Here is a 55954-nt window from a genome sequence, read left to right as displayed (position 1 = left end):
CTTCATGTCGGCGTCGAAGAAATCCTGGTCCGTGTAGAAGGGAGCCTCCAGGCTCAGGCCGGCGGTCCGCCGCGCCACCAAGTCCTGTACCCGCTCCAGCTGGGAGGCCTTGAGATTCCCTTGTGCCACGTCGTTCCCCTCTCGGGAGCTGCCCATGTGATGTCCTCTGCCACGGGTTGGAAAGGGTGCGTCCAACCACTTCACTGTGGTGCGCATGTCGGCGGGAGCCGCTTCCGGGCAGGGGTGATGGGTGTAGAAAAATGTTCAACAGATGCTGTTCGGCAGGGAGTTGTGCTCACCTGCGGTATCCCTCAATTTTGCGGACGGATTCCCTGCAGGACAAGCAAACAGAGTCGTGGGGCATCGTGCGAAACGACTGCACAATCGCAGCGCGCGGGAGTGCTTCCCCCTACCGGGTTGCTGTGGTAGCCGCAGACTCGCGGCTTACGCCAACTCGCCCCGCCTGCACAGGCGTTGGACCGCAGACATGCCTGAGGCCCGGCACAATGGCCGGGCCTCAGGCATAGGAGTTGGTCACCGTCCGCGGTCAAGTCACTCCTGTACGTTGCCGACTTCGGCGCCGATGGTGGTGGACCCGCCGTGACCTGTACGGACGACGGTGGCGGGGTCGAGGGTGAGGAGCTCGGCCCTGATGGAGCGGACGATCGTGGGGAAGTCCGAGTAGGACCGTCCGGTGGCGCCGGGACCGCCCTGGAAGAGGGTGTCGCCGGTGAAGACGGTGTCCAGTTCAGGGACGTGGAGGCAGACCGCGCCGGGCGCGTGTCCGGGGGTGTGCAGGACCACCAGTTCCGTCCCGGCCACGGTGATCCGCTGGCCGTGGGACAGCTCGCCGTCCGGGGCGCGGTCGGGGTGCGTCTGCTTCCACAGGACCCCGTCGTCCGGGTGGAGGAGGATCGGCGCCCCGGTGCGGTAGGCGAGGTCGGGGGCGGCATTGACGTGGTCGTTGTGGGCGTGGGTGCACACGATGGCCACGACCTTGCGACCGTCGACGGCCTCGACGATCCGGTCCGCGTCGTGCGCGGGGTCGATCACGACGACCTCGTGCTCGTCGCCGACGATCCAGACGTTGTTGTCCACCTCCCAGGTACCGCCGTCGAGGGAGAAGGTCCCCGAGGTGATCAGGTGGTCGATGCCCACGCCCATGGGCGTGACCAGGTGATCCTTGCCCAGCATCAGAGGACCACCACCGAGCGCAGAACCTCACCGCGGTACATCTTCTCGAAGGCTGCCTCGACTCCCTCGATGCCGATCTCCTCGGTGACGAACTTCTCCAGCGGCAGGCGCCCCTGCTGGTGCAGGTCGACGAGCATGGGGAAGTCGCGGGAGGGAAGGCAGTCGCCGTACCAGGACGACTTCAGCGCGCCGCCGCGGCCGAAGTAGTCGATCAGCGGCAGTTCGGGGGCGGTCATGTCCGGGGTGGGCACGCCCACCAGGACGACGGTGCCGGCGAGGTCGCGGGCGTAGAAGGCCTGCTTGTACGTTTCGGGGCGGCCCACCGCGTCGATCACGACGTCGGCTCCGTTGCCGTCGGTCAGTTCGCGGATGGCCTCGACGGCGTCGTTCTCGCGGGAGTTGACGGCGTGGGTGGCGCCCATCTCGCGCGCCGTCGCGAGCTTGCGGTCGTCGATGTCCACCGCGATGATCTTCGCCGCCCCAGCAAGCCGGGCACCGGCGATGGCCGCATCGCCCACGCCGCCGCAGCCGATGACGGCCACGGAGTCACCCCGGCCGACCTCGCCCGTGTTGATCGCGGCGCCGATGCCCGCCATCACGCCGCAGCCGAGCAGGCCCGCGACGGACGGCGAGACCGTCGGGTCGACCTTGGTGCACTGGCCCGCCGCGACCAGCGTCTTCTCGGCGAACGCACCGATGCCGAGCGCCGGCGACAGCTCCGTGCCGTCGGTGAGCGTCATCTTCTGCTTGGCGTTGTGGGTGTCGAAGCAGTACTGCGGGCGGCCGCGGCGGCAGGCCCGGCACTGGCCGCACACAGCACGCCAGTTGAGGATGACGAAGTCGCCCGGCGCCACCTCGGTGACACCCTCGCCGACGGTCTCGACGAGGCCCGCCGCCTCGTGGCCGAGGAGGAAGGGGAACTCGTCGTTGATGCCGCCCTCCCGGTAGTGCAGGTCGGTGTGGCAGACACCGCAGGCCTGCACCTTCACCACTACCTCGCCGGGTCCGGGGTCGGGGATCACGATCGTCTCGACGGTGACGGGGGCTTTGGCGGAGCGTGCGACGACGCCGCGTACTTCCTGAGCCATGGGGAACTTCCTTGCTGGGTGAGGGAATTGGTTGCGGCGAAAGCAGCTTCAGCCACTGAGGGCGACGGCCACGTGCGCACAGCCCCGGCGCGCGGCCAAGGGCCAGGGCTCGAAGGTGCCGGCGGGCAGCTGCACGAGCGTGCGGTGCCGGTGGGCGATGACGCCGGTGGCCGGGGTGCCGAGCATGCGGGCCAGGACGTACGCGGCGGCAAGGCTGTTCACGTCGCGCACCGTCCCGAGGGGCAGCAGTGAGCGGGTCTCGGCGATCGCCTCGTGTTCGCCCGCACGAAGGACCACACGGGTGTCGGGTGCGACGCCGTGCGCGGCGATGGCGACGGCGACGTTGTCGAGGTCGTCGGAGCCGACCGCGGCGAGGGCGCGGGCCTTGTGCAGCCGCAGCTGCTCCAGGACCACCCGGTCGCCGCCGTGCCCTGTCAGTACGGGGATGCCGAGCGAGCGGGCGAGCCTGATGCCGGGGGCGGCCGGATCGCGTTCCACACCGACCACCGGCACGCCGAGCCGCCGCAGTTCACCGCAGAGGCGGATCCCCACCTGCCCCATGCCGACGACGATGACGTGCCCCGAGCGGGGCACCGTACGCGGCCCGACCAGGCCGACGAGGCGCGGCCCGAGCATCCGCTCGACGACCCCGGCGGTGAACAGCGCGCCGAAGACGACCGTGGCGAGCATCAGCACGCTGGCCAGTACGGAGTACGCGGCCGAATGGTCCGGCGCTTCGGCGGGGCCGACGGTGGCCACCACCCGGGCGGCGTCGAACAGCGCGCCGGCCGGATGGTGGCCGCTGGCAAGGAGCCAGATCAGGTCGGTGACCAGGGCGGTGAACATCCCGAGCAGGCCGAGGAGCAGGATGCGGGTGCCCGCGTCGTGCGGGCGCAACTGTCCGGCGAGGCGGCCGATCCGGGCCCGCAGCCGTACGCGTTCGGCTTGCCACGGCAGGCTGCTGACCGGACCTTCGTCGGTGACGCGGACGGCGTGGGTCGCCCCTTCCTCATGACGCAGCGCGCTGATGTCGGCGCCGAGGCAGGGCCCGGCCAGAACCGGCGCGGCCAGTTCGGCCGGTGAGGTCACGTGGCACTGCGGCAGCAGGCGCAGGAGTTCGTCGGCCACGGTCCGGTCGAAGATCGTGACGGTGATCGGCGTGCGCTCGCCGATGTGCGCCACGGCGAGCGCGTACCGCAGCGCGGCGACGTCGTCGTGGAGCAGCACGGCGACCGCTTCCGGCTCCGGCTCCATCGCCTCGCGCAGCTCGTGGTCGCGGGGCTCGGTGAGGTGCCGCACGGTGTGCCCGCACTCGCGGAGCGAGGCACACACCCGGCGGGCCAGGTTGGTCTCGCCGATGACGACGTACGTACAACTGCCCGGGGAATCAAGGGTGTTGCTCATCGCACGCTCTCGCAGTCCTCGGAACGGTACGGGTCGCAGCGCAGGCAGCGCGGGTCGCCGCAGCCGACGCACGAGGTCAGCGGCCGGCCGCAGTGGCAGGTCTGCTCCGTGGAGGTCACGTGGCCTCGCCCTCCTCGTCGAGCGTGGACTGGATGCGGGAGCGGGAGCTGAGCAACGAATCGCGGATGAGGTCGGCGACCGTGTCCGCGTCGCCCTCGCAGGCGGCGTCGACGAGGCGTGACTGGTACTTCCACAGCGTCGATTCCCGCTCGCCTTCGGCGGCCGCGGCACCGAGCACCTTGTAGGCACGGCACTGGTGCCACAGGCCACGGACGGTGTCCATCAGGACCGGGTTGCCGCCCGCGCCGTACAGGACGGTAAGCAGCGCCTCGTCGTGGTCGAGCGCGTCGCGCACCCGCCCTTCGTGCGCGGCCCGGTTCAACGCCTCGCACTCCTTGGCCATGCTGCGGACCAGTTCCTCGTCCAGACCGGCGACGCCCTGGCGGCCGGCCCCGGACTCCAGGAGCAGGCGTACGTCGTAGATGTGGATCAGCTCGCGGAGCGTGAACCCTTTGACCACGGCGCCCTTGTGCGGCTCCCGCTCGACCAGGCCGCTCTCCTCCAGGCGCCGGATCGCCTCGCGTACGGGCATCACGCTGGTGCCCATGCGCTCGGCGACGTCACGCACCCGCAGCCGGGTGCCCGCAGGAATCGCCCCGTTGATGACGGCCTGGTACAGGACGGCGTGCACCTGGTCGGTGAGCAGAGACGCCTGTACGAGCGGGGCCGCACCGGTCATCGGCCCACCCCGGTGTCGGCATCGGCGGACATGTCAGCCGCCCACCAGCGAGCGCAGGAAGAACAGCAGGTTGGCGGGGCGCTCGGCCATGCGGCGCATCAGGTACGGGTACCACTGCGTGCCGAACGGCAGGTACACGCGCACCCGGTAGCCGTCACGCACCAGCTCCTTCTGCAGGTCGCGGCGGACGCCGTACAGCATCTGGAACTCGTAGTCCTTCTTGTCGACGCCCGCGTCCTTGGCCGCCTGCTTGGCGAAGTCGATGCAGATGTCGTCGTGCGTGCCGAAGGCGGGGTCGGGGCAGTTCGCAAGGACGTAGCGGGTCAGGTGCAGATACTGCGCCGTGACCTCCTTGCGGTCCTGCTGGGCGCGGTGCAACGGCTCGTCGTACGCGCCCTTGACCAGGCGGAGCCGCGGCTTGACCTCGGTGAAGGTCTCCAGGTCCTCTGGAGTGGAGCGCAGCGCGGCCTGGATGGCCATGCGGGATTGGGGGTAGCGCGGCAGGGCCTTGCGGAACAGGTCCATGGTGTCGCGGCCCACGGAGCTGTGCTCCATGTCGACCTCGACGACGACGCCGTTCTGCTCGCCCGCCTCGAAGAGGCGCTCGAGGTTCTTGGCGCAGGCGGCCACGTCGACGGCGATGCCGAGCTGGGAGAGCTTGACCGAGACCGTCGAGCCGGGGACGTGCTCGGCGATGGCCTCGATGGTCTCGATGTACTGGTCGGTGGCGCGGGTCGACTCGGCCAGGTCGAAGACGCTCTCGCCGAGGAGGTCGAGGCTGACGTCGATGCCGTCCTTGTTGAGCTCCTTGGTGGCCTTGATGGCTTCTTCGAGGGTGACACCGGCGACGAAGCGGCTCACCAGACCACGGGTGAGCTTGTTCTTGCTGATCTGTCGTTCGAGCTTCTTGCTCTCGGCTGCCTTCAGCAGCAGGTTGCTCAGCACATCGATCCCCAGATGAACGGGGTCCGGCGGAAAGGGCGGACCGGGGGCGGGAGATGGGATTGGGGGCAGCTCCCGCAGAGGGCGGCAAGACGGCTCGCGCTCCGCGGGGCTGCTGAGGCAGGAACCTAAGATGTGATCACGAATCTCACAACCCCCACTTGACCGTAACTCGGCGTTCGCTCAAGCAATTTCTGACGGCCACTGACCGAGCGCAGGGCGCTGACATGCGAAAACGGGGCGCCGGCTGCCGCCGACGCCCCGCGAGATATCTGTTCAAGTAACTGAAATTTTACAAACCCTCTGAGCGCGCAGACCGCTCACAGCATCGAGCGCACCGACGCGGAGAACCCCAGCAGATGCGCCTGCGCCGCCTTGCGCGCGGCACCCGGCCGGCGCGCACAGATCTCCTCGACGACCTCGTCCTGCGCACAGGAGCGCGGGGTGCTCGGCCGGGCCCGGACGAGGCCGTAGTGCCAGATCCGCATGGCCAGGTTCGAGTACTGAGTGAGGGTCGCCTCTAGGTACGGATTGTGAGCGGCACGGTAGATCGCGCGGTGGATCTCGGTGTCCTGGGTGATGTAGTCGCGGGACACCTCGACCGCGTCCTCCATCGCCTCGGCCATGCGCTTCAGCTCGGCGCACTCCTCGTCGGTGGCGCGCTCCGCGGCCAGCGCCGCGGCCAGTCCCTCCAGGTCGGTGCGGACTTCGGTGAGCCAGCGCTCGTCGCTGATGTTGATCTCGGCGACGAACGTGCCGCGGCGCGGATAGATCACGGCGAGCCGCTCGTGGCGCAGCCGCTTGAGGGCGTCGCGCACCGGAGTCAGACCGACGCCGAGGTCACGGCTCAACTGCTTCTCGTCCAACGGGTCGCCCGGCTGCAGCTTCACGGTGATGATGTCGTCGCGCAGCCGCACGTACGCGCTCTCGGCGAGCGACCCGCCACGGGACGCCGTACGCGGCCCGGCGAGGGAGCCCTCAGCAGCCTCGATCAGATCGATGTCTTGACTCATACCGAACAGTGTAAGTACCGTCGCGCTGAAATTTCAGTGCAACGTTCATAGCCTTGCTCTTGCGCTGCCCCTTCGCCCCGCCCCGGTCCCGCCGCCGCAGCCACAGCGCGGCCGGCCCCCTGGAATCCTGAGGAAAGCAATGGCAAACACCATCGTCCACAACGGCACCGTCCGCGTCCCCGCCCCGTACAACGAGCCCGCGAAGGACTACGCGCCCGGCTCCCCCGAGGCCGTGCGCCTGTATGCCGAGCTCGACCGGGTCAAGGGCGAGGTCCGCGAGCTGCCCCATGTCATCGGCGGCGAGCGGCAGTTCGACGGCGAGAAGGTCGACCTGGTCGCCCCGCACAACCACGCCCACGTGCTCGGCCGCATCCCGAAGGCCGACGAGAAGCAGGTGCAGGCGGCCATCGACGCCGCGCTCGCCGCGCAGGAGTCGTGGGCCAACACCCCCTGGTACGAGCGGGTCGCGATCTTCCTGCGCGCGGCCGACCTGGTCAGCGGCAAGTACCGCGACGAGCTGCTCGCGACGACGATGCTGCACCAGTCGAAGACGTACCACCAGGCCGAGATCGACGCCTGTGAGCTGGCGGACTTCTTCCGCTACAACGCCCACAACGCCGCGCAGATCTACGAGCAGCAGCCCACCTCCCCCGCCGGCCAGTGGAACGTCATGGACCACCGCGGCCTGGAGGGCTTCGTCCTGGCGATCACCCCGTTCAACTTCACGGCCATCGCGGGCAACCTGCCCTCGACCCCGGCCATGATGGGCAACACCGTCGTCTGGAAGCCTTCGGAGAAGTCGGCGCTGTCCAGCGACGTCGTCATGCGGCTCTTCGAGGAGGCGGGCCTGCCCGCCGGTGTCATCAACCTGGTCCACGGCAGCGGTCGCGCCATCTCCGAGCAGGCCATGGCCCACGAGCAGTTCGCCGGCCTGAACTTCACCGGCTCCTCCGCGGTCTTCCGCGGCCTGTGGAAGACCGCCGGCGTCAACATCGAGAAGTACCGCGCCTACCCGCGCCTGGTCGGCGAGACCGGCGGCAAGAACGCGATCGTCGCGCACTCCTCGGCCGACCCGGAGGCGCTGCTCGTCGCGATGGTCCGCGGTGCGTACGAGTACCAGGGCCAGAAGTGCACCGCCGCCTCGCGCGTCTACATCCCCCGCAGCCTGTGGGAGGCCGGCCTGGAGACCAAGCTCGTCGAGACCGTCAAGGGCCTCAAGGTCGGTGACATCACCGAGCACGAGACGTACGTCGGCGCGGTCATCGACGAGGTCTCCGCCGACCGCCTCGCGGACGCCCTCGAGCGCGCCAAGGCCCTCGCCAGCCACACCCTGCTCGCCGGTGGCACCGTCCGCAAGGACAAGGGCTGGTTCGTCGACCCGACCCTGTTCGTGACGACCGACCCGAGCGCCTTCACCATGAAGGAGGAGTTCTTCGGCCCGCTCCTGACCGTCCACGTCTACGACGACGCCGAGGTCGAGTGGTACGACCTCCTCAAGCTCGTCGACGGCACCAGCGAGTACGCCCTGGGTGGCTCGATCTTCGCCCGCGACCACGCCGCCATCACCGAGGCGCTGTCCGTCCTGCGCAACACCGCCGGAATGATGTACGTCAACGACAAGCCGACCGGCGCGCTCATGGGCGTGCAGTCCTTCGGCGGCGGCCGCGCCTCGGGCACCAACGACAAGACGGGCTCCCCGCTGGCGCTGCAGCGCTGGGTCAGCGGCCGGTACATCAAGGAGAACATGAGCCCCGACCTCGACTGGACGTACCCGTACATGGGCACCTCCGGCAACTGAGAGCGGACGTACGGCAGATGAGCTCCAACAGAATCGACGACGCGCCGCTCTCCGGCTTCCACAAGAAGCTGGCCCTGTACTCCTCGGGCGGCCCGTTCCTCGACGGGTACATCCTCAGCATCATCGGCGTCGCGATGACGCAGATCACCCCGCAGCTCCAACTCTCCGAATCCGCCCAGGGGTTGATCGGCGCCTCGGCGCTCATCGGCATCTTCCTGGGCGCCTTCGCGGGCGGTTGGCTGACGGACAAGTTCGGCCGGCAGGTCCTCTACACCGTGGACCTGGTCGCGATCATCGTGTGCTCGGTGGCCCAGTTCTGGGCCACCGACCCGGTGTGGCTGTTCGTCCTGCGGCTCGTCATCGGCATGGCCGTGGGCGCGGACTACCCCATCGCCACGTCCCTGATGGCCGAGTTCACGCCGCGCAAGCACCGCGGTGTGCTGCTCGGCGGGCTGTTGGTGATGTGGTTCGCGGGCGGTTCGATCGCGTACATCGCCGGTGAGGCGATGCTGTCGCTCGGCGACGACGGCTGGCGGTGGATGCTGGCCAGCGCTGCCCTGCCGGCCACCGTCATCGTGCTGCTGCGGCTCGGCACGCCCGAGTCGCCGCGCTGGCTGGTGAAGAAGGGCCGTACCGTGGAGGCCGAGAAGATCCTCAAGGATGTCTTCGGCCCCGAGGCGACCCTGGCCGACCTGGGCGAGGAGGAGCGCGAGAACGTCGACGTGAAGGCGATCCTGCGCTCCGGCTACGGCAAGCGGATGCTGTTCGTCTCGGTCTTCTGGACGTGCTCCGTCGTCCCGCTGTTCGCGATCTACGCCTTCGGCCCCGTCATCCTCGACGCCCTGAAACTCGAAGGGGACCTCGCGAGCTACGGGTCGGCCGTCATCAGTGTCCTGTTCACGCTCGGCACGGTCGCCGCGCTGTTCGTCGTCAACCGGATGGGCCGCAGGACCCTGCTGACGCACAGCTTCGTCTGGTCGGGTGCGGCACTGCTGCTCCTCGGCCTGTTCCCCGACGCACCCTCATCGGTGGTCATGGCTCTGTTCTCGGCGTACGCGGTGCTCATCGGCGGCACCCAGATCCTGCAGTGGATCTATCCGAACGAGCTGTTCCCGACCGAGGTACGGGGCACAGCCGTCGGGCTCGCGTCGTCGCTCAGCCGGATCGGCGCTGCCGTGGGCACCTATCTGGTGCCGATGGCGCTGTCCGGCTGGGGCATCGGCAACACGATGCTCGCGGCCGCGGCGATCAGCATCGCCGGCGCCGTGGCCTCGGTGGCGTGGGCGCCGGAGACCCGAGGCCTGACCCTCCAACAGTCGGCGACGTTGTCGGACCCGGCTGAGCCGGCCCGGCAACCGGTGACCAACTGACGCAACACCCCTCGCGGCCGCTGCCGCCCCAACTGACAGGGCGGCAGCGGCCGTTGTCACACCCGGACACACCCCTCCCCCATGCAAGGCACCGAGCGAGTGCGGCGGCGCACCGTACATCCCAGGAACATCCCAGAACGAGGAACACCGTGACCGAGACCAGTACGCGACCCGTCGCCGCGGCCGGAACGCCGCCCCCTCCCCTGTCGACGAAGAAACGCCGCTTCCTGACCAAGCTGAGCGTGGTGATCGCCGGCGGCATGTTCATCGACGGCTTCATCCTCGGCAGCACGGGCGTCGTGATGCCGGCGATATCGGAGGACCTGGGCCTGTCGTCCGCCGGCGAAGGCCTGATCGCCGCGGCCGCGCTGCTCGGCATCTTCTTCGGCGGCCCGGTCGGCGGCTATCTTGCCGACCGGTTCGGCCGCAAATCGATGTTCACCATCGACCTCGCCCTGTTCCTGGTCTGTTCCGTGGCCCAGTTCTTCGTGTCCGAGGCGTGGCAACTCGTCGTGGTCCGCTTCGTGATGGGCCTGGCGATCGGCGCCGACTACTCCATCGGCTGGCCGCTCCTCGCCGAGTTCGCGCCCGCCCGCCTGCGCGGCCGGCTGCTCGCCGCGCAGGAAGTCGCCTGGTACGTGGGCTACTTGGTCTCGTACGCGGTCGGGTACGCGCTCGTCGCGTCGACGTCCGTCGGCTGGACCGTCATTCTCGGACTCAGCACCGTCCCGACCGTCGTCGTGCTGCTGCTCCGCCTCGGCACCCCCGAGTCCCCGCGCTGGCTGATGAGCAAGGGCAGGACCGAGGAAGCCACCTCCCTGGCCCGCGAGTACCTGGAAGAGGAGGATCAGCACGACCTGCAGACCCCGGCACCCCGCACCGAGGGCGGTTTCAGTCGTCTGTTCTCGCCCGAGTACCGCAAGGCCACGATCTTCGTCAGCGTCTTCTGGGTCTGCAACGTCACCCCGTACTTCGCCATCGGCGCCTTCGCCCCCACCGTCCTCGAACTCCTCGGCATCAAGGACGGCCTGTCCGGCGCGCTGGCGATCAACGGTCTCGTGGTCGTCGGGTCGCTGGTCTCGGTCCTGCTCATCGAGCGCGTCGGACGACGCAAGCTGGCCGTGCCGCCCTTCTGGATCTCCACCGTCGCCCTGGTCGTCATCGCCCTCTTCGCCGATGTCTCCCCCGCCCTGATCCTGGTCTGCTTCCTGGTGTTCTCCCTGGTCAACGCCGTCTCCACGGCTCTGTCCGGGGTGTATCCGGGCGAGGTGTTCCCCACCGAGATCCGCGGCGCGGGCGTCGGCTTCGCCACCGCCGCATCGCGCGTCGGCGCCGCGGCCGGCACCTTCCTCATGCCGCTCTCCGCCGAGGGGCTCGGCATCTCCACCACGATGCTTCTGGCTGCGGCCATCAGCCTGATCGGCGGCATCGTCTCGCACCGCCTCGCCCCCGAGACCAAGGGCCTCACCCTCAGCCAGGCCTGCGCCCCCACGCACTCCGCGTGAACCCGGAGCTCTCCACCGCGGCCGAGTGCCCCGTACGTGTCAGGACCCGTACACCTCGGGCCCCGTACGCGTCAGGCCCCGCTCGCGCGCAGCGCCTCGCGGAAGCGCTCGGCCGCGGGAGAGAGTTCCGCATCGGGAAGAGCCAGACACATGACGGTCCTGGGGTCGCCGGTGATACGGGCGACATGGACGGCGGCAGGGCGGAACGAGGAGACCGACTCGGGCAGCACCGTGAAGCCCATCCCGGCCGCCACGAACCCGAGCGCCGTCTCCTGGTGGACGACGCGCGTACGGACCCGGGGAAAGGGCAACCCGGCGAAGACCGGGCGGATCTCCGAGACGTAACCCGGCATGTCCCGCGCGGGGAAGAAGATCATCGGCTCGTCGGCGAGCGCCTGCGGGGAGACCTCGGCCTCGGCGGACAGGGGATGGTCGACGGACAGGCACGCTACGAGGCGTTCCTCGAAGAGGCGTTCCGTGCTGAGGTCGAGCGCTCCGGACTCGCCACGCACGAGGCCCAGGTCGAGCCGTCCCTCGTGCAGCTGCTCGGCCTGCTCGGCGCTGGTCAGGGGAACCAACTGCAGGTCGACGTCCGGTGCCGCCCGTCGGAAGTGGCGTACGGCCTGCGGCAGTACGGAGTAGCTGGCCGAGCTGGCGAAGCCGACCCGCAGTGTTCCCGCCCTGCCCTCAGCCACCGCCTGCAGGTCGGCGGTGGTCTCGTCGACCCGGGCGAGGATGTCGAGCGCCCGCCGGTAGAACTCCTCCCCCACCGCCGTAAGCCGCACGCTACGGGTGGTCCGCTCGAAGAGCCTGTGCCCCAACTCCCGCTCGATCCGTTGGATTTGAGCGCTGAGCGGAGCCTGGGCCATGTGCAGACGCTTGGCGGCGCGGCCGAAGTGCAGCTCTTCGGCGACCGCGACGACACAACGAAGCTGTCGGAGTTCCATGGGCTCGATTATCCCCGATTATCTCTCTCAGGAGATCAATCACGGAATCATTGATATTGGACGTACGGGGTAATCCCTGGCTGTACTGGAGGGGCCAGCGCACGGAACGTGCAGGTCACATCGACCGCACAAGGCACACACGTCGCACGCAGCGCACAGAACGCGCGACTCACAGAAAGCAGCCTCCATCGTGGATGTTGACCACTCTCAGTACGTCGTCGTCGGAGCGGGACTGGCAGGCGCGGCCACGGCGTGGCAACTCGCCGCCGCCGGGCACGAAGTCACGATCGTCGAGCGCGGCACCCCCGCCGACGAGGCCGGCAGCTCGCACGGCTCGGCGAGGATCTTCCGGTACGCCTACCCGTCCGAGTTCTACACGCGCCTGGTCACCCGCTCGCGTGCCCTGTGGTCGCAGCTGGAGGCCGCGAGCGCCCAGACGCTGATCACCTCAACCGGCGCTGTGGACTGGGGACTTGAGCGCGACCCCGCAGCGCTCACCGCGGTCCTGGAGCAGGTCGGGATCGAGCACGAGTTGCTCAGCCAGGACGAGGCGACCGCCCGGTGGCCGCAGTTCAACTTCGAGACCAAGGTGCTCTGGCACCCGCAGGCCGGCGTCATCGACTCCGAGCGCAGCGTCGAGGCCATGGTCGTCCAGGCTCAGAGGAACGGCGCACGGCTCCTCACCGACTGGGACCTGACGGCGGTCGAGCGCCGCGGCCACGGCTACACCCTGCGCAGCGCCGACGGCAGGCGGATCGACGCCGAGCGCGTGGTGATCGCGGCGGGCGGCTGGCTGCCGAAGCTGCTCGACCTGCTCCCCCTGCCCAGCGCGTTCCGGGCCGGCCTGCCGCACATCGAGGTCCGGCAGGAGCAGGCGTATCACTTCCGCTACCGGGAGAACCACCGCTGGCCGACCTTCATCCACAAGAACCTGCAGATCCAGACGTACGGCCTGCCCGGCGGTCGCGACGCGGACTTCCAGGGGCAGAAGGTCGCCGAGTTCAACGGCGGCAAGCTGCTGCACTCGGCCGCGGACCAGGACGGCACGGTGGACGCCAAGAACCGCGACCGCGTCATCAACTACGTCCGCCGCCACCACCCCGGCCTGGACCCCAAGCCGTACGCCGAGACCACCTGCCTGTTCACCAACACCCCGAACGAGCACTTCGTCCTCGACCGGTGTGAGGGGCTCACGATCCTGTCCCCGTGCTCGGGACACGGCGCGAAGTTCGCCCCGCTGATAGGCGCGCTCGCCGCAGGTGTCGCGACAGCCGCCGACGCGACGGCGGGCCGGACGCTGGTCCCCGAGCCCTTCCTGACCGGAACGACCCACGCAGGAGCGACCCGATGAGCTCGATGAACACCGTCGCCATGATGTCCTCGATCGCCGACGTCGGGCGCGACGCGCAGCGCGGCGGCTACAGCCGGCCGGTGTTCTCCACGGCCGAACTGGAGCTGCGTTCCTGGTTCACCGAGCAGGCGGAGAAGCGCGGTCTCGAAGTGGAGACCGACCGCAACGGCGCGCTCTGGGCCTGGCTGGACGCGCCCGGCAAGGAGCGCACCGACGTCGTCGTGACGGGCAGCCACCTCGACTCGGTGCCCGGAGGCGGCGCGTTCGACGGTCCGCTCGGCGTGGCCTCGGCGCTCGCGGCCGTCGACACGCTGCGCGAGCGCGGCCACCGCTTGGAGCGGCCACTGGCCGTCGCGGTCTTCCCCGAGGAGGAGGGCTCGCGGTTCGGGCTCGCCTGCCTGGGCTCGGGCCTGATGGCCGGCACCGTCGACCGCGACCGCGCTCTCGCCTTGCGGGACGACGACGGCAACACGTTGGCCGACCTCGCGCGCGGGGCGGGGATCGACCCGACGTACATGGGGCATGACCCCGCTCGGCTCGCCCGCATCGGCGCGTTCGTCGAGCTGCACGTCGAGCAGGGCCGCGGTCTGGTCGACCTCGACCACCCGGTCGCCGTCGCCACCAGCATCCTGGGGCACGGGCGTTGGCGGGTACGCGTCACGGGGCAGGGCAACCACGCGGGCACCACGGCGATGGACGACCGCCGTGACCCGATGGCCGCCGCGGCCGGCATCATCCTCGCCGCCCAGGACGCGGCGCGCGCCGTGCCCGAGGCCCGTGCGACGGTCGGCAAACTGCGGCCCGTCCCCGGCGGAGCCAACGTGATCGCCTCCACCGTCGACCTCTGGCTGGACATCCGGCACCCGGACGACGCCGCAGTGAACGCCCTGCTCGCCACGATCACCGCGCGCGTCACGGAGATCGCCGCCGCCCAGGGGTGCGCCGCGGAGGTCACCGCGGAGTCCTACAGCCCGACGGCCCACTTCCACGCCGGCCTGCGCGACCAGCTGTCCGCCTCGCTGCCCGGCGCCCCGCTGCTGCCGACCGGCGCCGGCCACGACGCGGGCGTGCTCGCGCCGCACATCCCGACGGGCATGCTGTTCGTCCGCAACCCCAGCGGCATTTCGCACTCGCCCGAGGAGTACGCCGAGGACACCGACGTGGAGAGCGGGACCGCAGCACTCGCCGACGTCCTGGTGGATCTGACGTCGAAGGCATGACCCGAAGGTGACAGGAACCGACCGGCCGCGCTACGAGGGGAGCGCGGCCGGTTCGCGGCACGGGCGCCGACATACCCTTCCTCCGCACCGGCCGCCCGCAGAAGGACCCCAGCAGAAGTAGGAATCGCCATGCCCGCCCAGCACCCCACCACAGCCCGGATCATCCGCACGACCGACCTCACCCCTGAGCGGTGGGCCAACGGAGGCGGCTGGACCCGCGAAATCCACCGCGAACCCTCCGCAGCCCCGGACCACCTCCCCGCCTGGCGGCTCAGCCTCGCGGACATCGACGAGCCGGGCCCTTTCTCTTCCCTGCCGGGCATGGACCGCTACTTCCTGCTCGCGGCCCCGCGCTCCGCGCCCCTGGAGCTCGTGGTCGACGGCGTCCTGCACATCGTGCACTTCCCCCGGAGCATCACGTTCGCCGGCGACGCGGAGGTGTCCACGGCCGTCGTCCCGCCGGGCACCCGCGCCCTCAACCTCATGGTCCGCAGCGGAACCCCCGGCTCGCTCCAACTCCTGCGTGGCGACACGGAGTTGACCATCACCTCGCAGACCGCGTACGCCTTGGTCCTCCTCGACGGCGACGCGCACCTCGACGGCGGGAAACTCGCCCGGTTCGACGCGATCCTCCCCGGCAGAACCGGCGCACGCCTCACCCTGCGCCACGCGACGATGGCCTACTTCCCCTCCGCGTGACTACGTACTGAAACTCAGTGCGTGGCAACCCGCTGCAGGTAGGCGTCTCGGGACGGCAGCAGGTGGGCACGGCAGGTCTCCACCAGCGATTCCCGGTCGCCGTCCGTGAGCGCGCGGATGATCGCCCAGTGCTCCTTCCGGGAGCGCTCGCGCAGGTCCGCGGAGGTGGCGGTGACGGAGCGGACCGCATGGGTCATGCGGGCATGGCGGTTGATCGTCTCGACCAGGGCGGCGTTGTCCGCGAGGCCGAACAGGACTTGATGGAAGGCGGTGTTGCTATGGACGAGCGCGGGCAGGTCAGCGGTGTCGACGGCTGCGTCGTGGTCTTTCTGGATCGCGGTCAGGGCAGCCAGCCGATCGATGGCCACGGGCAGTTCGATGAGCCCCGCGCAGTGCGTCTCCAACAGCTCACGGACCGCGTAGACGTCACGCAGCTCCTTGGCCGTGTACGCGCGCACGAACGAGCCGATGTTGCGGCGCCGTTCGACGAGGCCCTGGCTCTCCAACTCCTTCAGCGCGCTCCGTACGACGTGCCGCTTGGCGTCGTACCGCTCCATCAGCTCGTCCTCGACCAGGCGCTCACGCGGGAAGCGAGTGCCCAGGACGATCTCCTGCTCCAGCCGTTCGATGAGGTCCGCCGCACCGCCCCCGGTCCGCCTCTCCGCGCCGCCGTCGGCCTGCTTCTGCGCCACGATCCGCCTCCTTGCCCTCATGGAGATTATCGATAATGGAGCGGCGATGACATCGTACGGTCTCGCGCCCGTGGACGACGGGCTGCGGTGCGGCCTCGAAGTCCCCGGGGACGCGGGGGTCGTGCTGCCTCTCAACGTCGCCGCCGAGGAACTGACCGCGCGCGCCGAGCCGACGCCGCCGCACCGACCCCCGGTCTCCCTCCTCGACCGCACGTGCCGCCGCTGAGCAGGCCCTGATCCGCCGGCCCAGCACCCGAGCGCACGTCTGAACACGTAGCCACTCAGCGCCTGAGCTGCCGTGCCTCTCCTCAACTTGACGCGGAGTACGTGCAGTTCACCCGTTCCGACTGCGTACGGGTCGCCGTTCCCCGGCTAACGGGGCGGCGCGTCTGCGACACACCCACGCGCGGTCCCTTTCCCTCTCGCCGCGCCCCCGCGCTCGTACGCTGCCGCGTCGCCGTGTCGTCGTACCCCAAGCGAGGCGCACTCTCAACTCCGAGCAAAGGAACCTGACTTGCTGCCCGAGACCATGTCCGCCGTGCTCCTGACGGGCCACGGCGGTATCGACAAGCTGGAGTACCGCACCGACGTCCCCGTCCCCTCGCCCAAGCCCGGCGAGGTGCTCATCGAGGTGGGCGCCGCCGGCATCAACAACACCGACATCAACACCCGCATCGGCTGGTACTCGAAGAAGGTGACGTCCGAGACCGAGTCCGGCGGTGCCGAGGGCTTCGGAGAGGTCGCGGACGGCGACCAGGCCACCTGGTCCGGCACCACCCTCACGTTCCCGCGCATCCAGGGCGCCGATGTCTGCGGCCGGGTCGTGGCCGTCGGCGAGGGGGTGTCCCCCGGCAGGATCGGCCAGCGCGTCCTCGTACGGACGATGCTCCGCGCCCCCGTCGACTTCGCCCCGTACGCCTGCTGGACGTACGGCAGCGAGTGCGACGGCGGCTTCGCCCAGTACGCGACCGCCCCGGCCGCAGACACCTACGCGGTGCAAAGCGACTGGTCCGACGAGGAGTTGGCGGCCGTGCCGTGCGCGTACTCCACGGCCGAGAACATGCTGCACCGGGCCGAAGTAGGCGCAGAACATGTGCTGATCACCGGTGCATCGGGCGGTGTGGGACTCGCCGCAGTCCAGCTCGCCAAGCGGCGCGGGGCCACCGTGACCGCCGTCTGCTCGGCCGCCAAGGCCGCCGACGTACTGGCCCAGGGCGCGGACCGGACGCTCGACCGCGACGCGGACCTCGTCGCCGAGCTGGGCGCGGGCTCCGTCGATGTGGTCGTGGACCTGGTGGCCGGGCCGCAGTGGCCCTCGCTCCTTGACGTGCTGCGCACCGGCGGCCGGTACGCGATCGCCGGGGCCATCGGCGGGCCGATCAGCGAGATCGACCTGCGCACGGTGTATTTGAAGGACCTCACCCTGTTCGGCTGCACGTTCCAGCCCGACGCGGTCTTCGAGAACCTCGTCTCCTACGTCGAGCGCAACGAGATCCGCCCCGTCGTCTCCGCGACCTTCCCGCTGGCGGACATCGCCTCCGCGCAGGAGGAATTCCTGAGCAAGAAGCACACCGGAAAGCTCGTCCTCGTTCCGCCGACCACCTCCAACCGCGACTGACGGAGTCCCACGCGATGAAGATCACCCAGATCGAGCTCTTCCAGGCCGAACTCCCGTACTCCGGCGGCACCTACCTGCTCTCCGGCGGCCGTACGTACACCTCCTTCGACGCCTCCATCGTCCGTGTCACCTGCGACGACGGCACGCAGGGCTGGGGCGAGTCCACCCCCTTCGGCTCCACCTGGATCGCCTCGCACGCACGCGGCGTACGGGCCGGCATCGAGGAGATCGCCCCGCACCTGCTCGGCCGCGACCCGCGCCAGTGCGACCGGATCAACGACGCCATGGACGAGGCCCTCACCGGGCACAACCACGCCAAGACCGCCATTGACGTTGCCTGCTGGGACGCGTTCGGCAAGTCGGTCGGCCTGCCTGTGGCGGAACTGCTCGGCGGCTCGACCGGCGTCGGCATGGCGCAGATGTCGTCCATCCACGCCGGCGACCCGGAGGAGATGCGGGCGCGAATCGCCGACCACCGGGCCCGCGGCTACCGCTCCCACTCCATCAAGATCGGTGCTTCGGAGGAGGAGGGCGGCCCGTCCCTCGACGCGGAGCGCATCGCCGCCAGCCTGGCGGACTTCCGCCCTGGCGAGTTCTTCCTCGTCGACGTGAACAACGGGCTGCTGCCCGAGTCCGTGCTGCGGATGCTCCAACTCCTGCCCTCGGGGCTCGACTTCACCCTCGAAGCTCCCTGCGCGACCTGGCGGGAGACCATGTCTCTGCGGAAGCGCTGCCCGTACCCGATCATCATCGACGAACTGGGCGTGGAGGACGCGGACATCGCGTTCGCGGCCGCGGGTGACGTGGCCGACGGCATCGGCCTGAAGATCTCCAAGGCGGGCGGTCTCACCCGCGGACGCCGCCACCGCGACATCGCTCGCGCCAACGGCCTGACCGTATCCGTCCAAGACACGGTCGGCTCCGAAATCGCCTTCGCCGGCATCGTCCACCTCGGCGCCACTGTCCCGCCCCGGATGCTGCGCTCGGTCCTCAACTGCGCGGACATGGTGACGCTGAAGACCGCCGAGTTCGACGCGGTGGGCAAGGACGGCCTCGTACGACCGCCTGCCGCACCGGGCCTGGGCATCACGGTCGACGAGAAGGTCCTCGGCGCACCGATCTCGACGTGGGCGCTGTGACGGGCTGAGCTGGGCTGACGCCCCCGGCTCGGAACATGACCGGCAGTCCCCGAAGCAACAGGGCTTCGGGGACTGCCGGTTCGGCGTTGCGGGAGCTGGGATGGGTCAGGACCACGCGGGTGGTGTGGGCAGGAGTCCGCTGTCGGTGCTTACGTCGGCGACCGCGCCACGGCCGATGAGCCAGACCAGCAGGTGCCCAGCAGTGCCGTGAATACGGGGAGTGGCCATCGTCGGATGCCCGACGAGATGGTGCGCCCCGGTGTCCACGTCGAACAGGTGGACCGCCCAACCGTCTTCGCGTCCGCTGAACGAGCCGACGGTTTCGGTGAGGGCCCGCTGAGCGAACTCCGTGGGCCAGTCGTCGGGGGTTCGCCCAGCGGCGAGGTCAAGGTGGTGGATCTCGACTTCCTTGAGCCGAACCCACAGGAGCCGCTCAGCGGGGAAGGCCTCTCCGTCCAGGAACCGGACCTCCTGACTCCACGCGGCGTGCGGCATTGCGTCGATGTCCGAGGCCAGCAGCCCGGCGGACTCCCGAAGGTCGGCGAGGACTACGCCCGGCGGCCTGCCGGCTCCCGCCTCGATGTCCTCGGCGCGATGCCGTGCGCTGGCGTACATCGGCGTGGGGCGTCCGGTGCGCGCCCAGGTCAGGAGGTTGCGCATCCCATCGGCGTTCCGCGCGAGGTGGGTCAGCACATGGCCGCGGGACCACCCTGGGAGGAGGGAGTCCTCCTCCGTCCCGCCCGGGTGAAGTCGCTCCGCCGTTTCAAGCAACTGCTGTGTGGCCTTGTCCAGTTCGCGCGCCTGGTCCTGCAGATCGGCAGGCATGATCAAGGGGTTCTCCTTAGGCATGCGGTCAGACCTCTTCCCAGGGAAATCGGTCGAGGCGCTCGGGCCCGGTGGCCGTGATGAGGACTTGGGTTTCGAGTTTGATGCTCTCCGACCCCGCTTCGGCGATCAGACTCTCCACATTGACGACCATGTTTTCCTGGAACGCTCCGCCGTGGTTGTGCTCGAAGTCGGGGTGGAGATGCACCCAGGGCCATTCGTCGGCCATTCCGGTGCCGTGCGCCGCGACCGAGTACCGGTACGGCAGGTACTTTTCGGGAATTCGCCAGGAGAGCTCGTTGAACTCCTCGAAGCTCAATCCGGGGCGAAGCAACGCGGTGTTGTGTTCGATCTGTTCCCGAGCCACTGCGTACAACTCACGCTGCTTGGCCGTCATTTCAACATGACCGCAGGTCCAGGACCGGGAGAGGTCAGCGCAGTACCCGTACGGCCCGATCATGTCGGTGTCGAACGAGATCATGTCTCCCAGCTCAACGCGCGCGTCGGAGCACTCCCGATACCAGGGGTTCGTACGAGTACCAGCCGTTAGGAGCTTCGTCTCCAGCCATTCCCCGCCGGAGCGGGCGTTCTCGAAGTGGAGTTCCGCCCAGATCTCCCGCTCGGTTCTGCCCGGTTCGGAGACTTCGTACATGCGCGCCATCCCCGCTTCGCAGACCCGGATCGTCCAGCGCATCAACTCGATCTCGTCAGCACTCTTGATGCAGCGGGCGTGCTCGGTCAGTTCCTGGCCCTCAACGATCTCGATGCCGCGCTTCTCCAAAGCAGCGACCCCGAGGTGCTCGAGCTTGTCGACAGCCAGCCGACGGTTGCGTCCCCGTTCGGCGATCAGGTCCGCGATCTCATCGGCCCACGTTCCGACGCGGTCTTCGAGATGTTCGCCGGCGACCAAGTACAGCCACGTACGCGCTGCGCGGATCTCGTCGACAAGGGAAAGGCCGTCGTTGACGTGCTCTGCGCCGTGGAACTCGAAGAGAACCGCGGGGCCGTCGGCGAAGATCAGTGCGTAGCGAGCGGCGTTGTGCATCGTCCAGATGCTCATGTTGACCGAGTCCAACGCGTAACGGATGTTGACCGGGTCGTAGAGCAGAATCGCCGCGCAGTCATGCTGTTCCAACTGCTCGCGGATTCGCGCCAGTCGGTAGCTGCGTGCCCCCTCAAGTACGTCTGAAGTCAGCGGGCTCTGCAGCGGCTTGTCCGCGCCTTCAGGGTTGAGGAAAGTGCGTTTGCGTTCGTCCTTGAAGACAGGCGGAGCAACGTGGTCGCCAGAGGCGTTGCGGAACGCTGACACAGCAATTGCCCTTTCTGAAAACGATTTCCCCACCGAGCTGGCCTAGAGGATGCCTTCGGCGGACAGCGCGGCACGAGCAGCGCGCAAGGCCGCCTTCGTGGCCTTCTCCCGTCCCTGCAGGCGAGCCGCCTGCGTCATGCCCTCGTGCAGCAGGAAGAGCGTTTCGGCCAAGTGTCCGGTGTCACGGTCCGGCGCAATCTCCTGCAAACGCCGCCGGAATTCCTCGGCAAGCCGCTCCTTGTGCGCAGTGACCGTCGCGGCGATGGCCTCGCTGTTCGGATATTCGGCCAGCGCATTCAGGAAGAGGCAGCCCGTGTTGGCCACCTCGGCCAGCCAGTCCCCCAGCCGAACTAGGGGGTACAGCACATGCTCCACGCCGTCCGCCGGACCGCCGGCGAGCCACTCGAAGTAGGCCCGGTCCCGATGCTCAAGCGCGCCGACGATCATCGACTCGCGACTGGGGAAGTACTTGTAGAGCGTCCTCAGCGAGACATCGGCGTCGGCGCGCAGGGCCCCGACGCCCTGCTCGGCGAATCCTTGCTCGGCGAAACTCCGCTCCAGATCACCCGCGATCCGCTGCTTCCTGTCGGCCACGCGCACAAGGTAGAACAATCGCTCTACCCACGTCCACCTCCATCAGACAGCCGCCTCAACTCCCGGGTCCGGGACGCCCATCGCCCAGTCGCCCATGGCCTCAAGCACCTCGCGCAGGCCCTCGCCGAGCGGCGTGAGGGCGTACTCGACGCGGGGCGGGATCTCCGCGTACGTCGTGCGCGTGACGATTCCGTGGCGCTCGAACTGGCGGAGGCGGCTGGTCAGGGTGTGCGGGCTGATGCCGGGCAGCGCCTCGCGGAGCTCGGTGAAGCGGTGCGGGCCGTGCAGCAGCTCGCGCACGATCAGCGTGGCCCACGGACCGTTGAGCAGCGTGAGGAAGCGGGCGACTCCGCACTCGGGCAGACAGGGTTCGGTCATGTTCTTGACGATAACTCCATTAGTGCAGTTGATGTAACTGGTGCATCGCATGCACTAATGGCTCCATGACCTACGTGATCCATGGCGCCACCGGCGCCCAAGGTGCCCCCGTCGTCGCTGCTCTCGTCGCCGCGGGCAAGTCCGTGACCGCCCTGACCCGCAAGCCGGACACCGTCGTGGAAGGCGCACGTGTGCTGGCCGCCGGCTACGACTCGGTCAAGGCGCTGACCGACGCGTACCGGGGCGCCGACGGCGTCTTCGTCCATCTGCCGGTGGTCGCCGAGGAGGACCGCCTGGCCTACGCGCGCAACATCGTCGCCGCCGTCCGCGCCGCCCGCCCGGCCCGCGTCGTGTTCTCCACGAGCGGCGCGCCGACGGCCCCGGAGGCCGGCGGCGCGGCGGCCGAGTTGGCCGCGGGCCTGGCGGAGAGCGGAGTGTCGTACGTGGTGATCGCGCCCACGCTGTACCTGGAGAACCTGCTCATGCCGTACGTGATGGACACGGTCCGCGAGCGGGGCGCGCTGCCGTACCCGATCCGCGCGGACTTCCCCGTCTCCTGGGCGTCGCACCTGGACATCGCCGACGTCGCACTCGCCCTGTTCGAGCGCGGCGACGTGTCTGGTGAGGTGTCCGTGGGGCAGTACCCGGCGCTCATCGGGCCGGAGTTGGCCTCGGCGTTCGGTGCGCACTTCGGCAAGGAGGTCGTGTTCGAGCCGATCACGCCCGAGGAGATGCGGGCCTCGGTCGCGCCGGTGATCGGCGAGGGTCCGGCCGCCGATGTCGCGGGTCTCTACCAGGCCATGAGCGCACTCCCCCACCGCTCGATCGTCCCGGAGAGCTCCGCCCAGGAACTCCTCGGCGTCACACCGCGTACGACGGGCCGCTGGCTCAAGGACATGGGCCTCTGAGCGGCTGAAGTCCGGCTCCGGGCAATCAGCGCACAGGGCGCTCCCGGAGCCACTGCAGGCAGCGGCGGGTCAGGCTCTTGCTGAGGCCTGTGCGCTGGGCCAACTCGGCCGCGTCGGCGCGCACTTGGGTTCCGGTGGTCCGGCCGGAGGCCGACAGCGCGGAGGCGACCCTGCGCAGGGCCCACGCCGGCGGTGCGTTCCGCGAGCCGTCGTACGAGCGGGTGGGGGCCTGTTCGTCGCGTGCCGGTGCGGCGCTCCCCAGCGTGCGCGGGCGGACGGCCCTGCCGGGTGCCACGGCTGTGCTCTCCATGGCACACCTTCCTTTCCTCGTACGCGACACCGGTCCTGCCGAGAGGAAGGCTCGGCAGGACCGGCGGTGAGTCCCGCGGCGGCTGTCCCTCGGGCACCGCGGGCGGATGAGTGGCCGGGCTTGGTGACTCCCCGGCCCGGTGGGGCTGTCGGCCCTCGTCAGGCGAGGCTCTCGCGAACCTGGCGGGCGACGCGGGTGGCGCTCTCCACCGCCCCGTCGATGAACCCGGCCCAGATGTTGGCGTAGTCGCCGCCCGCGAAGTGCAGTACGCCGGACGGGGCTTGGAGTGCGGCGTGGTGGCCGGTGAACTGGCCGGGCCGCTGGATCAGCCAGGTCTCGCGGGAGTTCTCGTCGGCCATCCAGTCGTGGCCGCCGACCTCCAGGACCTCCAGGTCGTCGCGCCACACCTTCAGGGCGGCGGCGATCGCGTCCCGGTCGTTGACGTCGATGCGGGTGGCGTCGGCGCCGAAGGCGACCAGGACCGCGTCGTCTTCGCCGATGAATTCGGTGCGTACGACGGAGAGCGGGTGGTGCTGCGAGGAGTAGGCGAAGAACGGCTTGATCGGGCCGCGCACGCGGATCCAGGCCTTCGCTCCCTGCGACGCGGTCTTCTCGCGGGCCGGGGCGAGCTTCGCCTCGGGCAGGGCGGGGGTGACGTCCAGACCGTCGAGGAGGTTCTGGCCGAGGGTGACGATCACGCGGCGGGCGTTGACCGTGTGCCCGTCGCCGTAGGTCACGGTGGCGCCGTCGGCGTCGTGGGTGATCGAGCGGACCGGCGCGCTCAGGCGGATGTCGGCGTTCCCCGAGGCCTCCGCGTCCGCCGCGATCGCCGCGACCAAACCCTTCGTACCGCCCGCGAGCCGGAAGATCGCCGACGACTCGTGCATCAGGTGCCACGCGCCGGCCGAAGCGGCGGTCCAGCGCAGGGCGTTGACGAACGAGCACTGGTCGAGCGGGGCGTTGAAGTGGCCGACCCAGGCCGCCTCGTTGGCGTTGCGCTCCTCGACCGGCAGGTCCAGCTCGTCGAGCTTCTCCTGCACCGTCCAGGCATCGGCCTTGGCGAGGTCCGGGTTGCGCAGCGGGTCGTCCGGGCGCGGGATCCACGTCATGGTCTCTTCGAGGAGGCGGGTCATGCCGGGGTCGATGAGGTTCATGAAGTCGTCGAGGGTGCCGCGGCGGACCTCGTCCCCGGCGAGCCAGAAGGTCTCCTCGGAGCGCGGGCCGCGGGTCACCTCCAGGCCGTAGCGGTTGACCTCGGCCCAGGCATGCGGCTGCGTCCAGTGCAGCCAGGTGCCGCCGATCTCCAGGTCGCGGCCGAGCCGGTGGTCGGTCCAGGTGCGGCCGCCGAGCCGGTCCCGCGACTCCAGCACCACGGTCTCCAGGCCCTGGCGGCCGAGTTCGCGGGCCGCGACCAGGCCCGCGACGCCCGCTCCGACGATGACGATGTCTGCTTGCTCATTCATGGTTGCCCTCCGGGGCCGGTGTTCTTTGCGAATGCCCCTTCAACGGGGTTCCTGTTGCGCACAGTTGGGGTGGGGTGGGACGGCGCGCAGTGTCGGCCGCGCGCCGTCGTCACGGACGTGCCGGGGCAGGAACCGGCACTCCGTTTCCCCCTCCTCTGAGGTGCCCTCAGAGGTGTACGGGTTGGCCACGGGCGGGGCCGGTCAGGCGGCTGCCGGGAGGCGGTAGCCGCCGAGCTTGCCCTTGTGGAAGACGAGCGGCTCGGTGAAGCCGCCGTCCATGCGCAGGACGCGGCCGATGACGATGACGTGGTCGCCGCCGTCCAGCTCCTGCTCGATCTCGCAGTCGATCCAGGCCGAGGCACCGAGGAACTGCGGGCAGCCCTCCGGCGACGGCACCCACTCCACGCCCTCGAACTTGTCGCCGGACTTCCGCGACAGGGCCTTGCAGACGTCGGTCTGGTGCTCGGCGAGGACGCTGGCGCTGAACCGGCCGCCGCTGCGGATCTTCGGCCAGCTGCTGGAGGAGCGGTCGACGCTGAAGGTGACGAGGGCGGGGCTGAGCGAGAGGGACTGGAACGTCCCGACGATCATCCCGGCCGGGCGCAGGGTCTCGACCTCCACACCGGTGATCGCCACCACGCCGGTGGGCAGATGCCCCATGACATCGCGGAAGAGGCGCTGGTCGACGGCGTTCTGGACGCCCGTGGCGGTGCTGGTGACAGTCATGGCGACGGTTCCTTCCACGTCATTGTGCGAGGAGTGCGGGACGGCCGAGTGCGCCCTGGAGCAGGACGGGCGGCAGTCGGGGGGCGGGGGTCAGCTGGTGAAGTCGGCGCCGGTGCCAGGGGCGGCGGCGCGGATCTTCGAGGCCGGGTGGGCATCGAGGGTGTAGTTCTGGCCGACGCCGTAGAAGGACTCGCGGAGGGTGGCGGCGTTCTCGTCGTACTCGGTGCGGGCGAGGCCCTCCTCGCGCAGGACGGGGAGCGCGAGCTCGATGAAGTCCTGCCAGCCGCCGGGCTTGGTGGCGTAGGAGAGGTTGAAGCCGTCGAGGTCGGCGGTCTCCTGCCACTTGCGCATCTCGGCGGCCACCGTCTGCGGGGAGCCGACGATCACGGCACCGCTGCCGCCGATGCCGATGAACTCGGCGACCTGCCGGGTGGTCCACTTCCGGTTCGGGTCGGCCTTGGTGAACATCTCGACCATCGAGCGGGACGCCTCGACGTCCACGTATTCGAGGGGCATGTCCGGGTCGACGCCGGACAGGTCGATGCCGGTCCAGCCGGCGAAACGGGCGAGCGCGCCGTCGTAGGAGACGTTGCGGACGTGCTCCTCGTACTTGGCCTGCGCCTCGGCGTCCGTCGGGGCGACGATCACGGTCATCAGGGCGAGGACCTTCACCGAGCGCGGGTCACGGCCGGCCTCAGCGACGGCGGTACGGATCTTGTCGACGCTGCGCCGGGTCATCTCCGGGGTCATCGTGTTGACGAACACCGCCTCGGCGTTGGCGGCGGCGAACTTCATGCCCCGCGAGGACGTGCCCGCCTGGAACAGCATCGGCGTGCGCTGCGGCGACGGCTCGCACAGGTGGATGCCGGGCACGTCGAAGTACTGGCCCTTGTGCCGGATCGAGTGGATGCGCGCCGGGTCCAGGTAGGTGGCGCTCTCCGCGTCCCGGACGACGGCGTCGTCCTGCCAGGAGCCCTCCCACAGCTTGTAGACGACCTCCATGTATTCGTCCGCCAGGTCGTAACGCTGGTCGTGCGGGATCTGCTGCGAGAGACCGAAGTTGCGGGCCGCGGCGTCGCTGTAGGAGGTGACGATGTTCCAGCCGACCCGGCCCCCGGTGAGGTGGTCGAGCGTGGAGAAGCGGCGGGCCAGCGAGTACGGCTGCTCGTACGTGAGCGAGGCCGTGACGCCGAAGCCGAGGTGGCGGGTGTGCGAGGCCATCGCGGAGACGAGCAGCGTCGGGTCGTTGATGGGGAACTGTGCGGCGTCGCGGAACGCGGCGTCCGGGGTGCCGCCGTACACGTCGTGGTAGCCGACGTTGTCCGCGAAGAAGATCCCGTCGAAGCGGGCCTCCTCCAGCATCTTCGCCGTGTCCGTCCAGTAGCTCAGGTCCGTGTACCTGAAGCCCTGGTCGGCGGCGTCCCGCCAGGATCCCGCCGTGAGGTGGGCGGGGGCGCTGACGTCGAAAGCGAAGAGTTTCAGCGGCTGGGTGCTCATGTGGTGTCCCTCCCGGAGCGCGAGCGAGGAGCTGTCCGTCGGTCCTCGCAGAGCCGCGAGGCGTTGAGACGTCTACGTTCACCATTCGAACGATGCGTTCAGTTTGAGATGCGCATCGCCTTCCGTCAAGAGGGTGTGGTCGACCGATTCGGGCCGGTCCCGGACAAGGCCGAATCCGCCCCGCCCAACCGACGGCGACTCCGCCGCCCGGGACTCGGAAAGGCCAGGTGAAGGCGGTCGGCTGGCGTCCAGCGCTGCACAGCGGAGCCACGCGAACTCTTGACAGCCCGGAAACGGTCGTGGAAATTTGCGGTCGGCAGCGCGGCCTCAGATTGAACATCACGTTCATACAATGCGGATGTTCTCTTGAGGGCCCACACTGCCCGGCATCGACCTACGTGCGCCGATCGCCATCCGTAGGCACACCCCCACGTACAGGCTGCCGAGCACCCCGGCGAGCAGCTCTCTGCGCACCGCACCCGCACCCCGTCCGGCGCATCCCGGCTCTTTCCCACCCGTTGATGCGTCGGCACGTCGTACCACCGAAGTGGAGAACCGCCGATGACCGCCCTCACCGAGAGTCCGCCGCCGACTGCCGCCAGAGGCGGGGAGAGCAGGACGTTCCTTCGCCGCCTGACCGCGATCGCGTCCGGCGGGATGTTCATCGACGGCTATGTGCTCGGCACCATCGGCGCCGTCAACGCCGCCATCAGCAAGGACCTGGGCCTCTCCGCCGCCTGGCAGGGCCTGATCGCGGCATCGGCTCTGATCGGCATCTTCTTCGGCGGTCCGCTCGGCGGCTATCTGTCGGACCGGTTCGGCCGCAAGCGCATGTTCACGCTCGACATGGCGGTCTTCGTCGTCGGCTCGGCATTGCAGTTCCTCGTGGACACCGGCTGGCAGCTGTTCCTCGTACGTCTCCTGATGGGCATCGGCATCGGCGCCGAGTACTCGATCGGCTGGCCGCTGCTGGCCGAGTTCGCGCCCACCCGGCTGCGCGGCAAGCTCCTCGCTCTGCAGGAGTTCGCCTGGTACCTCGGCTACATCGCCTCGTACGCCATCGGCTACGGGCTCGGCTCCGCGTACGACCTGGACTGGCGGATCATCCTCGCCACCAGCACCGTCCCCGCGGTCATCCTCTTCATCGCCCGCGCCGGCACGCCGGAGTCGCCGCGCTGGCTGATGAGCAAGGGCCGCGTGGAGGAGGCGAAGGCCATCGCAGAGAGGTACTTCGAGGACCCCACCGACATCGCCGACCTCGCCGACGAGCAGGTCCGCAAGGCCAGCTTCTGGCGGCTGTTCTCCCCCGCCTATCTCAAGGTGACGGTGTTCATCTGCGTGTTCTGGTTCTGCACGGTCACGCCGTACTTCGCCATCGCGTCGTTCGCGCCCACCGTGCTCGCCGACTTCGGCCTGGGCGACGGGTTCATGGGCGCGCTCTGGGTCAACGGCCTCGCGCTCGCCGGCGCGGGCACCACGTTCGTCCTGATCGAGCGCGTCGGCCGACGGAAGCTGGTCATCCCGCAGTTCTGGACGTGCGCCCTGGCCCTCGGAGTCGTCGGCTTCTGGCCGACCGCCGCGCCCGTGGTGATCCTGCTCTGCTTCCTGCTCTTCGCGTACACCAACGCCATGTCCACGGCGGTGACCGGTGTCTACCCGAACGAGGTGTTCTCGACGGACATCCGTGGCGCGGGCATCGGCCTGGCGACCGCGACCAGCCGGATCGGCGCGGCCCTCGGCACGTTCCTCGTGCCGACCGCCCTGTCCACCATCGGCGTCGGCCCGACCATGCTCGTCGCCGCGGCGCTCTGCGTGATCGGCGCGGTCGTCACCCAGATCACCGCCCCCGAGACCCGGGGCCTCCCGCTCAGCGTCACCTCGGCGCCGGCCCAGCGCTGAACACGCCACTCCGCCCGCTTCTCCCGCAAGGAACCTCAGCCATGGACCAGCACCTCGTCTCGATCGCCGACGCCATCGAAGCGGCCCGCCGCGAGCGCCGGGCCATCACCCCGCTCACCGACGCGCTGCCCGACCTCGCGCTCGCCGACTCCGTCGCCATCCAGCAGCACAACGTCCGCTGCCGCATCGCCGACGGCGACCGCCTCGTCGGCTACAAACTCGGCAACATCGCCAAGGCCATGCAGGAGGCCTTCGGCGTCGACCAGCCCGACTACGGCCACCTCCTCGCCGGCGACTTCCTCCTGGAGAACCGACCCGTCCAACTCGACCGGTTCATCGAGCCGTTCGCCGAAGTCGAGCCGGCCTTCCTGCTCAAGGACCGCCTGGAGGGCCCGAACGTCACGGTCGCCGACGTGATCCGCGCGACCGAGTACGTCCTCCCTGCCGTCGAGATCATCGACTCCCGCTTCAAGGACTGGCGCATCCAGATCGCCGACACCCTCGCCGACAACGGCTCCGTCGGCGCCATCGTCCTCGGCACCACCCCCAAGCCCCTGACCGAGCTCGACTTCTCCGCGATGCACGGCACGTTGCACTACGACGACGAGCAGGTCGGCTCGGGCCCCGCCTCCGCCGTACTCGGCAACCCCATCGCCGCCATCGCCTGGGTCTGCAACGAACTCTCCCAGTACGGCATCGCCTTCGAGCCGGGCCAGATCATCCTCCCCGGCAGCTGCCTGGAGGCGGTCCCCCTGAAGCGCGCGGCCACGGTGACGGCGGAGTTCAACGGGCTCGGACGGGTGCAGTTCGAGGCGGTCTGACCCCGCCCCGGCACAAAACCACTCCCGAGGGGGCCGCCGGGATGCATTGCGCGGTTGTGCGGACCGCGCAATGCATCCCGGCATTTTCCTGTCAGACGCCCGGCGGGTTCTGACCTGTCAGTCCGTCTGCTCCCACAGCACCCCGGCGAACCGCTCCACCATGTGCCGCATCAACTCCAGCGTGCCGGGGATCTGTTCACGCGTCAGGCGGTAACGGGGGCCGTTGACCGTCAGGATCGCGATCAGTTCGCCGGCCGGGTCCCGCACCGGGCGGGACAGCGAGAGCAAGCCCTCTTCAAGCTCGTTGTCGATGATCCCGTACCCCTGCTCACGAACCTGGTCCAGCTCGCGGAGCAGATCCGTGCGGTCCGTGATCGTCTGCCCGGTGAACGCCTCCAGCTTCTCCGGCAGCAGCGCCGTCACCCGCTCCCGGCCGAGCTCGGCGAGGAACACCTTCCCCGTCGAGCTGGCGTGCAGCGGATAGTGCTGCCCGCGCATGTCCTGGTTCATCACGCCCACGACATGCGAGCCGTACGCCTCCGCGATCAGCTCCAGACCGTTGTTGGGCGTGGGCACGGAGAGCGTGGCCGACTCGTTCAGCTCGTCCGCCAGCTCCTGCAGCAGCGGCTGCGCACGCTGCGCCACGCCCGAGTGCGGATCCGCGTACCGGCCGAGGCGGGCCAGCTCCCAGCCCAGTACGTAGTTGTTGTCGATGCGGTCCACGAGGCCGGCGTGCTCCAGGCTGAGCAGCAGCCGGAACGTGGTCGGCCTGGACATCCCCACAGCCTTCGCAAGTGTGGTCGCGGTGGCACCGCCGCCCGGCTGGGCCGCCAGTTCCCGCAACAGGCGCGCCGCCTTCACCACGGACTTGTTGATCAGCTCGGCGGGCGCGGCGGAGTCGTCGCTCATGGGGACCTCTTTGGTGCGTGGGGGGCAAATCTGCGGCCGTACGCGATGACGGGCCGCTGGTTCAGCCTACAAACTCCTCGTTCAAATTTCGAACAGGCCTCATTCGGGCAGCTCGGGCGGCTCTGCCCGGGTTCGGCTGCTGGTTCGGCTACTGGTTCGGCTACTGGTTCGGCTTCACAGCAAGGTGTCGTCCCACTGGTCGAGCAACAAGTCGCCCAGGTCCGCCGTCGGCTCCGTACCTCCGTGGATGTTCTGCTCGGTCCAGATGACCTTGCCGCGCGCTCCGTACCGCGTACCCCAGCGCTCGGCGAACTGTGCGACGAGGAAAAGCCCGCGGCCGCCCTCGTCCGTGGCCCTCGCTCGGCGCAGGTGCGGGGACGTGCTGGAGCCGTCGGAGACCTCGCAGATGAGCGCGGCCCCGTCGAGGATCAGCCGGAGCCTGATGGGTTCGGCGCCGTAGCGGATGGCGTTGGTGACCAGCTCGCTGATGATCAGCTCGGTGGTGAACGCGATCTCCTCAAGCCCCCAGTCCGCGAGGCGGCGGGCGCAGGCGGCCCTGACGGGCGGGACGGAAGCCGGGTCGTCGGCGATGTCCCAGTCGGCGACGCGGTCGGGGTCCAGGGTCCGGGTGCGGGCCACGAGCAGGGCGATGTCGTCGCGGGGGTGCTCGGGCACCATGGCGTCGAAGGCGGCCCGGCAGAGCTGCTCGGGCGTGCGGCCCGCACCCGTGAGGGCGGTGCGCAGCAGCTCCTGGCCGACGTCGAAGTCGCGGTGCCGGTCCTCCACGAGGCCGTCCGTGTAGAGGACCAGTTGGGAGCCGGGGGCCAGGGTGAGCTCGGCGGTCTCGACGGGCACTCCCCCGCCAAGGCCGAGGGGCGGCGCCACCGGCACGTGCGGGTACTCGACGCGCCCGTCGGGGTGGACCAGGGCGGGCTCGGGGTGTCCGGCTCGGGCGATCGTGCAGCGGCCGTCGACGGGGTCGTACACCGCGTACAGGCAGGTGGCTCCGGTGATGCCCACGCGCTCCTCGTCCACGGCCTCTTCGACGTCGGTGCGGGTCACCAACTCGTCGAGGTGGGCGAGGAGTTCGTCCGGAGGAAGGTCGAGGGTGGCGAAGTTGTGGATGGCGGTGCGCAGCCGGCCCATGGTCGCGGCGGCGAGCAGCCCGTGGCCGACCACGTCGCCCACGACGAGGCCCACGCGGGTGCCGGGCAGGGCGATGACGTCGAACCAGTCGCCGCCCACGCCCGACTGTGCGGGCAGGTAGCGGTGGGCCACGTCGAGCGCGGTGACGTCGGGGAGCCCGCGGGGCATCAGGTTGCGCTGCAGGGTCGCGGCCGTCGCGTGTTCGTGGGTGAAGCGGCGGGCGTTGTCGATGCAGACCGCGGCCCGCGCGACCATCTCCTCGGCAAGGGCCAGGTCGTCGGCCTCGAAGGGCTCGGAGTGCCGGCCACGCCAGAAAGTGGCGATGCCGAGGACGACGCCGCGGGCTGCGAGCGGCACCCTGATCAGGGAGTGGATCCCGTGGTCGGTGACGGCGTGCGTGTCCTCGGGGGTCAGTTCCTGCCACTCGTTGTCACTGTCCAGGCCCGAGGCGATGACGGCCTGCCGCGTGTCCGGGCCGGCGGAGGGCTGGTACGAGACGGCGGCACCGACAGGGTGGAGCGGGTGGCCGCCACGGGTCCCGATGACCGCGGTGCGCCGCAGCACTGTCTCCGTGCCGTCCGGCTCCTCGCCCTCCGGCACGGACTCGGCCAGGTCGACGCTCACGAAGTCCGCGAACCGGCCGGTGGCCACCTCGGCGAGCTCCTCGGCGGTACGGGCCACGTCCAGCCTCGTACCGATGCGCGTCGCCGCCTCGTACAGCAACTGCAGGCGTCCGCGGGCCAGTTCGGCTCTGCCGGCGAGGGCCCGCAGCTCTGTGGAGTCGCGCACCGTGGCCACGCTGCCCTCTCGGACTCCGTAGTGGTCGACCTGCCGTACGTTGACGGCCAGGATCCGTTCCCCGACCTGCTGGAGCTCGTCGGTCGCCGTTCGCCCCGAGGCGAGCAGTTCCGCGATGGCGGGAGGCAGGCCGAGTTCGGAGACGGAAATCAGCTCCGCCGTCTCGGGCAGTTCCAGGAGGCGGCGCGCTTCATCGTTGGCGAGCAGCAGCCTGCCGTCCGCCCCGGTGATCAGCACGCCCTCCCGCACCGAGTGCAGGACCGCCTCGTGGTGGTCGAACATCCGCGTGATCTCGGCCGGCCCGAGGCCGTGCGTCTGGCGCAGGAGGCGCCGGCTCACCAGCGCCGAGCCGCCCATGGCCAGGAGGAGGGCGCCTGCGGCGACGCCGAAGAGCAGGGGCAGCTGTCCGGTCACCTCTTGGCGGACCGACTTGAGCCTGATCTCGGGCGAGACGATCCCGGCGACCGAACCGTCGGGCCTGAAGACCGGGACTTCCGCGTACACGGAGAGGCCGATCGGGCCCTCGACTCCCTCGACGTTGGTGAAGGGCGTGCCCTTCGCGGCCTTCTCGAAGGGGCCGACGACATGCTTGCCGATCTCCTTCGGGTCGGGGTGCGTGTACCGGATGCCCTCCGTGCTGAACACCACGATGCTGTCCACGCCCGCCAGCTTCCGCGCCTTCTCCGTGAGCGGCTGGAGCACGGCCGTCGGATCACGGCTGTCGAGTGCTTCGACGACGCCCGGGGAGTTCGCGAACGTCTCGGCGACGGCCAGAACTTCACGGCGCGCCTGGTCGGTCGCCTGCCGCTGCGCCTGGAGCACCAACGCCACCAGGGCCGCCACCACGAGCAGCAGGAAGACCACCAGCTGCAGGATGAGCACCTGTCCGGCGACGTTTCGCACACTGAACAGGGGCCGCAGATACCGCCCGCGCGAAGCCCCGTGAGCCTGCACCCGTCGACCGCGACCATGCCCTGACATGTTCACACTTTCAGTATGGCGACCCCGTTACGGGAAGACGCCGTCGATGGAGGACTCCAGAGTTCGAGACATGCAGAGCGCAGGGTGGGCCTGCTGTGCAGCACAGCCCGCATAGCCACGTACTGAACGTAACGTTCATTTTTGCGTAACCCATAGTGGCCCGCGCCGACCGACCCCTGTCAATACGCGTGCGCGCTACGCGGCGACCGCTGCCTTCGCCTCCAGGCACTGCCGGACCGCTCGCACCAGGGACTGGGCGCGCGGATCGCTCGTGACGCCAGGCCGCATCCCGTTGGTGACATACGCGAAGGCCAACCCGAGTTCGGGGTCGGCGAAGGCGAGCGAGCCTCCGCGGCCCGGGTGACCGAAGGCGGCGGGTGAGCTCATGGGTGCTGCGGGACTGTGCAGCATGAAGCCGAGCCCGAAGCGAGTCTTCGCGAGCAGCACTCGGTCCGGGCCGGACGAGTGTTCCGTACGGGCCTGCGCGAGCATGCGGCGGCCGAGTATCCGCCCGGCGCCCAACGCGGCGTAGAAATCGGCGAGTCCACGAGCGGTCGCGATGCCGCTGGAGGCGGGGAGTTCGGCGGCGCGCCAGGCGGACGCGTTCTCGTCCGGGGCCGGCGAGACGGTGCCGAAGGCGCGGCGGGTGAGCGACGCGGGATCGGCGTAGGCCTCGGCGACCTCCCGGCGCGGACGTACACGCGGGGCTCCGCCTCTCGGTGGCGGCGGCTCGACGGGGGCGATGCGGCCGACGCGGTCCTGCCGGTCGGGCGGTACGCCGATCCAGAGGTCCGCGGCGAGCAGTTCGGCGATCTCCTCGGCGAGGACGGTGCCGAGGGTCCGCCCGTCCACCCGCCGGACCAGCTCGCCGATCAGCCAACTGTACGTCTGCGCGTGGTAACCGTGTGCGGTTCCCGGCTCCCACCAGGGGCGTTGGGCGGCGACGGCGGCAGGGCCGCTGCGTCCGTCGCAAGCCTGGGCGGCGGTGAGCGGCTCGTCAAGGGCAGCCAACCCGGCGCGGTGCGCGAGGAGTTGGCGGGCGGTGACACGGCCCTTGCCGTGGACGCCGAACTCCGGCCAGTGGTCGGCGACCGGGGCATCGAGGTCGATCAGGCCCCGGTCGGCGAGCAGCAGCAGGACCGTGGCGGAGACCCCCTTGGTCGCGGAGCGCAGAACCTGGGCGGTGCGCGCGGTCCAGGGCCGGCCGCCGCCGACGGCGTCCGCGTCGGCCGTTCCGCCCCACAGGTCCACGACCGGCAGACCGTCCCGATACACGGCGACGGCGGCACCTCGCTCCCCGCGCTGCGTGAAGTTCGCCTCGAAGGCCTGACGTACGACCTCGAAGCCCGCGGTCGTCGTGCCCTGAATGTTCGGTGGGTCGCTGCGCATGGCTCTTTCCGTGTGCGGCATACGTTCAATTATCGAATATCGCGTTCAGATAATCCCCGCCGCCCCCAGGCCGCGTCAAGGGGGCACATCTCCGCACGGGTCAACGTATTGACATCCCCTCCAGCGAACCTCACCATCGTTACATGAACGCCACGTTCGCTTACTGAACACACCGGCGCTCATCACCGAAGCACTCGAAGGGAGCGTCATCATGACCACCACCGCCACGGAGCGTCCGGTCGAGCAGGCCGACCGCATCGACGAGATGGACTTCCGGAACGTCATGGGCCATCTGCCCACCGGCGTGGTGGCCGTGACGGGCATCGAGGCGTCCTCCGCGCAGCCGGTCGGCATGGTCGTCGGCACCTTCGCGTCGCTCTCGCTCGACCCGCAGCTCGTCACCTTCAGCGTCGCCCGCACGTCGAGCAGCTGGCTCAAGGTCCGCAGTGGCGGCCGGTTCAGCGCGAGCATGCTCGCCGAGGGGCAGGACGCCGTGTGCCGCTCGCTGTCGCGCAAGGGCGACGACAAGTTCTCCGACGTGGACTGGCACAGCTCGCCGGACGGCGCTCCGCGCATCGGCGGCGCCGTCGCGTGGATCGACTGCGAGTTCCTGCAGGAGCTGGACGGCGGCGACCACGTCATCGTCATCGCGCGAGTGCTGCGCATGGCCACTGCTCCCGGCGCCCCGCTCGTGTTCCACAAGGGCCGACTGGGCGGCTACCGCGACGCCCTCGCCGCGGCCTGACCTCTGACCCCACGTCAACAGCCGTAGCGATCACGCGACTTGAGCATCCGAAGAGGACACCGCCATGACGGTACTGCGCCCCTCCGCACCCGAGCCGGAGACGCCACGCGAGGAAGTCGACCTCCGCTGTTCGCTGGCGGCGCAGGCGGCGCCGCTGTGGGAGAAGTTCACACCCGAGGCGCGGGCCGACGCGCTCACCGTCCTGGCTGACGCGCTCGACGCGAACACCGACCATCTGGTGCACGTAGCGGCCGACGAGACGGGCTACGGCAAGGACCGGCTGACCGGTGAAGTCCGGCGTACGACAGGGCAGTTGAGGATGTTCGCCGAACGTGTGCGGACCGGTGCCTATCTGGACGTGACCATCGACCGGGCCGACCCCGACCACCCGCTCGGCCCGCGCCCCGAACTGCGCCGCTACCAAGTGCCGGTCGGGCCTGTGCTCGTGTTCGCGGCCGGCAACTTCCCGTTCGCCTTCTCGGTCGCGGGCACCGACACCGCCTCCGCCCTCGCGGCCGGCTGCCCTGTCGTCCTGAAGGCGCACCCTGGGCACCCGCGCACCTCGGCCGCGACCGCCGGGATCGTGAGCGAAGTCCTGGCCCGAGTCGGCGCGCCCGACGGGGTGTTCAGCATGATCACCGGACGGCAGGCGGGCGTACGGGCGTTGCGCGACCCGCACATCACGGCCGCCGCGTTCACCGGCTCCGTGCGCGGCGGCCGGGCCCTGTTCGACATCGCGGCGTCGCGGCCCACCCCGATCCCGTTCCACGGCGAGCTCGGCAGCGTCAACCCCGTCGTCGTCACACCGGGCGTTCCGGCCGGGCAGCGCGAGGAGATCGCCGCCGGTTTCGTCGCCTCGTACACGCTCGGCAACGGGCAGTTCTGCACCAAACCCGGCGTGCTCCTGGTTCCGCAGGACATGGACATGGTGGAGCTGGTCACCCGGGCGGTGCGCCAGGTGGCGGCTGCGCCCATGCTCAGCCCGGAGACGGTGGACGGGTACGAGCGGCGGCTCGCCGAGATCCACGCGGCGGCGGGCACCGATGTGCTCGTCAAGGGCGAGGTCACCGTGGACGACGCGGGCACGGCCCTGGTCTCGCCGAGCCTGATCGGCGTCTCCTCGATCGCGGAACTGCGGGAGGCGGCCGACGTACTGCTGGAGGAGTGCTTCGGGCCGACGGCGCTGGTGGTGCAGTACGACTCGGTGCACGAGGTCGAGGAGATCCTCGCGGCTCTCGAAGGCGCCCTGACCGTGAGCATCCACACGCCGAAGGCCGCGCCGGAGCCGCAGGACGAGTACGGGCGGCTGCTCGAACTGGCCCAACAGCGGGCCGGGCGGGTCGTGTTCAACGCATGGCCCACCGGCGTCGCCGTCACCCACGCCCAGCATCACGGCGGCCCCTATCCGGCGGCCACATCCGCCCACACCTCGGTCGGCACCGCCGCTGCCCAGCGCTTTCTACGGCCGGTGGTCTTCCAGAACGCACCCGAGGCCTTCCTTCCGCCCGCGCTCCAGGAGAGCAACCCGCTGCACGTTCCGCGCACCGTCGACGGCGAGACGGAACCGGCCGACACACCCCCGAACTGACGCACCCCACGACTGACGCACCCCGCAACTCGCCGAGACGAAGGAAGAGTCAGATCAACATGACCGACCTGTACGGCATCGACGCCCGCACCGGAGACCGCATCGAGCCCCCGGTCCGCGAGAACACCCCCGAGGAAGTGGCCGCCGCCTGCGCTGCCGCCGAGCGCGCGGCACCGGACCTGGCGGCGCTGCCCCTGACGGCCAGGGCCGGCCTGCTGCGCGCCATGGCGGACGGCCTTGACGCCACCGGCGACGAGCTCGTGACGCTCGCCGACCGCGAGACCGCCCTCGGCACGAACACCCTCCGAGCCGAACTCGCCCGCATGACCGGCCAGTTGAGGCTGAAAGCGGACGAGGTGCTGCGCGCCGACTTCCTCGCCCCGCGCTCGGAGGACGGCCCGGACGGCACTCCGCACTTCCGCCGTGTCCTCGTACCGATCGGCCCGGTCGCCGTGTACGCGGCCAGCAACTTCCCGTTCGCGCTCGCGGTGGCCGGCTCGGACACGGCAGCCGCACTCGCCGCGGGCTGCCCCGTCGTCGTCAAGGCCCACCCCGGCCACCCGACGACCTCCCGGCGTATCGCGGAGATCGTCGCCGAGGCGCTGCGCGCGAGCGACGCGCCCGACGGCAGCTTCGCCGTCGTGCACGGGATGGCGGCGGGCCGGGAGCTGATCCACGACCCACGCATCAAGGCCGGGTCGTTCACCGGGTCGCAGGCCGGTGGGCGTGCGCTGTTCGACGCTGCGGCGGCGCGGCCCGAGCCCATCCCGTTCTACGGTGAACTCGGCAGCGTCAACCCGGTGTTCATCACGCGGGCCGCCGTGAAGGCCCGCCCCGCCGACCTCGTCTCCGGCTTCGTCACGGCCGCCGGGCGCTACGTCGGTCAACTCTGCACGAACCCGGGCCTGCTGTTCCTGCCCGAGGGCCACGGCCTGTACGACGACCTGGTCGTCGAGCTGTCCCGCGTACCGGCTGCTCCCCTGCTCAACCTGCGCATCCTGGACGGGTTCAGGGAAGGCACGGCCCGGCTTGCCGCGCACGCCGAGCAGGTGCTCGGCACTCCGGACGGGCCGCACCTGTTCCGTACGACCGTCGAGGAGTTCGCGGCGCGGCCCGCGCTCTCGGAGGAGTGCTTCGGCCCGGCCTCACTGGTCGTGGAGTACGCCGACGAGGCCCAACTGCCTGCTCTCGCCGCCCGGTTGCCGGGTTCCCTGACGGCGACGGTGCATGCGGAGGACGGGGACGAGGCGCTCGTACGCGACCTGCTGCCGGTCCTCACCCGCAAGGCAGGCCGTGTGGTGTGGAACGGCTGGCCCACCGGTGTCGCCGTCAACCGCGTCATGCACCACGGCGGCCCGTGGCCCGCCACGACCGGCGCCGCGCACACCTCTGTGGGCACGGAGTCCATCCGCCGCTTCCAGGTTCCGGTGGTCTTCCAGGACGTACCGCAGGGGCTGCTCCCTGCGCCGTTGCGCGGCTGACGCCACGCAGCGCACGTACGACTTCGCCCCCACGGCCGGACCGTGGGGGCGAAGTCGCGCTCGGGCGATTGCCTAACCGGGCGCTCCCACCGGGTCCTTCGGACGGGTCTCCGCCGACCAGTGGACGGCGCCGTCGGTCTCGTCGACGGTCACCGCGTCCGCGGGTACGTCGTGCACGGCAAGGACCTTGCCGGATGTGCCGGGCAGGGGCGGCTGCACGGACACGTACCGCGGCAGGTGCGCCAGCTCGTACCGGAACATGCGCAGCAACGCCACGACAGCGAGGGCGTAGACGACGGACAGTGGTGCCGCGCCCGCGATGGAGCTGACCTGGAGGACTGTCAGCGCGGCCTCACCTCCGGCGAGGAGCAGCAGCGCGCCCGCTAGGCCGATGACGACCGACCAGAACATCCGGGTGACGCGCGGGGTCTCGGTGCGGCCGCCGTGCGAGAGGACGTCGACGACGAGGGAGCACGAGTCGGCGGACGTAACGAAGAACAGTGTGATCACGAACATCGCGATCACCGACAGTCCGATGGCGACCGCCGCGCCGCCCGGCAGGTTCTCGAACAGCAGGAACAGCGAGGTGTCGGTGTCGATGACGCCGTCCTTGCCGATCATCGAGCCGTCGCGCAGCTGGTAGAGGATGCCGGTGCTGCCGAAGACCGTGAACCAGACGACCGCGATGAGCGTTGGCGCCAGCATCACGCCGAAGATGAACTCGCGGATGGTGCGGCCCCGGGAGATGCGGGCGATGAACATGCCGACGAACGGCGCCCAACTGAGGAACCAGCCCTGGTTGAACAGGGTCCAGCTGAGCGTCCACCCGTCGTCCGCACCGGCCCCGGTGACGAACATGAGCTGCGGGATCGTCTGCACGTACTCGCCGGTGTTCTGGACCGTGGACTGCAGGAGGTAGACGGTCGGGCCAAGTAGGAGCACGCAGAGGGCGAGTACGGCGGCGAGGGTCATGTTGGCGTTGGAGAGCCAGCGCACGCCCTTGTTGAGGCCACTGACCGCGGACAGCGTGCCGGCCGCGGTGATCACGACGACCAGGCCCACGAGCAGGGCGTCGGACGGTTCGAACCAGCCGAGGTGGGCGAGGCCCGCCTGCACCTGCAGAGCGCCCTGGCCGAGCGAGGTGGCGACGCCGAAGACGGTGCCGACGATCGCGAACACGTCGATGGCGTGGCCGACCCAGGACTCGATGAGCCTGCGGCCGAAGACCGGTTCGAGGAGCCAGCGGATCGACAGGGGGCGGCCGCGGCGGAAGGACATGTAGGCGAGGCCGAGGCCGACGATCACGTAGATGCCCCAGGCGTGCAGGCCCCAGTGGAAGAGGGCCTGGCCGATCGCGGCGCGGCCGGCCTCCTCGCTGCCGGGCTTCACGCCGGCGATCTCCGGCGGGGACATCAGGTGGTTGAGGGGTTCGGCGACGCCCCAGAAGACGAGGCCGATGCCCATGCCCGCGGAGAACAGCATGGCGAACCAGGAGAAGCGGGAGAACTCCGGCCGCTCGTCGTCCCTGCCGAGCCGGATCGAGCCGACCCGGGACAGCGCCGCCCAGAAGGCGAACACGAGGAACGCGGCGACGACGAGGACGTACCACCAGCCGACGGTACGGCCGATGCCGTCACGCAGTTCGGTGAAAGCGGCCTCGGCGTCGTCACCGTACGCGGCGCCGTACCAGGTGGCGAAGCCGAGGGCGAGGAGGACGATCAGCAGGGCGGGAAGGAACACGGGCTTGGCGAGACTGCGCCAGGCCGCGGTGAGGGGGTTGGCGGGGTTTGCCTTCCTGTGGGCGTCGGACGGGGGAGGTGAAACAGACACAGGTTTCCTGACGTTGCGTTGCGGTGCGGGCGCGCCTCAGGGGCACGCCATGCTGTCCGCCGTGGCAGTGCTGTGCACGGTGCCGGACGGACAGGTCTGCCAACTCGCCTTCCGCTCACGCGCGTTGAGTGCGTACGTGAGGGACAGGGCGAGTACGCCGAGGGCCGCGGCGGTCCAGCTGAGCGTGGTGACCGCGGCGGTGAGGGGCATCCAGGCGGTCATGAGGCCGACGGCGACGGCCGGCACTCCGGAGCCCAGGTAGAACAGCAGGTGCAGGGCCGAGCCGACTCCGGCGCGCTGCCCTGCGGGGGTGCGCGCGTCCACGGCCGAGGCGGCGCCGCTGAACGCGAGGCCGTGCGCGCCGCCCGCGAGCAGGGCCGAGCCGATCGTCGCGGGCAGGGAGGCCGCGCCGGTCACGGCGAGCAGGATGAGGCTCGCCGTCAGTCCGGCTACGCCGAGGAGCTGCGTGAGGTGGGTGCTCCAGCGGGCGGCGGCGAGTTGGGCGAGCAGGGACCAGCCGAGTACGGCGGCGAGCACGGCGCCGGACAGGGCCGGGTTGTCGCTGTGCAGGCTGCGTTCCAGGAGGGCCGGTACGAGGGCGAGGTAGATGCCGACGACGGCCCAGGCGAGGAATCCGTTGAGCCCGGACACACAGAAGACAGGCCTCAGCGGAGCCGGGATGCTCGGGCGGGCCAGGCGCGGGCGGACGGTCGCACGCGGCGCCGCCGGAACAGCCACTCCCAGCCGTGTCCACACCCAGGCAAGCAGCGCGAGGTGCAGCACGAACGGGGTGACCAGCGGGCCGGGCACGTACTGAGCCAAGGCACCCGAGACCGCCGGGCCCAGCGCCGTGCCGCCCGCGAACGCGAGGCTGACAAGGAGCGCGCCGCCGATCCGCGCCGTCGTGCTGCGATGCCAGACGATCAACGACTGCGCCGCGCCGGTCGCCGCACCCAGGGCGAGCGCCTGGCCGACGCGCCCCGCGAACAGCAGGGCCGGGCTGTCGGCGATCAGGAAGCAGCCGGAGCCGGCCCCGGCGAGCAGCACGCTGAGCCGGAGCAGCGGGCGCGGGCCGAGCGCGTCCGCCGCGGCGCCGCAGAGCAGCAGCGCCGGTCCGCTCACCAGCGCGAACGTCGCGAACAGCAGCGTCATCGTCAAGTCGCCGTAGCCGAACAGGCGTTGGTAGTCCGGATAGAGCGGACTCGGCAGGTACGCGCCCGCCGTCAGCACGATCAGCAACACCCCGGCGGTACGTACCGCCCTGCGGTCCCGGTCCACCGACTCCGTCGGCAGCCCCCACCCCCAAGAAACCTTCAGCTCAGCCACGCCTGCCAGTGTGCACGGAACCAAACGCAAGGGGAATCAAATGATTCTGCGGCTGACCGTGCAAGCAATTTGCACGGTCGATCCTCGGGCAGGACGCCCACTCCCTGGTTGGACACCCTCGACGTCAGCAGCTCGGCACAGGCCTCAACGGGACCTCAGGCCGACTCGTCCCAGAGCAAGCCCGCGAGGCGGTCCACCATGTGCCGCATCAACTCCAGCGTGCCGGGGATCTGTTCACGCGTCAGGCGGTAGCGCGGACCGTTGACGGTCAGGATCGCGATGAGCTCCCCTGCCGGGTCGCGGACCGGGCGCGACAGCGAGAGCAGGCCCTCCTCCAGCTCGTTGTCGATGATGCCGTAGCCCTGCTCGCGGACCTGGTCGAGCTCGCGGAGCAGCTGCGTGCGGTCCGTGATCGTCTGCCCGGTGAACGCCTCCAGCTTCTCCGGCAGCAGCGCCGTCACCCGCTCCCGGCCGAGCTCGGCGAGGAGCACCTTGCCGGTGGAGCTGGCGTGCAGCGGGTAGCGCTGGCCGCGCATGCCCTGGTTGGTCGCGCCGACGACGTGCGAGCCGTACGCTTCGGCGATCAGCTCCAGGCCGTCGTCGGGGGTGGCGACGGAGAGCGTGACCGACTCGTTGAGGCGGTCCGCCAGTTCCTGCAGCAGCGGCTGAGCACGCTGGGCCACGCCCGAGTACGGGTCGGCGTACCGGCCGAGCCGGGCCAGCTCCCAGCCCAGTACGTAGTTGTTGTCGATGCGGTCCACCAGGCCGGTCTGCTCCAGGCTGAGCAGCAGCCGGAACGCGGTCGGCCGGGACATGCCGACGGCCTTCCCGAGCGCGGTCACGGTCGCACCGCCGCGCGGCTGGGCCGCCAGTTCGCGCAGCAGTCGCGCCGCCTTCACCACGGACTTGTTGGTCAGCTCCGCGGGAGCGCTGGTGTCGTCAGTCATGAAAGTCCTTCGGCGGCCGGGCTCAGGGGTCGTGCGGTACAGGGCTACTTACCCTACTGACCGCCCGTTCGCATAATGAACACCTCAGGCGGTGTGACCCTGGTCACAAGATCCGCACCTCCGGGGCACCCACAGGCCCTTGACGATCGACACCCAAAAACCGAATACTGCGTTCACTATATGAACCACTCGCATCGGCTCTCGCGCCGCGGGTGGCCTTCCTCTGCTCCTTGCACCTCGCGCGCAAGCCCCCACCCCAACTTCTCGGAGGCGGACGATGAGGATCGCCGAAATCCACGTGTACGCGCACGACCTACCGGTCCATAACGGCCCCTACAAGATGGGCCATGCAGAAGTCCGGTCTCTTTCCACGACGTTGGTCAAGCTGGTGGCCGACAACGGGCTCGTCGGCTGGGGCGAAACCTGCCCGCTCGGCCCCACCTATGCCGAGTCCCACGCGGCCGGAGCGGTTGCCGCGCTCGGCGAGCTGGCTTCGGGACTGCTCGGAGCCGAAGTGCTGCCCGTACCCCTCCACCGGCGCATGGACGGTCTACTCAACGGCCACAACTACGCCAAGGCGGCCGTTGACATCGCAGCCCACGACCTTGTGGGCAAGCGTTTCGGCATCAGCGTGTCCGATCTTCTGGGCGGCGCGGTGACGGATCACGTGCCGTCCTACTACGCCCTCAGCGTCGACGCGCCGAATGAAACCGCCCGCATCGCAGCGGAGAAACTCTCCGAGGGGTACCCACGCCTGCAGATCAAGGTCGGCGGGCGGCCGGTCGAGGAGGACATCGAGACCGTCCGCAAGGTCTGGGAGGTCATCCGAGGCTCGGGGGTGCGCCTGGCGGTCGATGGCAACCGCTGCCTGACCACGCGCGATGCGCTGCGTCTCAGCCGGGAATGCCCGGACATCCCGTTCATCATGGAACAGCCCTGCAACACCATCGAAGAGTTGCAGCGCATCCGCCCGCAGGTGAGCCACGCCCTCTACCTGGACGAGAACGGCACGAGCCTGAACACGGCAATCACCGCCGCCGGAACGGGACTTATCGACGGCTTCGGCATGAAGGTGACCCGGCTCGGCGGCCTGCACCCGATGCGCGCGTTCCGCGACCTCGCGGCCGCCCGGAACCTGCCGCACACCTGCGACGACTCCTGGGGCGGTGACATCCTCGCGGCCGCCTGCACTCACATCGGCGCGACCGTGGCGCCCGAACTCCTCGAAGGCGTCTGGCTGGCGGCCCCGTACATCGAAGGCCACTACGACCCGGAGAACGGCATCCGCATAGAGGGCGGCCACATCAAGCGCCCGCAGGGACCGGGCCTCGGCATCACGCCCGATGAAAGCCGCTTCGGCGCACCAGCGGCGTCGTACTGAACCAAACGGACATGTGAACGGACATGTGAAAGGGAGAGTTCTATGGATCTGGGACTGGCCGGGAAGGTCGCAGTGGTGCCGGGGGCAACGTCCGGCCTCGGAGCGGCCGTCGTGCGTGCGCTGTCCGCCGAAGGCGCATCCGTGGCCTTCGGCGGCCGCCGGGCGGAGGTGGCCCAGAAGCAGGCGGCGGAACTGCCGTCCGCAGTGGGCATCGGCGTGGACATCACCGCCCCCGACGGCCCGCGCGCCCTCGTCGAGGCCGCTACGGGCAACCTCGGCCCCGTCGATGTTCTCGTGCTCAACGGCGGTGGCCCCGCGCCGAGTTCGGCCGCCGACATGAGCGCCGAGGACGCGCTGCAGGCCGTGCAGCTGCTCGTCACCGCGCACATCCAGCTGGTCGAGGCCGTGCTTCCGGGCATGCGCGAGCGCGGCTGGGGGCGGATCGTCGCGATCGGCTCCAGCGGTGTCCAGGAGCCGATCGCGGGGCTCGCCGCGTCCAACGTGGGCCGGGGCGCACTCGCCGGCTATCTGAAGACCCTCGCCGCGGAGGTCGCCGGCGACGGCGTGACGGTGAACATGGTGCTGCCCGGCCGCATCGAGACCGACCGTATGAAGCAGGTGTACGGAGCCGTGTCCGAGCACCGGGGCGTCCCCGAGGAAGAGGTGCGCGCCGCCGCTCGTGCGGAGGTTCCGGTGGGCCGGTTCGGCACCCCCGACGAGTTCGCCGCGGCCGTCACGTTCCTCGCGAGCGCCCAGGCCTCGTACATCACCGGCGAACAGCTCCGCTGCGACGGCGGCCTGGTCCGGTCGTACTGACAGGCCGCGTCAGGCGTCGATCACCAAGTGGTCCAGCGGCTTCGAGCTGCACAGCAGGATCTTGTCGTCGGCGATCTCGCGCGGGCGGATGCCGCCGTTGTGCCGCATGTCGACCGAGCCGTGCAGCAGCTTGGTCTTGCACGTGCCGCACATGCCCTGCGCGCACGACGCGGGCAGGGTGACGCCCGCGCGGGAGGCGGCGGCGAGGACGGAGGTGTCCGCGTCGCAGTCGACGGTGCGGCCGCTGCGGGCGAACTCGACCTTGAACACCTTGTCGCCCGCAGCCACCGGTTCCGGTTCGGCGGCGTCCGGCGCCTCGAAGGTGAAGCTCTCCTCGTGGTACCGGTCCATCGCGAAGCCCGTCGTCGCGAGCATGTCCCGTACGGCCTGCATGTAGCCGCCGGGACCGCAGGTGAAGACCTCTCGTTCGAGGAAGTCGGGGGCGATCTCGTGGAGCATTCGGGCGTTCAACTGCTCGCCGTGGTCGTCGAGTACGTGGGTGACGCGGATGCGGGGCGAGGTGGCCGCGATGAAGTCGAGTTCGCTGCGGAAGATGATGTCGTCGTAGGTGCGGGCGCTGTGCACGAAGGCGACGTCCACGGGGTGCGCCAGGTCGTACAGCGTCCGGGTCATCGACATCAGGGGTGTGATGCCGCTGCCCGCCGACAGGAACAGGTACTTCGGCGCGGGGTGGCGGGTGAGGGTGAACTGGCCGAGCGGTCCGCGGGCCCGGACCGTGGTGCCCGGCGTGAGGTGGTCGTGCAGCCAGTTGGAGACCAGGCCGCCCGGCACGCGTTTCACGGTGAGGGTGAGCAGGTCGGGACGGGTCGGCGGGGACGAGATGGTGTAGCAGCGCTCGACCGGCTCGCCGTCGATGTCCAGGAGCAGGGTGAGAAACTGGCCGGGGTCGTGCCGGAAGAGGCGGGGCTCGGTCGGTTCGAGGACGAAGGTGCGGACATCGGCCGTGGCGTCCAGGACCTGTTTGCAGACGAGGAGGCCGTCGGCCCAGGCGGCGGGCAGGCTGCCGGTGGTCAGCGTCGCGGTCGTCACGAGCCCTCCAGGTGCGCGCGGAGCCGGTTGATGTACCACCGCACGAAGTCCTCGACCTGCGATTCGGTCGGGCTGTACGGGCCGGGCGCGTACGCGGGGCTGCCGATGCCGGCCTGGGCTCGCTCGACGAACACCGCGTCCTGCTCGTTGGTGACCTCCCACACCTTGGTCAGCGCGTCGAGGTCGTAGTCGACACCCTCCTCCGCATCGGCGTGCACCAGCCACGTCGTACGGACGAGGGTGCGGTCCGCGGCCAGCGGGATCACGGCGAACGTGACGGCGTGGTCGGCGGAGAAGTGGAACCAGGCGTTGGGCTGCAGGTGGAGGCCGAGGTGGCCGAGCCGGGCCGTCGGGAAGTCGGCGAGCAGGCGCTTCACCGCGGCCGTGCCGTCCTCCGTGAAGGACTCCCCCGCAAGGTCGAGGGGTTCGCGCTGGATCCGGAACCCAGTGGGGCGGTCGACGAGGTCCTCGATCGTCGCGTACGGGAGGTTCAGCTCCTCGAAGGTCGCGCGGGCCTCGGCGTCGGCCTTCAGGAAACGCTCGTGACCGGGCGCAGAGCGGGCGGGACGTCGCCCTCGTCGAAGTTGTAAAGGGGGAAGTAGCAGCGCTGCAACTCGGGGTGGCCCGCGCAGTGGTAGCACTCGCGGTTGTTCTCCATCGTGAGCTTCCAGTTGGCGTGCTCCACTAGGTCGACCTGCTTCGCGACCTTGGCGTTGCTCAGGTTGTGCGGTTCTATGTACGGCTCGACCTTGGCGGCGAACTCGTCGAAATCTTCCGGTGGTTGGGCCGCGAGGCAGAGGAAGACGAGTCCGCCGACGGTGCGTACGTGCACGGGTTTCAGGCCGAAGCAGGAAGGGTCGAAGCCAGGTACCTGCGACTCGGCGTGCCGCAGCTTGCCGTCGACGCCGTAGGTCCAGTGGTGGTAGCCGCAGACGATGTTGCCGACGGAGCCGCGCTCCTCGTTGAGGATGCGGGCGCCGCGGTGCCGGCAGACGTTGTGGAAGGCGCGCACCTCCTCCTCGTCGTCGCGTACGACGATCACGGAGTACGGCCCGACTGCGACCGTGACGTAGTCGCCGGGCTCGGGCACCTCGGCCTCGGTGGCGGCGAAGATCCAGCTGCGGGCAAAGACGGCCTTCACGTCCAGGTCGTGGAAGGCCTCGCTGACGTAGAAGGGCGCTTCGAGGCTGTGGCCCGGGGCGCGTCGGGCGACGAGTGCGGCGACACGCGTGACGGGATCTGGTGCGGCTGGTGCGTTCATCTCAGCTCCCCGAGTCGTTCGTCGGACGGGCAGATCGGACGGGCAGGCAGATCAGACGGGCAGACAGTGGCGCAGGGCGTCGTAGATCGCGGGGTGGATGTTGCGGCTGCTGACCGCAGGCTGCGGGCGAGGGTGGTGGTGACTTCGTACCGGTCCTTGGGCATGCCGTCCCCGCCGAACGCCGGCTCATGGGACGTGCTGACCACCCTGTTGCGGAGGGTGACGTGCTTCAACTGAAAGGGCTGGAGCAAGGGCTCCATGCTCTTGATCGGTGCGCGCACATCTGCTCCTGGGGGAACTCTGTGGCTTGCTGATCGCGCGACGGTGGGTTTCGCAATGCGAAACGACAACGCTATGCGGAACAAATGTGGAGCCTGCCGAAGCCCTTCGTCAAGCCCTTGCCGTGTTCCGTTCAGATGCGCTCGGTGGTGCGTTCAGGCACCCGCGGGCCCTCAGCCCCGCCGGATGTAACCCTTGCGCCAGGAGATCTTGTCGCCCGCCGCCACGAGCCGCTCGGCGAGCCCGGGGATCGTGCGGTCGTTGATCCGGAACGTCGGGCCCGAGAGGGTCACCGCCGCGATGACCTGGCCGCCGAGGGAGCGGATGGGCGCCGAGAGCGCGGCAAGCCCGATCTCGTGCTCCTCGCTGGTCGCGCTGTACCCCAGTTCACGTACGGTCTGCAGCTGCTCCTTGAGGAGCGCCGGGTCCGTGACGGTGTGCGGGGTGAACTGCTCCAGGGGCCGCGTCAGGAACTCGGCGAGCTGGTCCTGCGACAGGTGCGCCAGGAAGACCTTGCCCGCAGAGGTCGCGTGCACCGGGGTCCGCTTGCCGACCCAGTCGATGCTCGTGATCGCCGCGTTGCCGATCACCTGGTCGACACTGACGACGGCCTCGCCGTCGTGCACCGCCACGTTCACCGTCTCGCCCACCTCGGCGGCCAGCTCCTGGCAGATCGGCCGGCTCAGCAGGGAGAGGTCGCTGCCCTTCGTCGCGCCGCCGGCCAGCTCGACCACGGTGCCGCCGATGCGGTAGCGGCCGCGCTCGCTCGCCTGCTCGACGAGACCGCGGGACTCAAGGGTGGCGAGCAGCCGGAAGACGGTCGACTTGTGGATCTCCAGGGCCTCGGCGATGTCCGTGACGCCGGACGGGCCCTGCGCGGCGAGCACTTGGAGGATCGAGACCGCTCGATCCACCGACTGCACCGATGTGTCCCTGGCTCGCCCTCTCCCATTCATGCCGGAAGCCTATCGGAGCACCCCCGCCTCACCGGCAGCCCTCAGGGCCGTGAACAGCAACGACCCGAGCGCTCTCGCGATCACCCACCGACCCCTCGTACGGCCTGTTAACCAGCGTTTTCATCGGGGCACGAGCCTTGACAGGTTGATGAGGCCTGGCTCACAGTCGTGCCGCATCGTAATAACGTTTCGCAATGCGAAACAGCCGCGCGGCGTCCCTCATCCGCCGCGCGTGCGAACCACCCTCGGAGGTGCGGCACGATGATCAAGGCAAACCGACTGGAAAAGGTCTTCGGTTCCCCAACTGACGGCGTGCGAGCGGTAGATGACGTCACCTTCGACGTGGCGACCGGCGAACTGTTCGTGATCATGGGGCTCTCGGGCTCCGGCAAGTCCACCCTGCTCCGCATGCTCAACCGGCTCGTGGAACCGACCTCGGGCGAATTGCACGTCGACGGCCGCGACGTGCTCTCCATGGCGGAGCCCGACCTGCGCGAACTGCGCAACCGGAAGATCAACATGATCTTCCAGCACTTCGCCCTCTTCCCACACCGCACGGTCCGCGAGAACGCCGCGTACGGCATGCGCGTCCGCGGCATCTCGCAGACCGAGCGGATGGAACGCGCCGACTGGGCGCTGCGCACCGTAGGCCTCGGACACCGCGGTGACGCCTACCCGCACGAGCTGTCCGGCGGCATGCGCCAGCGGGTCGGGCTCGCCCGTGCCCTGGCCACGGACGCCGAAGTCCTGCTCATGGACGAGCCGTTCAGCGCACTCGACCCGCTGATCCGGCGCGACATGCAGGACCTGCTGCTCACCCTGCAACGGGACCTGCGGCGCACCATCGTCTTCGTCACCCACGACCTCAACGAGGCCATGCGCCTCGGCGACCGGATCATGGTGATGCGCGACGGCCGCGTGGTGCAGCTCGGCACCGTCCCGGAGATCCTGCGCTCCCCCGCCGACGACTACGTCAGCGACTTCGTCTCCGACGTGGACCGGTCACGGGTGCTCACCGCGAGCATCGTCATGCGCGAGCCGCTGGTGACGGCACATACGGAGGACGACCCGCAGGACGTCCTGCGTCGGCTCAGCAACATCGAGGCCGGTGGAGCGTACGTACTCGACTTCCGCGGACGTGTGGTCGGCGTCGCTCGGGACGACCTGCTCGCCCAGGCAGCGGGGGCCGGGCAGAGCAACCTGCTGGAGTGCATGGCCGACGGCTTCGACCGGGCCGGGCCCGACACCCTGCTCGTCGAGCTCTGCGACCGGGTGGGGCAGCACTCCGTGCCGCTCGCCGTCACCGACGACGACGGGAAGCTGCTCGGCGTCGTACCGCGGGCCGCCCTGCTGTCCGCGCTCGCCGACCCGAGGAAGGCCGCTCATGTTTGAGATCGATCTGGGCACGCCCGTCAGTTCATTCGTCGACTGGCTCACGGAACACTTCGGCACCGTCTTCGACGCCGTGTCGACGGTGATGCTGGAACTGGTCAACGCCGTCCTCGTAGTGCTGACCGCTCCACACGCGCTGGTCATGACGGGCGTGTTCACCGTGCTCGCGTTCCTCGCCCGCAGGTGGGGCTTCGCCGTCTTCACTCTCGTCGCGTTCCTGGTCATCCAGGGGATGGGGCTGTGGACGGAGGCCATGCAGTCGCTCGCCGTGGTGCTCGTCGCCTCCGTACTCGCCGTGGCGATAGGAGTGCCGGTGGGCGTGTGGGCCGCGCGGCGGCGGGTCGTCAGCGCTGTGGCCCGGCCGGTCCTTGACTTCATGCAGACCCTGCCGGTGTTCGTGTACCTGATCCCGGCGGTGTTCTTCTTCGGCATCGGGATCGTGCCTGGCGTCGTGGCCACCACGGTGTTCGCGATCCCGCCCGCTGTACGGCTCACCGAACTCGGCATCCGTCAGGTGGACGCCGAAGTCGTCGAGGCCGCCCACGCGTTCGGCGCGAAGCCGCGCCAGATCCTGCGCGAGGTCCAACTCCCCCTCGCACTGCCGTCGATCATGGCCGGGGTCAACCAGGTGATCATGCTCGCCCTGTCGATGGTGGTCATCGCCGGCATGGTCGGCGCCGCCGGACTCGGCACCGTCGTCGTCCGCGGCATCAGCCAACTCGACGTGGGCGTCGGCTTCCAGGGCGGACTCGCCGTGGTGTTCCTCGCCATCTTCCTCGACCGCGTCACCGGCGCGTTCGCCGAACCCCGGCGCCGTACGCGGAAGCGCACCGCTCCTGACGAGGAGGCGGAGGGACAGACGGACGGCTCCGCCGCCGAGCAGGCCGTTCCGGCCGCCGCCTGAGAACCCTCCGCCTGATCACGCCGACTTGAGCACAGACGACAGGAGCAACTCCCATGTCCCGTAAGACCTTTGGCAGAACGCTGGCCATCGGGTGCACCGCCGCGGCCCTCACCCTCATCTCCGCCTGCAGCGGTCAGACCGCCACGGTGGACTCCGGTTCCGGCGACGATTCCGGCGACTCGAAGACCATCAGCATCACCGTCACCCCCGGATACGACGAGGGCGTCGCCGCCACGTATCTCTGGAAGGAACTGCTCACCGAGCGCGGCTACACGGTCGAGGTGCAGGAACTCGACATCGCCTCCAGCTACACCGGCGTGGCCAACAAGCAGGTCGACCTCTATCTGGACGCCTGGCTGCCCACCACACACGAGCCGTACTGGAAGCGCCTCGGCAGCAAGATGGAGAAGGTCTCCGCCTGGTACTCGCCGGCCGACCTCAACGTGACCGTCCCGAAGTACGTCACGGACGTGAACACGATCGACGACCTGAAGAAGCACGCCTCGGAGTTCGACAACAAGATCGTCGGTATCGAGGCGGGCTCAGGCCTGATGCGTACGACGCGTACGACCACCATGCCGAAGTACGGGCTCGACGACTTCCGGCTCACCGAGAGCAGCACCTCCGCGATGCTCTCCGAGCTGAAGTCGGCGATCGCCGCGAAGAAGCCGGTCGCGGTGACGCTGTGGCGGCCCCACTGGGCGTACACGAAGATGCCGCTCAAGCCCCTGAAGGACCCGAAGGGCGCGTACGGCAAGCCCGACCGGATCGAGGCCGTCGCCACCAAGGGGTTCAGCAAGGAACACCCCGAACTCGCCCAGTGGCTGGGCAAGTTCAAGCTCACCTCCGACCAGCTGGGCACCCTCGAACTGATGCTGCAGAAGAAGGGCCAGGGTCAGGAACAGGCGGCCGCCAAGGAGTGGATCGCGAAGAACGAATCGGTCGTGGACAGCTGGTTCAAGTGAGGTCGCTCGCGCCCTGAGCTTGTCGGCCGAGTTGCCGACCCGGCCGACAGGCTCATGGGCACGGGCAGGACAACGGTCCCGGCCTGGTCGGTCCGTCGGTCGGTCGGTCGGTCGGTCGGTCGGTCGGTCGGTCGGTCGGTCGGTCGGTCGAGGAACTGCCCAGGGGCAGGTGAGGGTCCGCAGGATGGTGAAGGCGTTGTCGTCTGCGTTCGGGGCGACGGGATGGAGCGGCGTGGGATCGACGTGGACGAGGGGCGTTCCCATCACCGTGTCGACGAGGTCGCTGGAGTAGATCTGCGTACCGGTGTGGAGGGCGCGCAGGCTGCCGAGGAGATGGTCGACTCCCAGCGCGGACTCAGGGTCGCCCGGCACGTAGAGGGGGATCTGCCAGGCCGTCAGCTCTTCCGGATCGTGAGCGCCGGCCGGTCCGGTGACGACGCGGATGGCCTCGGTGGGCGGCGGAGCAGGCAGGATGCCCTTGATGTAACTCTCACCAGGAAGCGGCTGGTGGAGGTAGTGGAGCAGCAGGCGGGTGAGGTCCGCCTGCTGCTCCGCGATGTCTTCGGCGTCATGCATGGAGGTCACATGCAGACGATGTCATTCGTCGAGCCAGGCTGGGCACTTGTTCATGCCCTTGCAGTAGGCGGTGATGACGCCGACCTTCTTTCCGCGGCCGGCGTCGTAACGCCCGTCAGCGGTCTTGCGGGCGTACTGAGCGATGACGATGACTTTCACCCGACGGCTGCCGTTCCAGGCATAGGCCCAGCACTCGAGGCGGGCGCCGTTCACCTTGTCGGGCTTGAAGGGCCGTTGCAGCAACGGTCGTTACTGCCCCCGTTGCGATCCCTTTCATGATCCGGCCCTGTCACGCCGGATGTTCCTACTGCATTGGGTTTCCCATCAAATAACCACTATCAGCCAGTAGTTGACGACCATCAACCAGGCACACCCGACCACGACCGGTCACAGACACCCGTTCAGAGTGCCCCGCCCCACTGAAGCGCAACCGCGTGCCCAGGCCCTGTTCAGTCATCACGAACAACTCGACCTCCAGGGAAAGGAGTTCGGCGGCGACGCCGAGCACTCGGGAGGCCCCGCGAGCGGCCGGCGACGCGGGCGACGGCGTGCAAGGGCGATCACCGGCCGATCACTCGTCGGGCTCTAGCGACGCGGCACGGACGACGAGGATCGCGTCGGACGATGCCACCTGCAAAAACCCGTCGGGCGAGAAATGGGAGTGCATCTCCAATCACACGGTCAGCTCGACGTACGGCAAGATGAAGGTCGTCTACACCCACGCCGACGGACGCGTCACCTCCAAGGAACCAGCTGAAGACAGCCCACAGGATTGCTGAATGGAACTGACCGAGCAGTACTCCGACTACCTGGAGACCTTCCAGGACATCACCCGTGCCCAAGTGCGGGAAACCCTGCACAGCGGCAATCTGGGCACTCTGAAGGAATTCGGCATCCGCGAGGACAACAGCGGAGTATGGGCCAAAATAGTCATTGAGGTGCACGGGGCAGAGAAGATTTACCGCCGCCGTATTCTGGTCATCGACGCCGAGGATCATCCTCCGGAGGACCCTGCCGAGTTCGCTGCAACATTGTTCTCCACGAACGTTGTGCAGGAGGAACTGGAGATCCCCGAGCTGAGGCAGCGCTGGGTTCAGGGCGAGTAGCCTTCGGTTTCACCTGCGCACCGGACCCGGAATCGCCCGCACCCCCTGTTCCCTTTTGCTTACCAGCAATTCGCCGTAGCCCCTCAGCCTGCTGCAGCCCCGCAAGACGCGCCCCCTTCTACACCCCGAACCGACTTGCGATCCGCCTCCCTGGACTATCCCCTGCTGCCCCCTCTGCGCAGAGCGCCCGGGAGTTCAGATGACACACAGCATGGCGAGATGAACTCTCGGACGCCCAACGCCCACACCCGTGACCCGAGGCCGAAGCCGATCGATACTGGGGGCTCCTGAACCGCCCCCAAAGTCACCTGACGCCCCGTCATCAAACGCAGCATTAACTCAGCATCAGCCCCGCCAGAGCCCGCCTCGGACCGCCAGGAACCGCCAAGAACCGCCAAGATCAACAACCCTCCATCCGCACCCTGACCAGCAAAAACGCACGTCAAGAAGCTGCAAGCCTGCATCAGTCGGAGGTACCCGTGAAAATGCTCATCAACGTCCCCGAGACCGTAGTAGCCGACGCCCTGCGGGGGATGGCGGCCGCGCATCCGGAGTTGACCGTCGACGTCGAGAACCGGGTGATCGTGCGGAGGGACGCGCCCGTCGCGGACAAGGTGGCGCTCGTGTCCGGAGGTGGGTCCGGGCATGAGCCGTTGCACGGGGGGTTCGTGGGGCCCGGGATGCTGTCGGCGGCCTGTCCCGGTGAGGTGTTCACCTCGCCCGTGCCGGACCAGATGGTGCGGGCCGCCGCCGCCGTGGACAGCGGTAAGGGCGTGCTGTTCGTGGTGAAGAACTACACCGGCGACGTGCTCAACTTCGACATGGCCGCCGAGCTCGCCGAGGACGAGGGCATCCAGGTCGCCAAGGTCCTCGTCGACGACGACGTGGCCGTGACGGACAGCCTCTACACGGCGGGCCGGCGCGGCACCGGCGCGACCCTGTTCGTGGAGAAGCTCGCGGGCGCGGCCGCCGACGCGGGCGCGCCCCTGGAGCGGGTCGAGGCGATCGCGCGGCGCGTCAACGAGAACTCCCGCAGCCTCGGCGTCGCCCTGAGCGCCTGCACGACGCCCGCGAAGGGCAGCCCCACCTTCGAACTGCCGCCCGGTGAGCTGGAGTTGGGCGTCGGTATCCACGGCGAGCCGGGCCGTGAGCGGCGCGCGATGATGACGTCGCGAGAGATCGCGGACTTCGCCGTCGACGCGATCCTCGACGACCTGCGGCCCCGCAACCCGGTGCTGCTGCTCGTCAACGGCATGGGCGGCACGCCGCTCCTTGAGCTGTACGGATTCCATGCCGAGGTGCAACGCGCCCTGACGGAGCGGAACATCGCGGTGGCCCGCGTCCTGGTCGGCAACTATGTGACGTCCCTCGACATGGCCGGTGCTTCCGTGACCCTCTGTCAGATCGATGAGGAGCTCCTCGGCCTGTGGGACGCTCCGGTACGTACGCCCGCGCTGCGCTGGGGTGTGTGAGCAGGCGCCCGGAGCCTCGCTGCCCATGGACATCGAACTTGGAGGACCTGTGCTCGACCAGCCCGACGTGCCCGACGTGCTCGACGGCGATTTCTTCCGCCGTTGGCTGATCACCGCCGCCGAAGCCGTGGACCGCGAGGCGGACCGGCTGACCGAGCTCGACTCGGCGATCGGAGACGCGGACCACGGCGCCAACCTGCGGCGCGGATTCGCGGCCGTGACCGAGGCGCTCGCCGGGAGCGAGGCGACCGCCCCCGGTGCTCTACTCGCCCTGGCCGGACGGCAGTTGATCTCGAAGGTGGGCGGAGCTTCGGGACCGTTGTACGGCACGTTGCTGCGTACGACCGGCAAGACGCTCGGCGACGCGGACGAGGTGTCGCGCGCGGACCTCGCGCAGGCGCTGCGCGCGGGCGTCGACGCGGTGGCGAAGCTCGGCGGGGCCGCACCCGGCGACAAGACGATGCTGGACGCGCTGGTTCCGGCGGCCGACGCCCTGGCGACGTCCTTCGACGCCGCGCGCGCCGCCGCCGACAAGGGTGCGGAGGCGACGATCCCGCTGCAGGCCCGCAAGGGCCGGGCCAGCTATCTGGGCGAACGCAGCATCGGCCACCAGGATCCGGGCGCCACGTCCTCGGCGCTCCTGGTCACGGCGCTCGCCGAGACCGCCGACGCGCACCAGGGCTCCGGAGGCGGCGTATGAGCATCGGCGGCAAGCAGGTCGGGATCGTCCTCGTGTCGCACAGCGCGTCCGTCGCCTCGTCCGTCGCCGAGCTGGCCACCGGCCTCGCGGGCGGCGGCTCCACCGCCCCGGTCGCCCCCGCGGGCGGCACGGAGGACGGGGACCTCGGTACGAGCGCGGAGCTGATCGCCGAGGCGGCCCGCTCGGTGGACCAGGGTGCGGGCGTCGCGCTCCTGGTCGACCTGGGCAGTGCGGTGCTCACCGTGAAGGCCCTGCTCGCCGAGGGCGACGAACTCCCGGACGGCGCACGCCTGGTGGACGCCCCGTTCGTGGAGGGCGCGGTCGCCGCGGTGGTCACGGCCTCGGCGGGCGCGGACCTGGACGCGGTGGAGACGGCGGCCCGCGAGGCGTACGGCTACCGCAAGGAGTGAGCCGTACGCACGAGCGTGGAAGGGCCCGGCCGTTCGC

The 55954-nt window shown here is 69.7% G+C and carries 53 protein-coding genes (1 of these 53 cut by a window edge); 24 read left to right on the top strand and 29 right to left on the bottom strand.

What is annotated here, in order from left to right:
- From QIS96_RS21910 to QIS96_RS21875, 8 genes are all read right to left on the bottom strand, one after another.
- Window positions 1-156: the 5' end (the start) of an aromatic ring-hydroxylating oxygenase subunit alpha gene (locus tag QIS96_RS21910; protein WP_282544385.1), read on the bottom strand. Its footprint begins 1140 nt before the window's first position; 156 of the gene's 1296 nt are visible here — the first part of the coding sequence; its start codon is at window positions 154-156; its stop codon lies off the left edge, out of view.
- A gap of 396 nt (window positions 157-552) precedes the next feature.
- Window positions 553-1164 carry an MBL fold metallo-hydrolase gene (locus QIS96_RS21905; RefSeq protein WP_282544446.1) on the bottom strand — a complete coding sequence of 204 codons (612 nt, stop codon included), beginning with the start codon at window positions 1162-1164 and terminating at the stop codon, window positions 553-555.
- A gap of 29 nt (window positions 1165-1193) precedes the next feature.
- On the bottom strand, window positions 1194-2282 hold the full coding sequence (locus tag QIS96_RS21900) for an S-(hydroxymethyl)mycothiol dehydrogenase (RefSeq protein WP_282544384.1): 1089 nt from the start codon (window positions 2280-2282) through the stop codon (window positions 1194-1196).
- A gap of 48 nt (window positions 2283-2330) precedes the next feature.
- Entirely contained in the window at window positions 2331-3686 is a 1356-nt protein-coding gene (locus QIS96_RS21895) for a potassium channel family protein (RefSeq protein WP_282544383.1), read from the bottom strand.
- The gene (locus tag QIS96_RS21890; protein WP_282544382.1) at window positions 3683-3805 is read right to left on the bottom strand and encodes a hypothetical protein; all 123 of its coding nucleotides are present in this window, start codon (window positions 3803-3805) and stop codon (window positions 3683-3685) included. Before QIS96_RS21890 ends, QIS96_RS21895 begins: the two co-directional genes overlap by 4 nt.
- Window positions 3802-4485, bottom strand: a complete 684-nt coding sequence (locus QIS96_RS21885; RefSeq protein WP_282544381.1) for a GntR family transcriptional regulator — start codon at window positions 4483-4485, stop codon at window positions 3802-3804. The genes QIS96_RS21890 and QIS96_RS21885 overlap by 4 nt, the downstream gene beginning before the upstream one ends.
- Before the next feature lie 33 nt (window positions 4486-4518).
- Complete coding sequence (locus QIS96_RS21880; RefSeq protein WP_282544380.1) at window positions 4519-5430, bottom strand: proline dehydrogenase family protein; 912 nt, start codon at window positions 5428-5430, stop codon at window positions 4519-4521.
- A gap of 317 nt (window positions 5431-5747) precedes the next feature.
- Window positions 5748-6440 (bottom strand): GntR family transcriptional regulator, encoded by a 693-nt coding sequence (locus QIS96_RS21875; RefSeq protein ID WP_282544379.1) that lies wholly within the window; start codon window positions 6438-6440, stop codon window positions 5748-5750.
- A gap of 139 nt (window positions 6441-6579) precedes the next feature.
- Between QIS96_RS21875 and pruA the strand changes: the two genes are divergently transcribed.
- From pruA to QIS96_RS21860, 3 genes are all read left to right on the top strand, one after another.
- Window positions 6580-8238 (top strand): L-glutamate gamma-semialdehyde dehydrogenase, encoded by a 1659-nt coding sequence (pruA, locus tag QIS96_RS21870; RefSeq protein WP_282544378.1) that lies wholly within the window; start codon window positions 6580-6582, stop codon window positions 8236-8238.
- 17 nt (window positions 8239-8255) lie between these two features.
- Window positions 8256-9608 (top strand): MFS transporter, encoded by a 1353-nt coding sequence (locus QIS96_RS21865; RefSeq protein ID WP_282544377.1) that lies wholly within the window; start codon window positions 8256-8258, stop codon window positions 9606-9608.
- Window positions 9609-9757: 149 nt separating this feature from the next.
- Window positions 9758-11113, top strand: a complete 1356-nt coding sequence (locus QIS96_RS21860) for an MFS transporter (protein WP_282544376.1) — start codon at window positions 9758-9760, stop codon at window positions 11111-11113.
- Window positions 11114-11184: 71 nt separating this feature from the next.
- Here the strand turns inward: QIS96_RS21860 and QIS96_RS21855 are convergent, their stop codons facing one another.
- On the bottom strand, window positions 11185-12060 hold the full coding sequence (locus QIS96_RS21855) for a LysR family transcriptional regulator (RefSeq protein WP_282544375.1): 876 nt from the start codon (window positions 12058-12060) through the stop codon (window positions 11185-11187).
- Window positions 12061-12250: 190 nt separating this feature from the next.
- On the opposite strand from QIS96_RS21855, the gene QIS96_RS21850 reads away from it, so the two are divergent.
- The 3 genes from QIS96_RS21850 (at window position 12251) to QIS96_RS21840 (ending at window position 15330) form a co-directional block, all read left to right on the top strand.
- Window positions 12251-13411 (top strand): FAD-dependent oxidoreductase, encoded by a 1161-nt coding sequence (locus QIS96_RS21850; RefSeq protein WP_282544374.1) that lies wholly within the window; start codon window positions 12251-12253, stop codon window positions 13409-13411.
- Window positions 13408-14631: an allantoate amidohydrolase gene (locus QIS96_RS21845; protein WP_282544373.1), complete on the top strand. Its 1224-nt coding sequence runs from the start codon at window positions 13408-13410 to the stop codon at window positions 14629-14631. Before QIS96_RS21850 ends, QIS96_RS21845 begins: the two co-directional genes overlap by 4 nt.
- Window positions 14632-14760: 129 nt before the next feature.
- Entirely contained in the window at window positions 14761-15330 is a 570-nt protein-coding gene (locus tag QIS96_RS21840; RefSeq protein WP_282544372.1) for a HutD/Ves family protein, read from the top strand.
- Window positions 15331-15344: 14 nt separating this feature from the next.
- Here the strand turns inward: QIS96_RS21840 and QIS96_RS21835 are convergent, their stop codons facing one another.
- Window positions 15345-16022, bottom strand: coding sequence for a GntR family transcriptional regulator (locus QIS96_RS21835; RefSeq protein ID WP_282544371.1), 678 nt, complete (start codon window positions 16020-16022; stop codon window positions 15345-15347).
- A gap of 46 nt (window positions 16023-16068) precedes the next feature.
- Here QIS96_RS21835 and QIS96_RS21830 point away from each other — a divergent pair, with 46 nt between their 5' ends.
- From QIS96_RS21830 to QIS96_RS21820, 3 genes are all read left to right on the top strand, one after another.
- Window positions 16069-16248, top strand: coding sequence for a hypothetical protein (locus tag QIS96_RS21830; protein ID WP_282544370.1), 180 nt, complete (start codon window positions 16069-16071; stop codon window positions 16246-16248).
- Window positions 16249-16536: 288 nt separating this feature from the next.
- Window positions 16537-17640, top strand: coding sequence for an alcohol dehydrogenase family protein (locus QIS96_RS21825; protein WP_282544369.1), 1104 nt, complete (start codon window positions 16537-16539; stop codon window positions 17638-17640).
- A 14-nt stretch (window positions 17641-17654) separates the two neighbouring features.
- Window positions 17655-18779 carry a mandelate racemase/muconate lactonizing enzyme family protein gene (locus tag QIS96_RS21820; RefSeq protein WP_282544368.1) on the top strand — a complete coding sequence of 375 codons (1125 nt, stop codon included), beginning with the start codon at window positions 17655-17657 and terminating at the stop codon, window positions 18777-18779.
- Between the two features lie 105 nt (window positions 18780-18884).
- Here QIS96_RS21820 and QIS96_RS21815 read toward each other — a convergent pair whose 3' ends face one another.
- The 4 genes from QIS96_RS21815 to QIS96_RS21800 are packed head-to-tail and all read right to left on the bottom strand — an operon-like array spanning window position 18885 to window position 21885.
- Window positions 18885-19604, bottom strand: coding sequence for a maleylpyruvate isomerase family mycothiol-dependent enzyme (locus tag QIS96_RS21815; protein ID WP_282544367.1), 720 nt, complete (start codon window positions 19602-19604; stop codon window positions 18885-18887).
- A gap of 28 nt (window positions 19605-19632) precedes the next feature.
- On the bottom strand, window positions 19633-20913 hold the full coding sequence (locus QIS96_RS21810) for a M24 family metallopeptidase (RefSeq protein WP_282544366.1): 1281 nt from the start codon (window positions 20911-20913) through the stop codon (window positions 19633-19635).
- Window positions 20914-20955: 42 nt separating this feature from the next.
- Window positions 20956-21507 (bottom strand): TetR/AcrR family transcriptional regulator, encoded by a 552-nt coding sequence (locus tag QIS96_RS21805; protein WP_282544365.1) that lies wholly within the window; start codon window positions 21505-21507, stop codon window positions 20956-20958.
- 42 nt (window positions 21508-21549) lie between these two features.
- Window positions 21550-21885, bottom strand: a complete 336-nt coding sequence (locus QIS96_RS21800; RefSeq protein WP_282544364.1) for a winged helix-turn-helix transcriptional regulator — start codon at window positions 21883-21885, stop codon at window positions 21550-21552.
- 65 nt (window positions 21886-21950) lie between these two features.
- Here QIS96_RS21800 and QIS96_RS21795 point away from each other — a divergent pair, with 65 nt between their 5' ends.
- The gene (locus QIS96_RS21795; protein WP_282544363.1) at window positions 21951-22793 is read left to right on the top strand and encodes an NmrA family NAD(P)-binding protein; all 843 of its coding nucleotides are present in this window, start codon (window positions 21951-21953) and stop codon (window positions 22791-22793) included.
- A gap of 25 nt (window positions 22794-22818) precedes the next feature.
- Here QIS96_RS21795 and QIS96_RS21790 read toward each other — a convergent pair whose 3' ends face one another.
- The 4 genes from QIS96_RS21790 to QIS96_RS21775 form a co-directional block, all read right to left on the bottom strand.
- The gene (locus QIS96_RS21790) at window positions 22819-23103 is read right to left on the bottom strand and encodes a hypothetical protein (protein ID WP_282544362.1); all 285 of its coding nucleotides are present in this window, start codon (window positions 23101-23103) and stop codon (window positions 22819-22821) included.
- 158 nt (window positions 23104-23261) lie between these two features.
- Window positions 23262-24566 (bottom strand): flavin monoamine oxidase family protein, encoded by a 1305-nt coding sequence (locus tag QIS96_RS21785; RefSeq protein WP_282544361.1) that lies wholly within the window; start codon window positions 24564-24566, stop codon window positions 23262-23264.
- A 201-nt stretch (window positions 24567-24767) separates the two neighbouring features.
- Window positions 24768-25292 (bottom strand): flavin reductase family protein, encoded by a 525-nt coding sequence (locus tag QIS96_RS21780; protein ID WP_282544360.1) that lies wholly within the window; start codon window positions 25290-25292, stop codon window positions 24768-24770.
- Window positions 25293-25382: 90 nt separating this feature from the next.
- On the bottom strand, window positions 25383-26789 hold the full coding sequence (locus tag QIS96_RS21775) for an LLM class flavin-dependent oxidoreductase (RefSeq protein ID WP_282544359.1): 1407 nt from the start codon (window positions 26787-26789) through the stop codon (window positions 25383-25385).
- Between the two features lie 561 nt (window positions 26790-27350).
- On the opposite strand from QIS96_RS21775, the gene QIS96_RS21770 reads away from it, so the two are divergent.
- Complete coding sequence (locus QIS96_RS21770) at window positions 27351-28688, top strand: MFS transporter (RefSeq protein ID WP_282544358.1); 1338 nt, start codon at window positions 27351-27353, stop codon at window positions 28686-28688.
- A 41-nt stretch (window positions 28689-28729) separates the two neighbouring features.
- Complete coding sequence (locus QIS96_RS21765; RefSeq protein ID WP_282544357.1) at window positions 28730-29509, top strand: 2-keto-4-pentenoate hydratase; 780 nt, start codon at window positions 28730-28732, stop codon at window positions 29507-29509.
- Between the two features lie 117 nt (window positions 29510-29626).
- Here the strand turns inward: QIS96_RS21765 and QIS96_RS21760 are convergent, their stop codons facing one another.
- From QIS96_RS21760 to QIS96_RS21750, 3 genes are all read right to left on the bottom strand, one after another.
- On the bottom strand, window positions 29627-30418 hold the full coding sequence (locus QIS96_RS21760; RefSeq protein ID WP_282544356.1) for an IclR family transcriptional regulator: 792 nt from the start codon (window positions 30416-30418) through the stop codon (window positions 29627-29629).
- Between the two features lie 174 nt (window positions 30419-30592).
- Complete coding sequence (locus QIS96_RS21755) at window positions 30593-33343, bottom strand: SpoIIE family protein phosphatase (protein ID WP_408907233.1); 2751 nt, start codon at window positions 33341-33343, stop codon at window positions 30593-30595.
- Window positions 33344-33538: 195 nt separating this feature from the next.
- Window positions 33539-34732: a serine hydrolase domain-containing protein gene (locus tag QIS96_RS21750; protein WP_282544354.1), complete on the bottom strand. Its 1194-nt coding sequence runs from the start codon at window positions 34730-34732 to the stop codon at window positions 33539-33541.
- Window positions 34733-34943: 211 nt separating this feature from the next.
- Here QIS96_RS21750 and QIS96_RS21745 point away from each other — a divergent pair, with 211 nt between their 5' ends.
- The 3 genes from QIS96_RS21745 to QIS96_RS21735 all read left to right on the top strand — a co-directional run bounded on the left by QIS96_RS21745 (window position 34944) and on the right by QIS96_RS21735 (window position 38546).
- Window positions 34944-35477, top strand: coding sequence for a flavin reductase family protein (locus QIS96_RS21745; RefSeq protein ID WP_282544353.1), 534 nt, complete (start codon window positions 34944-34946; stop codon window positions 35475-35477).
- Window positions 35478-35541: 64 nt separating this feature from the next.
- Window positions 35542-37065: an aldehyde dehydrogenase (NADP(+)) gene (locus QIS96_RS21740; RefSeq protein WP_282544352.1), complete on the top strand. Its 1524-nt coding sequence runs from the start codon at window positions 35542-35544 to the stop codon at window positions 37063-37065.
- Window positions 37066-37124: 59 nt separating this feature from the next.
- Window positions 37125-38546, top strand: a complete 1422-nt coding sequence (locus QIS96_RS21735; protein ID WP_282544351.1) for an aldehyde dehydrogenase (NADP(+)) — start codon at window positions 37125-37127, stop codon at window positions 38544-38546.
- A 72-nt stretch (window positions 38547-38618) separates the two neighbouring features.
- Here the strand turns inward: QIS96_RS21735 and QIS96_RS21730 are convergent, their stop codons facing one another.
- The 3 genes from QIS96_RS21730 to QIS96_RS21720 all read right to left on the bottom strand — a co-directional run bounded on the left by QIS96_RS21730 (window position 38619) and on the right by QIS96_RS21720 (window position 42649).
- Window positions 38619-40376, bottom strand: coding sequence for a BCCT family transporter (locus tag QIS96_RS21730; protein ID WP_282544350.1), 1758 nt, complete (start codon window positions 40374-40376; stop codon window positions 38619-38621).
- Between the two features lie 36 nt (window positions 40377-40412).
- Window positions 40413-41702: an MFS transporter gene (locus QIS96_RS21725; protein ID WP_282544349.1), complete on the bottom strand. Its 1290-nt coding sequence runs from the start codon at window positions 41700-41702 to the stop codon at window positions 40413-40415.
- 155 nt (window positions 41703-41857) lie between these two features.
- The gene (locus QIS96_RS21720; RefSeq protein ID WP_282544348.1) at window positions 41858-42649 is read right to left on the bottom strand and encodes an IclR family transcriptional regulator; all 792 of its coding nucleotides are present in this window, start codon (window positions 42647-42649) and stop codon (window positions 41858-41860) included.
- A gap of 277 nt (window positions 42650-42926) precedes the next feature.
- On the opposite strand from QIS96_RS21720, the gene QIS96_RS21715 reads away from it, so the two are divergent.
- Both QIS96_RS21715 and QIS96_RS21710 read left to right on the top strand, forming a co-directional pair.
- Window positions 42927-44030 carry a mandelate racemase/muconate lactonizing enzyme family protein gene (locus QIS96_RS21715; protein WP_282544347.1) on the top strand — a complete coding sequence of 368 codons (1104 nt, stop codon included), beginning with the start codon at window positions 42927-42929 and terminating at the stop codon, window positions 44028-44030.
- A gap of 42 nt (window positions 44031-44072) precedes the next feature.
- On the top strand, window positions 44073-44846 hold the full coding sequence (locus QIS96_RS21710) for an SDR family oxidoreductase (RefSeq protein WP_282544346.1): 774 nt from the start codon (window positions 44073-44075) through the stop codon (window positions 44844-44846).
- Window positions 44847-44855: 9 nt separating this feature from the next.
- Here the strand turns inward: QIS96_RS21710 and QIS96_RS21705 are convergent, their stop codons facing one another.
- The 4 genes from QIS96_RS21705 to QIS96_RS21690 form a co-directional block, all read right to left on the bottom strand.
- On the bottom strand, window positions 44856-45896 hold the full coding sequence (locus QIS96_RS21705; protein WP_282544345.1) for a hybrid-cluster NAD(P)-dependent oxidoreductase: 1041 nt from the start codon (window positions 45894-45896) through the stop codon (window positions 44856-44858).
- Window positions 45893-46273: an SRPBCC family protein gene (locus QIS96_RS37745; RefSeq protein WP_349017407.1), complete on the bottom strand. Its 381-nt coding sequence runs from the start codon at window positions 46271-46273 to the stop codon at window positions 45893-45895. Before QIS96_RS37745 ends, QIS96_RS21705 begins: the two co-directional genes overlap by 4 nt.
- A gap of 152 nt (window positions 46274-46425) precedes the next feature.
- A complete protein-coding gene (locus tag QIS96_RS21695) occupies window positions 46426-47157 on the bottom strand; it encodes an aromatic ring-hydroxylating oxygenase subunit alpha (protein WP_282544343.1) in 732 nt (243 codons plus the stop codon).
- 452 nt (window positions 47158-47609) lie between these two features.
- Window positions 47610-48359, bottom strand: coding sequence for an IclR family transcriptional regulator (locus tag QIS96_RS21690; RefSeq protein ID WP_282544342.1), 750 nt, complete (start codon window positions 48357-48359; stop codon window positions 47610-47612).
- Between the two features lie 294 nt (window positions 48360-48653).
- On the opposite strand from QIS96_RS21690, the gene QIS96_RS21685 reads away from it, so the two are divergent.
- From QIS96_RS21685 to QIS96_RS21675, 3 genes are read left to right on the top strand one after another with little or no spacing between them, the layout of a single operon-like run.
- Window positions 48654-49784, top strand: coding sequence for a quaternary amine ABC transporter ATP-binding protein (locus QIS96_RS21685; RefSeq protein ID WP_282544341.1), 1131 nt, complete (start codon window positions 48654-48656; stop codon window positions 49782-49784).
- Window positions 49777-50688, top strand: coding sequence for an ABC transporter permease (locus tag QIS96_RS21680; RefSeq protein ID WP_282544340.1), 912 nt, complete (start codon window positions 49777-49779; stop codon window positions 50686-50688). Before QIS96_RS21685 ends, QIS96_RS21680 begins: the two co-directional genes overlap by 8 nt.
- A 53-nt stretch (window positions 50689-50741) precedes the next feature.
- Window positions 50742-51653, top strand: coding sequence for a glycine betaine ABC transporter substrate-binding protein (locus QIS96_RS21675; RefSeq protein WP_282544339.1), 912 nt, complete (start codon window positions 50742-50744; stop codon window positions 51651-51653).
- Between the two features lie 597 nt (window positions 51654-52250).
- Here the strand turns inward: QIS96_RS21675 and QIS96_RS21670 are convergent.
- A complete protein-coding gene (locus tag QIS96_RS21670) occupies window positions 52251-52472 on the bottom strand; it encodes a hypothetical protein (protein ID WP_282544338.1) in 222 nt (73 codons plus the stop codon).
- A 536-nt stretch (window positions 52473-53008) separates the two neighbouring features.
- On the opposite strand from QIS96_RS21670, the gene QIS96_RS21665 reads away from it, so the two are divergent.
- From QIS96_RS21665 to QIS96_RS21650, 4 genes are all read left to right on the top strand, one after another.
- The gene (locus QIS96_RS21665) at window positions 53009-53335 is read left to right on the top strand and encodes a hypothetical protein (RefSeq protein ID WP_282544337.1); all 327 of its coding nucleotides are present in this window, start codon (window positions 53009-53011) and stop codon (window positions 53333-53335) included.
- Between the two features lie 479 nt (window positions 53336-53814).
- Window positions 53815-54807: a dihydroxyacetone kinase subunit DhaK gene (dhaK, locus tag QIS96_RS21660; protein WP_282544336.1), complete on the top strand. Its 993-nt coding sequence runs from the start codon at window positions 53815-53817 to the stop codon at window positions 54805-54807.
- 76 nt (window positions 54808-54883) lie between these two features.
- Window positions 54884-55507: a dihydroxyacetone kinase subunit DhaL gene (gene dhaL / locus QIS96_RS21655; protein WP_282544445.1), complete on the top strand. Its 624-nt coding sequence runs from the start codon at window positions 54884-54886 to the stop codon at window positions 55505-55507.
- Window positions 55504-55917, top strand: a complete 414-nt coding sequence (locus tag QIS96_RS21650; protein ID WP_282544335.1) for a PTS-dependent dihydroxyacetone kinase phosphotransferase subunit DhaM — start codon at window positions 55504-55506, stop codon at window positions 55915-55917. The genes dhaL and QIS96_RS21650 overlap by 4 nt, the downstream gene beginning before the upstream one ends.
- Window positions 55918-55954 lie beyond the last annotated feature (37 nt).

This window comes from Streptomyces cavernicola, from assembly GCF_029968035.1.
In the GTDB taxonomy this organism is placed as follows: domain Bacteria; phylum Actinomycetota; class Actinomycetes; order Streptomycetales; family Streptomycetaceae; genus Streptomyces; species Streptomyces cavernicola.
Note: the sequence above shows the minus strand (reverse complement) of the source record. Positions and strands in the feature narration are given on the sequence as shown.

Excerpts from the sequence above, each read along its gene's own strand:
- QIS96_RS21905 (WP_282544446.1), bottom strand. The coding sequence starts at position 1,164 with ATGGGCGTGGGCATCGACCACCTGATCACCTCGGGGACCTTCTCCCTC.
- QIS96_RS21900 (WP_282544384.1), bottom strand. The coding sequence starts at position 2,282 with ATGGCTCAGGAAGTACGCGGCGTCGTCGCACGCTCCGCCAAAGCCCCC.
- QIS96_RS21895 (WP_282544383.1), bottom strand. The coding sequence starts at position 3,686 with ATGAGCAACACCCTTGATTCCCCGGGCAGTTGTACGTACGTCGTCATC.
- QIS96_RS21885 (WP_282544381.1), bottom strand. The coding sequence starts at position 4,485 with ATGACCGGTGCGGCCCCGCTCGTACAGGCGTCTCTGCTCACCGACCAG.
- QIS96_RS21875 (WP_282544379.1), bottom strand. The coding sequence starts at position 6,440 with ATGAGTCAAGACATCGATCTGATCGAGGCTGCTGAGGGCTCCCTCGCC.
- pruA (WP_282544378.1), top strand. The coding sequence starts at position 6,580 with ATGGCAAACACCATCGTCCACAACGGCACCGTCCGCGTCCCCGCCCCG.
- QIS96_RS21865 (WP_282544377.1), top strand. The coding sequence starts at position 8,256 with ATGAGCTCCAACAGAATCGACGACGCGCCGCTCTCCGGCTTCCACAAG.
- QIS96_RS21855 (WP_282544375.1), bottom strand. The coding sequence starts at position 12,060 with ATGGAACTCCGACAGCTTCGTTGTGTCGTCGCGGTCGCCGAAGAGCTG.
- QIS96_RS21845 (WP_282544373.1), top strand. The coding sequence starts at position 13,408 with ATGAGCTCGATGAACACCGTCGCCATGATGTCCTCGATCGCCGACGTC.
- QIS96_RS21840 (WP_282544372.1), top strand. The coding sequence starts at position 14,761 with ATGCCCGCCCAGCACCCCACCACAGCCCGGATCATCCGCACGACCGAC.
- QIS96_RS21830 (WP_282544370.1), top strand. The coding sequence starts at position 16,069 with ATGACATCGTACGGTCTCGCGCCCGTGGACGACGGGCTGCGGTGCGGC.
- QIS96_RS21820 (WP_282544368.1), top strand. The coding sequence starts at position 17,655 with ATGAAGATCACCCAGATCGAGCTCTTCCAGGCCGAACTCCCGTACTCC.
- QIS96_RS21815 (WP_282544367.1), bottom strand. The coding sequence starts at position 19,604 with ATGCCTGCCGATCTGCAGGACCAGGCGCGCGAACTGGACAAGGCCACA.
- QIS96_RS21800 (WP_282544364.1), bottom strand. The coding sequence starts at position 21,885 with ATGACCGAACCCTGTCTGCCCGAGTGCGGAGTCGCCCGCTTCCTCACG.
- QIS96_RS21795 (WP_282544363.1), top strand. The coding sequence starts at position 21,951 with ATGACCTACGTGATCCATGGCGCCACCGGCGCCCAAGGTGCCCCCGTC.
- QIS96_RS21790 (WP_282544362.1), bottom strand. The coding sequence starts at position 23,103 with ATGGAGAGCACAGCCGTGGCACCCGGCAGGGCCGTCCGCCCGCGCACG.
- QIS96_RS21785 (WP_282544361.1), bottom strand. The coding sequence starts at position 24,566 with ATGAATGAGCAAGCAGACATCGTCATCGTCGGAGCGGGCGTCGCGGGC.
- QIS96_RS21780 (WP_282544360.1), bottom strand. The coding sequence starts at position 25,292 with ATGACTGTCACCAGCACCGCCACGGGCGTCCAGAACGCCGTCGACCAG.
- QIS96_RS21775 (WP_282544359.1), bottom strand. The coding sequence starts at position 26,789 with ATGAGCACCCAGCCGCTGAAACTCTTCGCTTTCGACGTCAGCGCCCCC.
- QIS96_RS21770 (WP_282544358.1), top strand. The coding sequence starts at position 27,351 with ATGACCGCCCTCACCGAGAGTCCGCCGCCGACTGCCGCCAGAGGCGGG.
- QIS96_RS21765 (WP_282544357.1), top strand. The coding sequence starts at position 28,730 with ATGGACCAGCACCTCGTCTCGATCGCCGACGCCATCGAAGCGGCCCGC.
- QIS96_RS21760 (WP_282544356.1), bottom strand. The coding sequence starts at position 30,418 with ATGAGCGACGACTCCGCCGCGCCCGCCGAGCTGATCAACAAGTCCGTG.
- QIS96_RS21755 (WP_408907233.1), bottom strand. The coding sequence starts at position 33,343 with ATGTCAGGGCATGGTCGCGGTCGACGGGTGCAGGCTCACGGGGCTTCG.
- QIS96_RS21750 (WP_282544354.1), bottom strand. The coding sequence starts at position 34,732 with ATGCGCAGCGACCCACCGAACATTCAGGGCACGACGACCGCGGGCTTC.
- QIS96_RS21745 (WP_282544353.1), top strand. The coding sequence starts at position 34,944 with ATGACCACCACCGCCACGGAGCGTCCGGTCGAGCAGGCCGACCGCATC.
- QIS96_RS21740 (WP_282544352.1), top strand. The coding sequence starts at position 35,542 with ATGACGGTACTGCGCCCCTCCGCACCCGAGCCGGAGACGCCACGCGAG.
- QIS96_RS21735 (WP_282544351.1), top strand. The coding sequence starts at position 37,125 with ATGACCGACCTGTACGGCATCGACGCCCGCACCGGAGACCGCATCGAG.
- QIS96_RS21720 (WP_282544348.1), bottom strand. The coding sequence starts at position 42,649 with ATGACTGACGACACCAGCGCTCCCGCGGAGCTGACCAACAAGTCCGTG.
- QIS96_RS21715 (WP_282544347.1), top strand. The coding sequence starts at position 42,927 with ATGAGGATCGCCGAAATCCACGTGTACGCGCACGACCTACCGGTCCAT.
- QIS96_RS21710 (WP_282544346.1), top strand. The coding sequence starts at position 44,073 with ATGGATCTGGGACTGGCCGGGAAGGTCGCAGTGGTGCCGGGGGCAACG.
- QIS96_RS21695 (WP_282544343.1), bottom strand. The coding sequence starts at position 47,157 with ATGAACGCACCAGCCGCACCAGATCCCGTCACGCGTGTCGCCGCACTC.
- QIS96_RS21685 (WP_282544341.1), top strand. The coding sequence starts at position 48,654 with ATGATCAAGGCAAACCGACTGGAAAAGGTCTTCGGTTCCCCAACTGAC.
- QIS96_RS21680 (WP_282544340.1), top strand. The coding sequence starts at position 49,777 with ATGTTTGAGATCGATCTGGGCACGCCCGTCAGTTCATTCGTCGACTGG.
- QIS96_RS21675 (WP_282544339.1), top strand. The coding sequence starts at position 50,742 with ATGTCCCGTAAGACCTTTGGCAGAACGCTGGCCATCGGGTGCACCGCC.
- QIS96_RS21665 (WP_282544337.1), top strand. The coding sequence starts at position 53,009 with ATGGAACTGACCGAGCAGTACTCCGACTACCTGGAGACCTTCCAGGAC.
- QIS96_RS21650 (WP_282544335.1), top strand. The coding sequence starts at position 55,504 with ATGAGCATCGGCGGCAAGCAGGTCGGGATCGTCCTCGTGTCGCACAGC.